48 protein-coding genes, 1 tRNA gene, 4 pseudogenes and 1 riboswitch (1 of these 54 running past the window's edge) are annotated in these 57,671 nt (G+C 47.5%); of the genes and pseudogenes, 30 read left to right on the top strand and 23 right to left on the bottom strand.

Annotation, left to right across the window (positions count from 1 at the left end; all coding sequences use genetic code 11):
- Positions 1-59: 59 nt before the first annotated feature.
- From istA to istB, 3 genes and pseudogenes are all read left to right on the top strand, one after another.
- Entirely contained in the window at positions 60-683 is a 624-nt protein-coding gene (gene istA / locus ON05_RS07355) for an IS21 family transposase (RefSeq protein ID WP_262561346.1), read from the top strand.
- Positions 684-786: 103 nt separating this feature from the next.
- Positions 787-885, top strand: a pseudogene (locus ON05_RS38450) (hypothetical protein); the annotation flags it as partial.
- 517 nt (positions 886-1,402) lie between these two features.
- Positions 1,403-2,132: pseudogene (gene istB, locus ON05_RS07360) on the top strand (IS21-like element helper ATPase IstB).
- Between the two features lie 400 nt (positions 2,133-2,532).
- Here istB and ON05_RS07365 read toward each other — a convergent pair.
- The 5 genes and pseudogenes from ON05_RS07365 to ON05_RS07385 all read right to left on the bottom strand — a co-directional run bounded on the left by ON05_RS07365 (position 2,533) and on the right by ON05_RS07385 (position 8,015).
- Complete coding sequence (locus ON05_RS07365; protein WP_262562183.1) at positions 2,533-2,739, bottom strand: hypothetical protein; 207 nt, start codon at positions 2,737-2,739, stop codon at positions 2,533-2,535.
- Between the two features lie 86 nt (positions 2,740-2,825).
- A pseudogene (locus ON05_RS07370) lies at positions 2,826-3,683 on the bottom strand (ISAs1 family transposase); the annotation flags it as partial.
- A gap of 143 nt (positions 3,684-3,826) precedes the next feature.
- On the bottom strand, positions 3,827-5,728 hold the full coding sequence (locus tag ON05_RS07375) for a M48 family metalloprotease (protein WP_010472803.1): 1,902 nt from the start codon (positions 5,726-5,728) through the stop codon (positions 3,827-3,829).
- Between the two features lie 1,091 nt (positions 5,729-6,819).
- Positions 6,820-7,392, bottom strand: a complete 573-nt coding sequence (locus ON05_RS07380) for an IS630 family transposase (protein WP_010472801.1) — start codon at positions 7,390-7,392, stop codon at positions 6,820-6,822.
- A 68-nt stretch (positions 7,393-7,460) separates the two neighbouring features.
- Positions 7,461-8,015, bottom strand: a complete 555-nt coding sequence (locus ON05_RS07385; RefSeq protein ID WP_010472799.1) for a 2OG-Fe(II) oxygenase — start codon at positions 8,013-8,015, stop codon at positions 7,461-7,463.
- 193 nt (positions 8,016-8,208) lie between these two features.
- On the opposite strand from ON05_RS07385, the gene ON05_RS07390 reads away from it, so the two are divergent.
- The 5 genes from ON05_RS07390 to ON05_RS07410 all read left to right on the top strand — a co-directional run bounded on the left by ON05_RS07390 (position 8,209) and on the right by ON05_RS07410 (position 12,379).
- Positions 8,209-8,760: an ISAs1 family transposase gene (locus ON05_RS07390; protein ID WP_262561347.1), complete on the top strand. Its 552-nt coding sequence runs from the start codon at positions 8,209-8,211 to the stop codon at positions 8,758-8,760.
- A 228-nt stretch (positions 8,761-8,988) separates the two neighbouring features.
- On the top strand, positions 8,989-9,303 hold the full coding sequence (locus ON05_RS07395; RefSeq protein ID WP_071826362.1) for an ISAs1 family transposase: 315 nt from the start codon (positions 8,989-8,991) through the stop codon (positions 9,301-9,303).
- A gap of 211 nt (positions 9,304-9,514) precedes the next feature.
- The gene (locus ON05_RS07400) at positions 9,515-9,811 is read left to right on the top strand and encodes a hypothetical protein (protein WP_010480049.1); all 297 of its coding nucleotides are present in this window, start codon (positions 9,515-9,517) and stop codon (positions 9,809-9,811) included.
- Between the two features lie 480 nt (positions 9,812-10,291).
- A complete protein-coding gene (gene trpB / locus ON05_RS07405) occupies positions 10,292-11,548 on the top strand; it encodes a tryptophan synthase subunit beta (RefSeq protein ID WP_010480051.1) in 1,257 nt (418 codons plus the stop codon).
- Positions 11,549-11,638: 90 nt separating this feature from the next.
- The gene (locus ON05_RS07410) at positions 11,639-12,379 is read left to right on the top strand and encodes a sulfite exporter TauE/SafE family protein (protein ID WP_010480055.1); all 741 of its coding nucleotides are present in this window, start codon (positions 11,639-11,641) and stop codon (positions 12,377-12,379) included.
- 82 nt (positions 12,380-12,461) lie between these two features.
- Here the strand turns inward: ON05_RS07410 and hemB are convergent, their stop codons facing one another.
- A complete protein-coding gene (gene hemB / locus ON05_RS07415; protein ID WP_010480057.1) occupies positions 12,462-13,442 on the bottom strand; it encodes a porphobilinogen synthase in 981 nt (326 codons plus the stop codon).
- 210 nt (positions 13,443-13,652) lie between these two features.
- Between hemB and ON05_RS07420 the strand changes: the two genes are divergently transcribed.
- Positions 13,653-14,672, top strand: coding sequence for a DUF6745 domain-containing protein (locus ON05_RS07420; RefSeq protein ID WP_010480060.1), 1,020 nt, complete (start codon positions 13,653-13,655; stop codon positions 14,670-14,672).
- A 92-nt stretch (positions 14,673-14,764) separates the two neighbouring features.
- Complete coding sequence (locus ON05_RS07425) at positions 14,765-15,586, top strand: hypothetical protein (RefSeq protein ID WP_139026122.1); 822 nt, start codon at positions 14,765-14,767, stop codon at positions 15,584-15,586.
- An 84-nt stretch (positions 15,587-15,670) separates the two neighbouring features.
- Here ON05_RS07425 and ON05_RS07430 read toward each other — a convergent pair whose 3' ends face one another.
- The 3 genes from ON05_RS07430 to ON05_RS07440 all read right to left on the bottom strand — a co-directional run bounded on the left by ON05_RS07430 (position 15,671) and on the right by ON05_RS07440 (position 18,357).
- Positions 15,671-16,720 carry a TauD/TfdA family dioxygenase gene (locus tag ON05_RS07430; RefSeq protein WP_236619141.1) on the bottom strand — a complete coding sequence of 350 codons (1,050 nt, stop codon included), beginning with the start codon at positions 16,718-16,720 and terminating at the stop codon, positions 15,671-15,673.
- A 162-nt stretch (positions 16,721-16,882) separates the two neighbouring features.
- Positions 16,883-17,593 (bottom strand): TenA family transcriptional regulator, encoded by a 711-nt coding sequence (locus ON05_RS07435; RefSeq protein ID WP_010480067.1) that lies wholly within the window; start codon positions 17,591-17,593, stop codon positions 16,883-16,885.
- Positions 17,590-18,357 carry a class I SAM-dependent methyltransferase gene (locus tag ON05_RS07440; RefSeq protein ID WP_010480069.1) on the bottom strand — a complete coding sequence of 256 codons (768 nt, stop codon included), beginning with the start codon at positions 18,355-18,357 and terminating at the stop codon, positions 17,590-17,592. The genes ON05_RS07435 and ON05_RS07440 overlap by 4 nt, the downstream gene beginning before the upstream one ends.
- Before the next feature lie 965 nt (positions 18,358-19,322).
- On the opposite strand from ON05_RS07440, the gene ON05_RS07445 reads away from it, so the two are divergent.
- The 5 genes from ON05_RS07445 (at position 19,323) to ON05_RS07465 (ending at position 26,028) form a co-directional block, all read left to right on the top strand.
- A complete protein-coding gene (locus ON05_RS07445; RefSeq protein ID WP_010480072.1) occupies positions 19,323-19,886 on the top strand; it encodes a heme NO-binding domain-containing protein in 564 nt (187 codons plus the stop codon).
- Positions 19,840-21,396 carry an ATP-binding protein gene (locus ON05_RS07450; protein ID WP_010480074.1) on the top strand — a complete coding sequence of 519 codons (1,557 nt, stop codon included), beginning with the start codon at positions 19,840-19,842 and terminating at the stop codon, positions 21,394-21,396. Before ON05_RS07445 ends, ON05_RS07450 begins: the two co-directional genes overlap by 47 nt.
- A gap of 42 nt (positions 21,397-21,438) precedes the next feature.
- A complete protein-coding gene (locus ON05_RS07455) occupies positions 21,439-21,834 on the top strand; it encodes a response regulator (protein WP_010480077.1) in 396 nt (131 codons plus the stop codon).
- Positions 21,831-24,497 carry a response regulator gene (locus ON05_RS07460; protein ID WP_010480078.1) on the top strand — a complete coding sequence of 889 codons (2,667 nt, stop codon included), beginning with the start codon at positions 21,831-21,833 and terminating at the stop codon, positions 24,495-24,497. Before ON05_RS07455 ends, ON05_RS07460 begins: the two co-directional genes overlap by 4 nt.
- 109 nt (positions 24,498-24,606) lie before the next feature.
- Positions 24,607-26,028: a PQQ-binding-like beta-propeller repeat protein gene (locus tag ON05_RS07465; RefSeq protein ID WP_010480081.1), complete on the top strand. Its 1,422-nt coding sequence runs from the start codon at positions 24,607-24,609 to the stop codon at positions 26,026-26,028.
- Here ON05_RS07465 and ON05_RS07470 read toward each other — a convergent pair.
- The 4 genes and pseudogenes from ON05_RS07470 to ON05_RS07485 form a co-directional block, all read right to left on the bottom strand.
- Entirely contained in the window at positions 26,012-27,442 is a 1,431-nt protein-coding gene (locus ON05_RS07470) for a reverse transcriptase family protein (protein WP_010480083.1), read from the bottom strand. The two genes, ON05_RS07465 and ON05_RS07470, sit on opposite strands and share 17 nt — an antisense overlap.
- A 467-nt stretch (positions 27,443-27,909) precedes the next feature.
- Positions 27,910-28,419 (bottom strand): hypothetical protein, encoded by a 510-nt coding sequence (locus ON05_RS07475; protein WP_010480085.1) that lies wholly within the window; start codon positions 28,417-28,419, stop codon positions 27,910-27,912.
- A gap of 82 nt (positions 28,420-28,501) precedes the next feature.
- Complete coding sequence (locus ON05_RS07480; RefSeq protein WP_010480086.1) at positions 28,502-29,053, bottom strand: 3'-5' exonuclease; 552 nt, start codon at positions 29,051-29,053, stop codon at positions 28,502-28,504.
- 416 nt (positions 29,054-29,469) lie between these two features.
- A pseudogene (locus tag ON05_RS07485) lies at positions 29,470-31,115 on the bottom strand (IS1182 family transposase).
- 303 nt (positions 31,116-31,418) lie between these two features.
- Here ON05_RS07485 and ON05_RS07490 point away from each other — a divergent pair.
- The gene (locus tag ON05_RS07490; protein ID WP_010477602.1) at positions 31,419-31,982 is read left to right on the top strand and encodes an SMI1/KNR4 family protein; all 564 of its coding nucleotides are present in this window, start codon (positions 31,419-31,421) and stop codon (positions 31,980-31,982) included.
- A gap of 166 nt (positions 31,983-32,148) precedes the next feature.
- On the opposite strand, the gene ON05_RS07495 is transcribed toward ON05_RS07490, so the two are convergent.
- Both ON05_RS07495 and ON05_RS07500 read right to left on the bottom strand, forming a co-directional pair.
- Positions 32,149-32,523, bottom strand: a complete 375-nt coding sequence (locus ON05_RS07495) for a hypothetical protein (RefSeq protein WP_010477601.1) — start codon at positions 32,521-32,523, stop codon at positions 32,149-32,151.
- A gap of 169 nt (positions 32,524-32,692) precedes the next feature.
- Positions 32,693-32,763 (bottom strand) — tRNA-Gly (locus ON05_RS07500).
- A gap of 207 nt (positions 32,764-32,970) precedes the next feature.
- On the opposite strand from ON05_RS07500, the gene ON05_RS07505 reads away from it, so the two are divergent.
- From ON05_RS07505 to ON05_RS07515, 3 genes are all read left to right on the top strand, one after another.
- Positions 32,971-34,548, top strand: coding sequence for a histidine kinase N-terminal 7TM domain-containing protein (locus tag ON05_RS07505; protein ID WP_010477600.1), 1,578 nt, complete (start codon positions 32,971-32,973; stop codon positions 34,546-34,548).
- Complete coding sequence (locus ON05_RS07510; protein ID WP_010477599.1) at positions 34,548-35,054, top strand: gamma-glutamylcyclotransferase family protein; 507 nt, start codon at positions 34,548-34,550, stop codon at positions 35,052-35,054. Before ON05_RS07505 ends, ON05_RS07510 begins: the two co-directional genes overlap by 1 nt.
- 132 nt (positions 35,055-35,186) lie before the next feature.
- Complete coding sequence (locus ON05_RS07515) at positions 35,187-35,339, top strand: hypothetical protein (RefSeq protein ID WP_175307264.1); 153 nt, start codon at positions 35,187-35,189, stop codon at positions 35,337-35,339.
- A 13-nt stretch (positions 35,340-35,352) separates the two neighbouring features.
- Here ON05_RS07515 and ON05_RS07520 read toward each other — a convergent pair whose 3' ends face one another.
- The 3 genes from ON05_RS07520 to glpD form a co-directional block, all read right to left on the bottom strand.
- A complete protein-coding gene (locus tag ON05_RS07520; RefSeq protein ID WP_010477598.1) occupies positions 35,353-36,510 on the bottom strand; it encodes a cysteine desulfurase family protein in 1,158 nt (385 codons plus the stop codon).
- Positions 36,511-36,735: 225 nt separating this feature from the next.
- Complete coding sequence (locus ON05_RS07525) at positions 36,736-37,668, bottom strand: NAD(P)H-dependent glycerol-3-phosphate dehydrogenase (protein WP_010477596.1); 933 nt, start codon at positions 37,666-37,668, stop codon at positions 36,736-36,738.
- 28 nt (positions 37,669-37,696) lie between these two features.
- Positions 37,697-39,367: a glycerol-3-phosphate dehydrogenase gene (gene glpD / locus ON05_RS07530; protein ID WP_010477595.1), complete on the bottom strand. Its 1,671-nt coding sequence runs from the start codon at positions 39,365-39,367 to the stop codon at positions 37,697-37,699.
- A 264-nt stretch (positions 39,368-39,631) separates the two neighbouring features.
- Between glpD and ON05_RS07535 the strand changes: the two genes are divergently transcribed.
- Positions 39,632-40,213, top strand: coding sequence for a thioredoxin family protein (locus tag ON05_RS07535; RefSeq protein WP_010477594.1), 582 nt, complete (start codon positions 39,632-39,634; stop codon positions 40,211-40,213).
- On the opposite strand, the gene ON05_RS07540 is transcribed toward ON05_RS07535, so the two are convergent.
- Together ON05_RS07540 and ON05_RS07545 are read right to left on the bottom strand one after the other, a co-directional pair.
- Positions 40,173-40,757, bottom strand: a complete 585-nt coding sequence (locus ON05_RS07540; protein ID WP_010477593.1) for a hypothetical protein — start codon at positions 40,755-40,757, stop codon at positions 40,173-40,175. The genes ON05_RS07535 and ON05_RS07540 overlap by 41 nt on opposite strands.
- Before the next feature lie 374 nt (positions 40,758-41,131).
- On the bottom strand, positions 41,132-41,686 hold the full coding sequence (locus tag ON05_RS07545) for a hypothetical protein (RefSeq protein WP_010477592.1): 555 nt from the start codon (positions 41,684-41,686) through the stop codon (positions 41,132-41,134).
- A 261-nt stretch (positions 41,687-41,947) separates the two neighbouring features.
- On the opposite strand from ON05_RS07545, the gene ON05_RS07550 reads away from it, so the two are divergent.
- From ON05_RS07550 to ON05_RS07565, 4 genes are all read left to right on the top strand, one after another.
- A complete protein-coding gene (locus tag ON05_RS07550; protein ID WP_010477590.1) occupies positions 41,948-43,471 on the top strand; it encodes an AAA family ATPase in 1,524 nt (507 codons plus the stop codon).
- Between the two features lie 91 nt (positions 43,472-43,562).
- Positions 43,563-43,997, top strand: coding sequence for an SH3 domain-containing protein (locus ON05_RS07555; RefSeq protein ID WP_010477588.1), 435 nt, complete (start codon positions 43,563-43,565; stop codon positions 43,995-43,997).
- 15 nt (positions 43,998-44,012) lie between these two features.
- Positions 44,013-45,206 (top strand): 5-(carboxyamino)imidazole ribonucleotide synthase, encoded by a 1,194-nt coding sequence (locus ON05_RS07560; RefSeq protein ID WP_010477586.1) that lies wholly within the window; start codon positions 44,013-44,015, stop codon positions 45,204-45,206.
- 15 nt (positions 45,207-45,221) lie between these two features.
- Entirely contained in the window at positions 45,222-46,133 is a 912-nt protein-coding gene (locus ON05_RS07565; protein ID WP_010477584.1) for a cation diffusion facilitator family transporter, read from the top strand.
- A gap of 1 nt (position 46,134) precedes the next feature.
- Here ON05_RS07565 and ON05_RS07570 read toward each other — a convergent pair whose 3' ends face one another.
- Together ON05_RS07570 and ON05_RS07575 are read right to left on the bottom strand one after the other, a co-directional pair.
- A complete protein-coding gene (locus ON05_RS07570) occupies positions 46,135-46,722 on the bottom strand; it encodes a hypothetical protein (RefSeq protein WP_010477582.1) in 588 nt (195 codons plus the stop codon).
- A gap of 132 nt (positions 46,723-46,854) precedes the next feature.
- Positions 46,855-47,586, bottom strand: a complete 732-nt coding sequence (locus ON05_RS07575; RefSeq protein WP_010477580.1) for a Bax inhibitor-1 family protein — start codon at positions 47,584-47,586, stop codon at positions 46,855-46,857.
- A gap of 437 nt (positions 47,587-48,023) precedes the next feature.
- On the opposite strand from ON05_RS07575, the gene ON05_RS07580 reads away from it, so the two are divergent.
- Positions 48,024-48,821 carry an RNA polymerase sigma factor SigF gene (locus ON05_RS07580; RefSeq protein ID WP_010477573.1) on the top strand — a complete coding sequence of 266 codons (798 nt, stop codon included), beginning with the start codon at positions 48,024-48,026 and terminating at the stop codon, positions 48,819-48,821.
- 1,023 nt (positions 48,822-49,844) lie between these two features.
- Positions 49,845-49,931: riboswitch (cyclic di-GMP riboswitch) on the top strand.
- Positions 49,932-49,969: 38 nt separating this feature from the next.
- On the opposite strand, the gene ON05_RS07585 is transcribed toward ON05_RS07580, so the two are convergent.
- Positions 49,970-51,439, bottom strand: a complete 1,470-nt coding sequence (locus ON05_RS07585) for a sugar transferase (protein ID WP_010477569.1) — start codon at positions 51,437-51,439, stop codon at positions 49,970-49,972.
- Between the two features lie 303 nt (positions 51,440-51,742).
- On the opposite strand from ON05_RS07585, the gene ON05_RS07590 reads away from it, so the two are divergent.
- The 5 genes from ON05_RS07590 to ON05_RS07610 all read left to right on the top strand — a co-directional run.
- Positions 51,743-52,927, top strand: coding sequence for an RtcB family protein (locus ON05_RS07590; RefSeq protein ID WP_010477568.1), 1,185 nt, complete (start codon positions 51,743-51,745; stop codon positions 52,925-52,927).
- Positions 52,928-52,984: 57 nt separating this feature from the next.
- Positions 52,985-54,112, top strand: coding sequence for a Holliday junction branch migration DNA helicase RuvB (ruvB, locus tag ON05_RS07595; protein WP_010477567.1), 1,128 nt, complete (start codon positions 52,985-52,987; stop codon positions 54,110-54,112).
- 96 nt (positions 54,113-54,208) lie between these two features.
- Complete coding sequence (locus ON05_RS07600; RefSeq protein ID WP_010477566.1) at positions 54,209-54,874, top strand: glutathione S-transferase family protein; 666 nt, start codon at positions 54,209-54,211, stop codon at positions 54,872-54,874.
- Positions 54,875-54,928: 54 nt separating this feature from the next.
- Entirely contained in the window at positions 54,929-55,417 is a 489-nt protein-coding gene (locus tag ON05_RS07605; protein WP_010477565.1) for a cupin domain-containing protein, read from the top strand.
- A 371-nt stretch (positions 55,418-55,788) separates the two neighbouring features.
- Positions 55,789-57,671: the 5' portion of a tetratricopeptide repeat protein gene (locus ON05_RS07610; protein WP_010477564.1), read on the top strand. It continues 34 nt past the right edge of the window; the window shows 1,883 of its 1,917 coding nt (coding positions 1-1,883); its start codon is at positions 55,789-55,791; the stop codon falls past the right edge of the window.

Genomic DNA, 57,671 nt, shown 5'->3' on the forward strand with positions numbered 1-57,671 from the left:
CAGGACCAACGCACCGTCCCTGACCCTTGGCGGATGTGTGGGAAGACGAGCTAGAGCCAATGCTGCGTCGAGATCCGCGCCTCAAACCCATGACCCTGTACGAGTATCTGCAGGATAAATATCCAGGCCAGTATCCCCAAGTCCTGCGGACCCTGCAACGTCGGGTAAGAACGTGGAAAGCCTTGCATGGTCCGAGCCCTGAAGTGATGTTTGAACTACGTCATGAACCAGGGGTACAAGGGTTCTCCGATTTTACAGAACTCAAGGGCATCACGATTACCATTGCCGGTAAACCGTTTGAGCATCTGATATACCATTACCGTCTGGGATATAGCGGCTGGCGATATGCCCAGATTATCCAAGGAGGCGAAAGCTTTGTCGCCCTTTCAGAAGGATTACAAAATGCCTTTGAAGCCTGTGGAGGTGTTCCTAAACAGCATCGTACCGATAGTTTGAGTGCAGCCTATCGCAACATGGGCGGCCGTCGGTCCAAAAATCTCACGCGTTTGTACGACGAACTGTGTGACCACTATCGGCTAGAACCCACTCGTAACAACAAAGGTATAGCCCATGAAAACGGTTCAATCGAGTCTCCCCATGGTCATTTGAAGAACCGAATTAAGCAGGCGATCTATCTGCGCGGCAGTGCAGATTTACGAGCGTTGCTGAATATCAAGCCTTGATTGATGCACAGGTCGCCAAGTTAAATCAGCAGTGCCAAACCAAGTATGAGCAGGAAAAGAGCATCTGCAACCCTTACCTAAATATCGAACCCCTGACTATGAAGTGCTCACGGCCAAAGTCAGCAAACGCAGCACCATTGATGTCCGCTGCATTCTATACACCGTTCCTTCTCGGCTAATTGGCCGTCAATTGGAACTGCATCTATACCACGACCGGATTGTCGGCTATCTGGAACGACACCCGGTTGTGGAACTGCCAAGAAAACGCGTCAGTGGCAAAGGCAAACGTCGAGACCGTTGCATCAACTATCGCCATGTGATTGGTTCAATGCGATTGAAGCCTCGTGCTTTTATCTATTGCACCTGGCAATCAGACCTACTTCCCAATCCTGAATACCGCCAAATTTGGAAACAGCTCAAAGCTCAATTTGACCTGGAGCAGGCTGCCAAAATCATCGTTGAAGGTCTCTATATTGCTGCAGTTCAAGATAAAGAGCAGGCCGTAGCAGCATACTTACAGCAGCAACTCCAGGCGTCCAGTCTCACCCTCAATCGCCTGAAAAAGCAGTTTGAGCCTCCTCAGATGAAGCAGGTTCCTGACCTCAGCATTGAACAACATTCCCTCGACCTTTATGACAAACTCCTCCCCTCCTACTCAGTCCCCGCTAAGCCCCTACCAACACCTGAGCCTCTATTTAAAAAAGCTCAGGCTCTCCCACATGCTGACCCATTGGGAATCTATCGAATCCCAAGCTATGCAGGAAAGCTGGTCCTATGCGGAATTCTTACTGGCCTTGTGCGAAACGGAAACTCAACGAAGAGAACAAGCTCGTCTAAAGCGAGCTCTCACCGAAGCCAGACTCCCAAACGCAAAAGTTTTACCAACTTTGACTTTAGCCATTGCCCCCAGCTCAATCCAGCTCCCTTAATGCAATTAGCCGCAGATCCAGGGTGGTTGGAGCGGGCCGAGAACTGCCTCCTTCTGGGGCCTTCGGGCGTTGGAAAAACACATTTGGCTACTGGGGTCTCCCAAAAGATGCTGGAGTTTGGTAAACGGGTGAAGTTCTTTGCAGCCAATGCATTGGTCCAACAATTGCAACAGGCTAAGCTCCAACTGCAGCTGCATCCGGTGCTCAAAAACTGGACCGCTATGATCTATTGGTCTTGGATGACTTGGGCTATTGCAAAAAGTCGGAAGCGGAAACATCCGTTCTGTTTGAATTAATTGCGCATCGCTATGAACGTAAGAGTTTGTTGATTACAGCCAACCAACCCTTTAGCCAGTGGGACGACATCTTTACTGATTCGATGATGGCGGTGGCTGCCATTGATCGCTTAATTCATCACGGTTTGATTATCGAAATTCAAGCCGATAGTTATCGACGTAAATCAGCGACTCAGAGGACTACTCAAACTCAGTCTCAACCTCAAAAATCTCAGTCCAAATAATCGAGCGATCACAGGTTGTCATTTCGATCACGGGTTGTCGTTTTGATCTGAAAGTGTCGTGTTAGGTCTGAAAAAGAGCTAGCGCAAAGGAGGTGTGCGCCAAATAATACGGTTCAATTTTAGGGGCTGATCCGACTTTTGGTTGTCGCGACATCGCCTATGGGGTTGACATCCAATACTCACCTCAAGTCTTTTGCTGGTAAGTACTTCAGGACTTGTGGGTAAGGCATAGATAAAAGCAGAGATGCTGTGCTTGTTGAGTGACGAATACTTCAACGGTGACATTGCTCGGGGTCTACTACTCCGTCACCCCAATCTTGATTTGCTTCGAGTTCAAGATGTAGGTTGAAAATTAGTCAATAAAATTAGAGAAGTATTCAGGGCAACCGCACATAGTTCTTCATGAAGAAGGTATAACCTTGTCAGCAGCGCTGAGGAGTTTGAGCAAGTATTCGTCATCCCAACCCGCCTTGAGCCGTTTTGCCTTAACCCCACATTTCGCAGTTGACTCTTGCTGCAGCAAATTAGCAGCAATATGACGAATAACAGACAGGTTTTGAGCACTGTATCCCTGACAAGCCCGAAGCTTATCTTCACGAAAGCCCACATCCAAAATCCAGTGCAACTGATTTTCAATCCCCAATGAGAGCGCACAGCATCGGCAAACCGTTGTGCATCACTCTCAATGCTCAAAAGGTAATAGCGCTGCTGAAGTGTTCCTGGGTGTCCTGGCTGACGACGACACGATTCAACACACCCAATCGACTTCAATTGAGCCCAACGCTCAGCCCCCAGTAAGTAATCGGTTTGCCCCATTGTCCAATAGGTACGATGTTCAATTCGCCCATGCCCTTTCTCGACGGTTGATAGCTATCATGCTCAATCCCTGAAATTGAGTCTGACAAGCATGCTCAAACAGTTGCACTACATCGGTATATAAATCCCCTTGATTGCCTTGAGGGCCAACACATAATCACCTTCGCCCTCAATAATCGTCTCAGCAATCGCTGTTTGACAGCCCATTGCATCAATACTGACCAATGCTCCTTCTAGATCTAAAACTTTCAGTAATTCAGGGATAGCCGTAATCTCATTGGATTTCTCATCAACGGTTCGTTGACCTAAAACGAGATGATTGTGGCTCGCCCATGCACTGACCATGTGAATCAAGCTGCGCTGCTCACCTGGCGCAAATGCTCCGCGCAGCGTCTTACCATCAATGGCAACAAGTGCCCCTTCGCTCAATTTATAGATCGCTTGAGTCCAATTGAGAAAGCATTGCTGCAATTGTTGAGGTTTCAATCTGGCAAAGACCCATTCGAAGGTGTCATGGGAGGGAATGCCGTTTGGCAATGCTAGCCATTGCTTTAACCACTGGGCTTTGGAACGACCATAATTGGACACCTCCACCCAATTATCCGCTCCACAAAGGACGGCACATAGGGTGATGATGACGATGTCTTCTAGCTGATACTCTATGCGATGGGCTGCTCGTGGGTCGTCTAGGTCGCTGAAGTGTTCAATAATTGAGGCAAAGGGGGAGGATGTCATGGCTTGCTGAGTGTTGCTTTTGAGGCATTATCCTCCGACCTCTTCCTATTCGACTACTTTGTTAACTTCTATGTGCGGTTGCCCTGGAGAAGTATTCTACATAGGCTGGGAATCTATTACGCTTCAGCTATTTAGGGAGAGAGCTACTTCCGACGAAACAGGAGAGACTGTTCAATTTGGCGGATCTTCTTGCCTAATTTTCCAGACTGAGGATGATTCAGAATGATGATATAAGCCTCTGTCGTAAACTGCAGGTTATTTATTAATTGTTCAATTAATTTGTTTGCAGCCGTTTCACTTTCAAACAACTCTCGTTTGCGAACCACACCCATGATGCAAAACCGCTCTTCTGGAAACATCTCAACAACTTTCTCGACCAGATAGGCTTCTTTTACCTGAGGATAAGTCTGCACCTGTTGAATCAATGAATCGATTTCGGACTGATCTAGAGTATGGGGTTTAAATTGATGATGCTCAGAGACTGTAGCCCTTTCGGTTTGGGCTTTTTGTAAGCATAGTTGATGTTGTTCAGCGCGCTCTAGGTACTTTTGGGCTTGCTCAGCCTGCTCTTGCTTAAGGTGGAAATTGTATAACAACTCACAGCCATCGATCACCCAATCGATCCTCTGGTCAATCGCTTTTTCAAGACAAGTGATACCTGCAGCATCTTCCTTCTTCAGCAGTACTTGACCAAGGGCATAGTTAGCTGCAGCATGATCAGGTTGTCTTTCTAGTACCGCTTGCAGTAAAGGCAATGCCTCATTCTCATCCCTCATTTCCAATGTATAGTAGGCCCGTTCCCAAGCCTCTTGATCTGTAAGTCGGCGCGTTTTAATCGCTTGCTCTAGACAGTTGAGCTTGTCCTGAATATCTGACAGATAGGCAAAACGTTGTCGCCACGGTGTTGCAGCAGCATCATACCAATCTCGATCAAAACGTTGGACAAACTGTTGGAGCGTATTACCCAACAGCATTTGGGCTGCGCTGGTTTGGTGATGGTCTAGTCTAGACAGAGGATTGGCATTAGACGCCTGATATTCGAGGGATTCTAGTCGATCTGCCAAGCAAGGATGGGTGTCTTCGTTATGGGTTCGTACTTGTAACCCTTCCTGTAACCACTTTTTTCCCTGAGTTTTTTCAACGGGCTGGGGCAAACATCTTAGTAAGGAAGAATAGACATTTGTTGGTGGATCCGGCTGCTGACCTACTTGGTCATAAATCTCTGGCCAAAAGGACTCGTCTAGATACTTGGCCTTAACTTCCACATGAATCAACGCCTCAGCCATACTTTGGGCACCAATAAGCTGGGCTGCACATTGATCTGCTTCGTATTCATTGATGCGAGCAAGGGCGAATGAGTAGGCATTAAAGGTTGGCCAATACCACTTCAAAAATTTGTTTAAGAAAAGTTCCGAGCCTATTTGTCCGCTCTCATGTAATCGCTGGTAAATTTGCATCCAAGTTTTGCGAATGCGATAAATCCAAGCTGCGAATCGCGAATGGTTGCCTGATAAATGGCCTAACTCATGGGCAAGGACTGCCTGAAATTGCTCTAAAGATAATGCTTGCAATAGGGGCAAGCCCAGCAGTAAGTAATTCTCTTGCCATCCCAAAATACCTAAGCGAGGGACTTGAACAACCGCTGCATTAAATTCCGCATTCAAAAAAATGTTGTGGAATCGGGGAGCTTGCAGTTTTTGGGTCAACTTATCCACCAATGCAAAAAGTTGAGGCACTTGCTCCCGATTTAACGCCACCCCTTCCGGTTTAGGGAAGGTAATCCATAAGGATTTTAGAATCAAACCAGTGATCGCAATTAATCCAATCAGGAGTTTGACGGCATTAGAATCTAATCTATTGCTGATCACCATTAGCCAAACAATGACCCCCATCAAAGCCAACAGCCCGGCTAGCATTAGAAAGATATAGGCATATCCTAACGCTGCGTATAAACCCACTCGCAGACGGTAACCTTTTGGATCTCGTTTAGAGAACTCTTCAAATTGGCGAATAAGTGCATCAAACTGGTCCTGAGTTTGTTCCATAAAAAATTATTGTGTGGGTAAAGAAGTGGCTAAATGACAAGTTCAATGTACTGAGGTTTAGCCCTTCGTTAGTATTGACTTCAAAAACATATTTTTTTAGATCAATAATTTTTTTTATGAAATAGTTGGATCAAGTTCTATGGCTGTGCTTTGCAAGAATTTTCAAGAATTAAGCCCCAAAGAAGTTTTTACTCTGATATCAAAAAGCTATACTGTTGAGGATAAATTTGGGTTGAACCTGATTTGTGGTTAAATCTAGCTTCATATGTAGCTTAACCCTTTTCTCAAAGACCATAAAATAAGGGCTTTGAGGTACTTCTGCTAGTCAGTCTGGCAGGGAGCATGTCACCTTTGCAAGCTAGTATTTATACTCATCTCAGAAATCCTTGCTAGCCTTGCTTTCAGACACCAAATTTTTAATTCTAAATTTTGTGCATCTGCAAAGGTGACATGCTCCCAGTCTGGCAGATACGTGATCTGGAAAAGTTTTGCGAGTTTAAGATTCTTGAGGGTGGGAGAAATACTCTAGATCTAGCTTTCAGAAATTTATCTAAGAACCTGTTTTAAAATTTATAACCCACATTCCGCAGGTTGGGTTCTGAAAATTGGCAATTAAATCTAGGCTGTTTTTGAAGTGTGAAAACGCATAGATTTAGAGCCGAAACCCCAAGTTCTGATAAATCTCTGTGGACATTCTAGATCAAGTGGCTGTTATTAGGGCTATGCCTTACCCACAAGTCCTGAAGTACTTACCAGCAAAAGACTTGAGGTGAGCTAACCCCCCTTATTCTTTGCCCCAGAGAATGCCTAGTGGGCACGGCGAGGAGGTTGAACCCCTATTCTGTCGTTGACGATGCTGTGGAAAAGGCCAATCTACGGGATATTGAAACATTTGTCTTAGCACCAAAAATGCTTCTGCATATGCGTTTAATCCACTTGTGGGTAAGGCATAGGTTATTAGGGGGTCAACTTAGCCCAATAGCCATAATTTTCTAAATTATGGCTATTGACAAGTCAACCTGCGGAATGTCCGCTTCAAAGGTTAATCCATCAAAGGCTCCGAAGATGACTGCAAAAGCGACGACTCCTGCCTAACTCAGACTAGCAACTATCGAGACATGCTTACCTCGTTGAGGCTGCTCACCATAGGCACGCTGTCCTTTAATGGCCCAAGCAAACAGACAAATCAGTCCTACATGGATGCCCGATTCATCAATGAAGATCAAGTCTTCAGCCCGAACATCTCGTAGCTGCTCCCAGTAGTCCCGGCGTAACGCTTGCACTCGTTCACTTCCCTTAGCACTCGGATGAAGGGATTTTTTTTTACGGGTCAAATTGAGGTGCTTCATCACACGACACATCGTCGGCGTACTCACTCTCACTCCTACTTGGGCTTTGAGTGCCTCACACAGTTCACCCAAAGTAATATCTGGTTGAGCTTCTACAAGGCTTTGGATAAGCTCAATCTGCTGTGAACTCAGTTTTCTCGGGCGACCTGGACGAGGTTTGGGGGAAAGCTCACCTGTTTGCCGATACTGCTTCAACAGACGAGTAACGAAACTGGGAGCGACTCGAAATCGTTTAGCCAGTTTGCGCTGAGAGATAGATTCATTTTCGTAGGTTTCAATGATCTTTTGGCGCAAGTCAAGAGAGTAGGCTTTCATTGCTGTAGTACTAAGGATATTTGACTTTCTACTGTACTTTTTATTTATGAAATCCGCTATACAGCTTTTTATCTCTGATACATTAAGTCGGTTCTTGCTACATATTTCACACCTCTAGACACCTCAGCCCCTTCATGAAGAATGAGATGCTGGAACAAAAGACCAAAGCCCTTTCGAGGTGTAATTGAGCGTACTGATTCGGTTAGGAAATTTGTTTGTCCACCATCAAAATCATCGTTCAAATAGACGAGAAATGAGTAATAACTCTTTTCATTTCCATTCCGTTCAAGTGAGCCATCATAATGAGGGCTAAATTTCATGCCAACTTTATATCGATAGCATCTAAAGCGTTCATTAGCGCTCGACAAGATTCTTCCCTGCATTGTTGACGGGACGTACTCTTGTACTTTTAAAAATAATTTCTTTGCAAGAGCGGAATCGTTAAAAATAACTCGCTCATTATTGCGTACATTGGTATTAATCTCGGCCTCTCCATCATTACGCACCGTTGCCAGACTAGGGTTAAGCAGATTGATCTTCCTAATTAATTCATCGCATTCTTTGAATGTCAAAATATTAGGAATCTTGATAATTAATGGAGCTTCTTTATTGACAATGGGCATAAATATTTATTGTAGGGAAATTGAACGTACCAGTCATAAGGGACTTCAGCTATCTTTTAAGCACTTAAATCAATCAGCCCGCATCTACAACAATGTCCAAGATCTGGTAGAGAAGGATATTTTAACCCAGGGTTGTTTTACGTTACTCCTAGAAAAAATAGGATGGTTCTACTGACCAACAGTAGAGAGACCGATGAGCCATCTAATCGATACTTTGAAGCAAGTCCCGGATTTCCGCAGTGCCCATGGCCGTATTCATCCGTTATGGCTGCTGTTGCTATTGATGGTGATGGGCATGCTTGCTGGATATCAAGGGTACCGTCCGTTAGAAACCTTTGTGAGCGATTATCGCCAGCCTTTAAGTGAGCTATTGGGGCTTGAGAGCCTCGAAGTTCCGTCTCACTGTACCTTTCGTCGAGTGATGAAGGGGCTTGACTTCCAAGCGTTGAGCCACCAATTTGAAGCATGGATGCTCTCGAAAGCCCAGACTCACTCTCCCGATAATTATGCAGCCTCCATTGATGGCAAACGGATTCGTCAGGGGCTGACAGATGCCAAGGGGAAGCAGCGTTTTGTAGGGTTGGTGAGTTTATTTGCGGTGGAAGCAGGCATCACCCTCAAGCTCGAAGCCCTCACTCAGGAGGATAATAGCGAAATCAAAGTCGTCCAGGCACTGTTGGAAACCCTTCAACTCGATGGCTTACTGATTACCATGGATGCCTTACACGCCCAAAAAAACACTTGAGAAGATTGTGGCCTCGGGTAACGACTATCTCGTGGCGGTCAAATCCAACCAGGGAAGACTTTACAACCATCTTCAGACTTACTTTGAGTGTCTTAAACCCATGGCTGAGCACATCCACTCCGCCCAAAGTAGAGGACGAGATGAACATCGGTGTATACAGGTTTATGAGCCTGTCGGCATAGCCTTACAGGAATGGGAGGCAATTCGCTCTGTGCTTTGTGTCCAACGATGGGGCACTCGCAAAGGAAAGGAAAGGAGTATCACAATACGGCCTATTACATCAGTTCAGCTGCCACCTCACCCCATCATTGGCAATCTCTGGTCCGAGAACATTGGGGCATTGAAAATCGGTTGCATTGGCCGAAGGATGTTGTTTTTGGCGAAGATGATTATCGACTCGAAGATGAACAAGCACTGCTCAATTGGTCAGTGCTTAGAACTATTGGGATTAATATCCTGCGGCTAAACGACTATCAATCCCTCAAAACCGCGATGACTAAGCTGGCTAATCGGGTCGATATTATTTTTTCGCTGCTAACTTAAAACAGCCCTGTATTTTAACCTGCCATTGAATGTCATTGACTCGTCTAATTGGCTAAAAAGGTAAAGTAGAAAATCTTCTCTAATACTTCTAGCTAGTTTAGATTGGGTTTATACAATTAGGCTTGATCGACTTAGCTATTCAAACTACAAAAGCCAGACAATGACCAAAAGGAATAGTAATTTTACGGATTATCTGAAGGTATTCACTACCATGATGCAAGAAGTTGCTAGATCTACTCCTCCATCCTGGGAAGAAGGAGTGATTACTATTCGTCGCATTGGCCAGGATATTACATGCGAAGTAATTAATACAAATACATCTGAAAAGCTTGAAGTTAGTGAAAATATATTCCTGCTGTGTCGTGAATTAGCAAGCTTTAAAACCTCTCCAGACTGGGAAAGTGATTGGTCAGAAGCGACGTTTCCTTACATTCTCGGAAATGAGCCTGGTGATTTCATGAGTTTGGATGGAGTTTATAAATACTCAGAGAATAAACCCGGTAAATGATGCAAGTGTCAACACATAAATCGCATTATACTCCGAACGAGTTGAAAGTTTACTTTTTTTATGAGCTTCAAATTCCTTGGTAGAGAGAGTTATAGCTTAATCTAAAATGTTAAGCCCTCAGCCGTTGGCAGTATAAACTCATTGCTCTTGCTTTCAGATCTGTCTGGATTCGCTTGGCGTATCAACAAAGTAGAGTTGCTCTTTGCTGATAGCCCTAACTTACCAACTACGAAGTTGCGATCAAAAGGAGACCACACCAATAACCAGTCTCATGAAAACCTGCTAACCCATTACTTGTGAGCAAAGTCTCCTCAGTCTGCTTAGAAGGAATGGCTGAGACTCCTAGCCTATAGTCAAAATCCAGCAACTTGTAAGGACTTAGGATTGTCGCCATAGCCAGCTTTAACGGATTAAGAATCATTCAGGGACACACCATCTTTTTCTATAATGAGTGTCTGATCATCTGTTTGGGTATTCATCGTGGCTGTTACTCCCTTATCCTCTGCTGACCAATCCTCTGGCGCACAACAATATCCGGATGCCTTGGGTCGCTTTGGTCCCTACGGCGGGAAGTATGTCCCCGAAACCCTGATGCCCGCCCTGGCAGAGCTAGAATCAGCCCTAGCCCAATACCGCAACGATCCAGACTTTCAGGCAGAACTCAGCCAACTGCTCAAAGACTATGTAGGTCGGCCTAGCCCCCTTTACTTTGCCGAGCGGATTACCGCCCACTATGCTCGTCCCGATGGCAGTGGTCCCCAGATCTATTTAAAGCGAGAAGACCTTAACCATACGGGAGCCCACAAAATCAACAATGCCCTCGCTCAAGCCCTGCTTGCGAAGCGCATGGGCAAGCAGCGAATTATTGCAGAAACCGGAGCTGGACAGCATGGGGTGGCAACAGCAACCGTCTGTGCCCGCTTTGGCTTTGACTGCGTGATTTATATGGGGGTCCAGGATATGGAACGTCAAGCCCTCAATGTTTTTCGAATGCGGCTTTTGGGCGCGGAAGTTCATCCTGTAGAAGCAGGGACTGGGACCCTTAAGGATGCCACCTCGGAAGCCATTCGCGACTGGGTGACCAACGTAGAAACCACCCACTATATTTTGGGTTCTGTGGCTGGTCCTCACCCCTACCCGATGATGGTGCGAGACTTCCATGCCGTGATTGGCCAAGAAACTCGCCAGCAATGCCAAGAGCAGTGGAACGGCACCCCTGATATCTTGTTGGCCTGCGTGGGGGGTGGCTCGAATGCGATGGGTCTATTTCATGAGTTTGTACCGGATACTCAAATCCGCATGATTGGGGTGGAGGCCGCAGGCGCTGGCGTTAATACTGATAAACATGCAGCCACCCTCACCCAAGGGGAAGCCGGAGTGCTGCATGGGGCCATGAGTTATCTGCTGCAAGATGAAGATGGTCAGGTGTTAGAAGCCCATTCCATTAGTGCGGGACTGGATTATCCTGGCGTGGGTCCTGAACATAGTTTTCTTAAAGATAGTGGCCGCTGCGAATATTACAGCGTCACGGATACAGAGGCAGTCGCGGCCTTTCAGCGGTTAACGGAACTGGAAGGGATTATTCCAGCTTTAGAAACGAGTCATGCGATCGCATATCTGGAAACCCTCTGCCCCCAGTTAGAAGGCAGTCCCCGAATTGTTATCTCTTGTTCGGGTCGGGGCGATAAAGACGTCCAAACCGTAGCTAAGTTTTTAGAGCAGCAATCTCCCCAGTAGGCTGGCCTGCAAGAGAAGTACCGATATTGCAACAGCAAAAGTTAATAAAGGGTTAATATTAGGTTGCGGTTCGTTTAAGGCTTCAACTCCATGCCCTTTGTCGTTTTGGGAGTGGTGAGTTTCCTGTCCTGGTTTATCAGCATGGTGGCGGGTGGCGGCAGCCCCTTAATACTGATTCCACTGGTCAGTTTTATGTACGGTGCCCAGGCAGTTGCTCCCGTGATTACAACGGGGATGCTGTTAGGAAATATCCAGCGACTCTTTTATTTTTGGGAAGATATTGAGTGGGAAGTCACCCTATGGCAGCTACCGGGGGTGATTGTTGGCTCAATTCTGGGGGCCTTTACCCTGAACTACATCAATTTAGAATGGCTGCAGCTCGTCATCGGCCTCTCTTTATTGCTGATGGTGGCGAACTATTGGTTTGGCAATCAGGAAAGTACCTTTACCCTCAAGACCTGGCAATTCCTCCCCTTAGGATTCGGCAATTCCTTTGCTTCAGGCCTAATTGGCAGTACGGGGCCGATTATGAACCCGGCCTATATTAATTACGGGCTGCTAAAGGAAGCGATGGTGGCGACGAAAGCGGCCAATATTATTTTGGCCCACGTGATTAAGCTGTGCGCTTATGCGTCCTTAGGTAACCTGAACAGAGAATATGTCATTTATGGCGTGGTGATTGGGGCGGCGGCGTTTCCTGCCAATTGGTTAGGCCAGTGGGTGCTCAGCAAGATGAGTAACGACCTCTTTAAGCAAGTCACGTTTATCTTTATTGGGGTAAGCGGCATCTTGATGCTGTGGGAACAACGCCAGGTTTTGATGGCTTGGTAGAAGCCCCTTGCTAAATCTAGAAAGCTGGCCTTTTCTTTCATAAGGGCCAGCTTTCTAGATTTACCCCTTACAAAGTCGAGGGCTATCCCAACCAGCGGGCGGCATCTTTTGCATGGTAGGTCAGAATCATATCGGCTCCTGAACGCTTAAAGCTCATCAGGGTTTCCATCACCACTTTTTCTTCATCCACCCAACCGTTGAGGGCTGCAGCTTTGACCATGGAATATTCACCGGACACGTTATAGGCCGCGACGGGCAAGTTAGAGGCTTGCTTTACCTGCCAGATGATATCCATATAGGCCAAAGCAGGTTTCACCATCAGCATGTCTGCCCCTTCGGCGATATCCAGTTCAATTTCTTTGATCGCTTCGCGGGAATTAGCGGGGTCCATCTGATACGTTCTGCGATCGCCAAATTGAGGCGCAGATTCAGCCGCATCGCGGAACGGCCCATAGTAGGCAGAGGAATACTTGGCGGCGTAGGACATAATTGGAATGTCTTCAAATCCCCCTTCATCTAGTCCTGCCCGGATCGCCTGGACAAAGCCATCCATCATCCCAGAAGGGGCAATAATATCAGCGCCTGCCTTGGCTTGGGAAACGGCGGTTTTCTTCAGCAACTCCAAGGTCGGATCGTTGAGAACCCGACCCGTTAAATCCCCCGTTTCTAAATAGCCACAATGTCCATGCTGAGTGTATTCACACAAGCAGGTATCCACAATCACAATTAGATCCGGCACTGCTTCTTTGACAGCGGTAGAGGCTTTTTGGACAATGCCATGATCATGCCAAGCCCCAGTAGCATCGGTATCTTTCTCGGTGGGAATCCCAAACAAAATCACGGCGGGGATGCCCAGGTCATAGACTTCTTTGGCTTCTTCTACGACCTTATCGATGGAAAGCTGATAGACCCCTGGCATGGATGAGACTTCTTGAGCCACGCCTTCCCCCGGTACAGCAAATAGGGGATAAATCAGATCGTTGGTGGTGACAACGGTTTCTTGCACCATGCGGCGCAATTGAGGATGGCTGCGAAGACGGCGCGGGCGATGGGTGGGAAACATAACCAGTAGGACTCTGCAATGAACGATAGGAGGGGACTTGTGTCGCCATACCCAAAATCTTATTACAGTTCCTAACGCCCAATGAAGAGATGTTCATTATCTTCACGGTTTGCTGCATGGGTTCCTGATTCAAGCTAGCCAGGTGTTAGGGACCAATGTTGCCAAACCGTATCGCTTATTGCTTCAATTGTTTTTGAGATTGCACGAAATATGTCGAAACACCGCATTACTCATCTATCTCACGGACAAGAGGGATTGCTTGCCGAGTATCGAGAAAAGTGGAAGGCGATTGCAAAGCTTACCAGACAGATTGATCAAGATAAGGTTGCAGCATCCGTCAAAGCTGGATATTTGGAGAGTAACTACCCTGAACCCACCCTGATTTTCTATAGCGATCCTTTTGCAGCCCTTCAAGATATTCAGTCAAAAGAAAGCTTCAAAACCGGGCTGGGGAGAAGTACCCGAAATACCTTTCATAAAAGGGTTATGGGGCATCTTATCCATCTGATGGAGAGACAGTTGGATCAAACACTCTTTTGGCGATTAAGAAATCAAATCGAGTATCCCGATTATCCTGATCACCTAGACAAGGACAATCTGCCAACCTCTTTTCACTTCCCGATGGGAATTGACACTTGCATCCAGGCTCAACTCACTAAGGATTTCGAGAATGCTGATATTAACGATGCAGAAACTAATTATTCCTATATTTCAAAATTAGTAGAGGCTGTGGATAGACCTCCTTCCTGGTCTATTTGGGGATGTATGCTTGATTTTTGCATATCAGTTCTGGGTGTTCAGCATGACTCCAAAAAATGGGAAGTGGCTAGGGAGTTAATGGAATGCTGCAGCTTTATCTTCCTGTTTGAGCAGGTTTGCATCGTCTGTGATCGCCCCAATATCTTGCTGTTTGATTCAGCCAATCTCCTCCATGCTGATGAAGGGCCTGCTCTCCAATTTACGGATGGTTACAGCGTTTATGCGGCTCATGGAGGAGTGCCTCTCGAAGGCAGACGATGCCAAAATGGTGAGTATATTGAACCAGGAACAAAAGTAAAGCTGCCTAGCACCGGAGAATATGGAATAGTCGTGCACTATTGGTATAGCCAGGAAATTTTAGATTTCGATTGTTACATCGCTTTCCTTGGAACATCATTTCCGAGCAAAGACACAGACTGTAAACCCTATATATTCAGGTATGCTGCAGTTTCGCTAGAAATACTTGAATGATAGTCAGGTTCCATTGACCTCCAAAAATAACTATGGACAGAGGTGAGAGCATAGCTCATAACACAAGCTCAGAGATACTCAAAAATAGCGCAATGTCCTTCGAAGACGCTGGTATTCTTTGCAGCGGATCCAGTGGTTGGGGATTTGAGGCACTGGCAGAACATCTTGCACAAGTTTTATCGGTCCCAGTTGTTCACCACCCAGCTAAATTCAACTATGTTCTCGCTTACGATGAACTGGATAAAATCGGTGAAAACGCCTGGTTTATTCCGTATGAAGGCATCCATATAGCATCGGATAAGCGCCAAGTCGCTAGACGCTTTCATACAGCGAAGGTCAGTTCACCGCAAACTCTCCTATGTGCTGACATTGAGTCTGCACAACAAAAAGTCCTTCAAGATCCGAGCCGCCGTTGGTGCTTAAAGTACCCCACCAGTACAGGGGCAACTGGACACCGACTGTTTAATGCAGGCACCAATATCCCGACAGACTGGCCTTTGCCAATAGTCCTACAAGAATTCATAGCGTTGGCAAGACCTGAAGTTTATCGGACCTATTGCGCTGGTGGTGAATTTTTTGGGTGGGTTGTCAGGAGACACCCAGATGTAAATTCAAAAGATCCGTGGGTTGCCCATGCGAGAGGGGCTCAGTACTGTGACTGTGGCGACATACCCAAGAAAGCTGTAAATGTTGCTACTGATGCGCTTAGGGCGACGGGTCTTCTGCAATCATTCGGCTGTGTAGATCTGCTTTTTAGCCCATCTCAAGGTTGGGTTGTCCTAGAGGTTGGAACGGACGGCATTTTCAATCATGTCGATCGAGATCTTGGCATTCCACATTTAGAACATGAGATAGATTTACGATTAGCTGATGCCTTTTGGCATCGTGTCAGAGCTTTAGGTACAACTTTATAAACAATGGCCTCAAAATCAGTTACTGAGGGAAAGCACAGAAACCATGCTGAGAAAACCTCAGACTTTGACTTGTTTTGGATATGATCAAATTTGACTCAAGTTCATATCTATTGGTTTGGGAGCAGGACGCTGAAGGGCATCATTGCCGACCCACATGCGAACTAAGTGTCGCTTCTTTTCTGGCTCTTCCCAATCTAGATATTCCGTGCGGTCGTGAGCAATCAGGTGATTATTCAGGAAAATCATGTCACCTGGTTGGAGCTGAAGTTGATAGGTAATGTCCTCTTGATTGAGGGTCGCCTCAAATTGATCCAATACAAATAGATCCTCCTCCGATAGAGGTAATCCCGCCTTATCGTGGCCCGCCTCTATCCAATAGCGCATATACCGACAGGTTAATCCTGGATACCAGCGGCCCCACTCAAACACTGGGAACGAATTTCGTAGTCGATCGAGGTGAGAGCGGGTACCGACCTCTCCGACAATGATTTTGTCACGAATAAAATGTTGGCAAAGTCGCCGTAATACCTCGGGTTGGGATTGAAGGAGTCGTTGATAAGCCGTGAGGGTGTTCGCCAAACGATTGACACCTCCTTCCCGAGCGGTCCGCAAGCACAGCAAAGACACAATACCGGGCATCAGGTCCGCATCTGTGCTGTCTGTATGGTAGCCAGGCGACGTGCAGGTACTGGAAAAAAGCACATTCGCTTGGCGGTGATCCTGGCCGCGATCGCAGACATCATACAACAGTCCACGTTTGTCCAACACCGAGCCCAAAGCATAGCCTAGCTGCAGCAAGAGCAGTCGAGCAGCAGATTCGCCATACTCAGCTACATCAAACCCAGACAATAAGACAACGCCCGTGGTTTGGGTGAGATGATAACGCATCACATTCGCCAGAAGATCAAGATTCTGAATTCTCATCCCCCTTGCTTCAGGCGACTGCCAGGTATATCCCCTCGCCTCCAACCAATGATGCAACATTAAAGTTGAGGACAATATAGACTCTGGGAGCGTAATTCTCCAGTGAGAATTGGTTTCTAAACCTGCACTAGTCCAGCTAGGCTGCGACTTAGCCTTGATCATCACCGAAGATAAATCTTCGATATGACCCATACGAGTAAGAAGTGGCATAACAATAACAATCGGGTCGAAAGGCAAAGTAGGGGGTCAGTTAGTGAATTGAGGCCGATAGCAGCGCTTATTTTGATCACATCTAGCATTTGCTAGGTATCTTGGAGCCTCATTCCATGAGGCTCCAAGATACCTAGCACATTACTCAGGACAAGAACACCATTAAGCCGCCCAAGCATAAGACACAGCTTCAGAAGCACGCTGAATACCATTAAAGAATTTCAGTCGCGAATCCATCGCTTTCTTGATCGCTCGATTCAAATAGATAGAGTCTTCCACCGTCTTTAATCGGGGTTCAATCAGCGCTTCCAAATGAGCAGCATGGTCATCATCGAGATCAATATGCACTTCGAAAAAGCTCAACGCTTCCGAAGAAAAAGGAGATACCCCAACAATGCCTTGGTGAATTTGGGTATACAGGGAATTCACAATTCCTTCGGATGCAAAGCAAACAGCTCCCAAGGCGGCTAAATAACCATATTTATGGGGCAAAGCCAGATAAGTATCTATCATGGCCTGGGTTTCTGGCTCCGGGGGCGTCATTTGCAGCGTCCCATCATCAATCCCTAACGCCCGAGTAAACCGCCGAAATAATTCTGGATGAGCATGAGTCAAATCGCCCTGACCCATTTCATCCAAGAGATTTTCCATAATCACCATCTGGGCGCTCTCATCGGGGCAACAAGACATAATGCCTGCCAGGATGCGATTAAAGGCTTGGGAAAACTTGTACATCTGTACCGCTAAAACACGCACTTCGGCCAAAGTCAGCTCTCCAGATCGGCATTGCTCTAAAAAAGGATGCTTCCACAGAGGGTGCCGCATGGTCAGTCTGCGATAGGAATCCATAGAGTAGGCAGTAATCGTTTTCATTTGTGCACCTCAATCGCCATATGCAAGGGATAATCAACTAATGGTCCAAAAAAGTCAGGATCAAGTTCGACATGTTCAGGCAAGACTCGTAATTCACGCACAGTCGGCATGCTTGTAAAACCAGCCATTTGCAACGCTTCAAAGAAATCTTGCAGAGTTTTGTGAATCAGCTGGACGTCTAACCAGGAACCATCACGCTTCCAAATGCGCCCTGGACATTGCTGGTCCCGTCCACTGAAGTAGTTATTGCCATCCACTTCGAAATAAAAGGGAAACTCAGCTTGGCGCATATAGGGAAAAGCAGGGTGGGGGATACTAAAGATGAACCGCCCGCCAGGTTCCAACACCTGAAAAATTTCTGCCATGCAAGCCTGAGTTTGGGCAACCGTTAGGTAGTTAAACAAGAAAACAGCCACCACTAAATCAAACTTGTCTTGGGTGTAATGCCGAACGTCCGTGGCACATCCCACTTGATAGGTAATCCCCAAAGACTCTTGTTCTTCTTGAGCCTGGGCGGCTTCAATCATCCTCTGGGAAAGGTCGACGCCTAAAACGGATGCTGCACCGAGCTGTCGGAGTTGACGGCTACAGTACCCTTCACCACATCCAAGATCCAGAATCTTTTGCTCTGTAACTGGCGCACACATCTCCAAAATGGCGGGACGTGCTGTGAAGTCAGACAGCGAGCTGGGTTCACCTCGAACCCATCGAACCGCTGTATCGTTGTACAGAGCTTGGGTGACTTGTTTATTGGCCGTAATCATGAATTCCTCTTGGGTTCTAAATGGATTAACAACATAAACGAAAGGTTAGAGAACACTTCTTTTTAGCGAAAATCTGGCACAAGTCCGAAATCTGCTCTGACTTCAAATAGAGATGAGAAGGCATGAGTAGATAGGGAATAATCCCCACTTTTTTGATCCTGTTTAGCATTAACCATTAACCAATAACCGCCTGATGTTGTTAACTATTCGCCTGAATTATTCCAAAAAAAGATATTTCACTATTTTTGGCATGGAAAATATTTTCTACATAGTTGCACTATATGTAGAAATATCACTTTTAAATACTCTTTCGCCAAAGAGATAGATATTAATACCTATGGAGATTTATCTCCAATTACTTGTGACGAAAAAATATGATCAGCAACTCATTAATATCTTTTTGGAAGAATTTTCAGATTATTTTGGTTGGGTCAATTCATCGATAAAACTGATTTAGTCTTTAACGATAAATCAGAGAATATTAGGTCTGTCTAGGTGTCGCATCAGTGTAAACACGTAACTTTAATGCACGAAAACAGCTATAGATAAGGTTTTTTTGAGTGATTACACGCATGTTTTAAGGCTTGAAATTTGATTATTTTCATAATTAAATATTTGATTATTCTTGGAAAATAAATTAGATAAACTCATTATTAATTAATTATTAACACTAAATAAAGAAAGGTGAATTATTGATTCGCGAAGACTCACAGCCCTAAACATTTATTCTTTACATCTCAAATAAATCCAGATTTCTATATAGAGGCACCTTGCCAACCTAGAAATTATTATCTTCAGCAAATATTCCTAAGAAACCGCCTCATTTTTTGACTACTTTTCAGGCAGAATTAGGGCATTATTAGTCCTTGCAAAGATAAAAATCCAAAAACAAAACCCATGTGGAACATGTTTTGTGGATTGGGAACCCTAGAGCTGTTGAAATTTAGATCGTTAGGGAGGCTCTCATGTATGGCCTAGTCAATAAAGCCATCGAAAAGATGGTGCGCAGCCATTTTAATGATGCAACCTGGGAGGCGATCAAACAAAAAGCTGAGATCAAAACGGAAGCCTTTATCAGCATGGAAGGCTACCCCGATGAGTTGACCTACCGGTTGGTGGGAGCCGCTAGCGAAGTATTGGAGCTCTCTCCTGCAGACGTTATGCATGCCTTCGGTAAGTATTGGGTTCAGTTCACCGCCCAGGAAGGGTATGGAGAGCTAATGGAAATGAATGGGGAAGATTTACCTGAGTTCCTGGAGAATCTGGATGATCTTCATGCCCGAGTAGGGGTGATGTTTCCCAAGTTGCAACCCCCATCCTTTGACTGCGAGGAAGCGGATGAGGAAGAATTAACCCTGCATTATCACTCGGAGCGAGATGGACTAGCCCCCATGGTCATGGGATTGGTAGAAGGGCTGGGGGAACGATTTGAAACAGAGGTAGATATCAACCAGACCCACAGCCGCGAGGAGGGCGCCGACCATGATCAGTTCTCAGTTAAGTACAGAGTCAAGTGTCCTTTCCACTAATGGGATCGAGCGCAGTTTACCCCCCGAGTGTTTTGCCAAGGTTTTTCCCTTCCATTTTGTCTTTAATCGCAACTTAGAGATTTTGCAAGCGGGTAAGGTTCTGCAACACATTGCTCCTGAAGGGCTGATGGGCGGGCAGGTAGATGATTTTTTTCAGATTCAGCGTCCAAAGGTAGCACTGGAGTTTGATGCCCTACTGAAAAAGTCAAAAAAACTGTTTTTAATCGAATCGATTCATCGAGGATTTCAGCTCAAGGGACAGTTGATGCCCCTTGAGTCAGAAGAGGTGATCTTCTTTATTGGTTCGCTCTGGGTCACAGACCTCTCCGATCTCAAAGGCTATGGGGTAAAACTGCAAGATTTTGCCACCCATGAACCCACCTCAGATTTTCTCTATCTGCTCCAGGCTCGATCAACAGCTCTGGCCGATACCACCCATATGGCAGAGGAGTTAGCAGCCAAACAAGCTGAATTAGAGCAGACCTTGCAGGTGGTTCAGGAGAAAAACCACAACTTGCAGGCAACTCTCAAGCAACTAGAAACCACCCAGGAGCAGCTGATTCAATCGGAAAAGATGGCCTCCCTTGGTCAGTTGATTGCCGGGATCGCCCACGAGATCAATACACCTCTAGGGGCAATCCGATCCTCTGTAGAGAATATTTCTGACTTCTTAGAACGCAATTTAGGGGCACTACCTACCTTTTTCCAGGGCCTAACGGGAGACTGTCACCAGTTATTTTCAGAGTTGTTGGACTCCGCCAACCAGGATCTGGTGATCCTAAGCAGTCGAGAGAAACGCAAGCTGAAGCGAGGCAATATCCGCCTGCTGGAAGCGGAAGGGATCGAACAGGCGGATGACGTGGCGGATACCTTAGCCGAGTTGAATTATTTAGAAGAGATCGAGGCCATTGTCCCTCGACTGCAGTCTACAGACGGTCGCCAGACCTTGGATATGGCGTACCAATTTTCGACCTTGTTAAACAGCACCAAGACCATCAAAACGGCGACGGATAAAGCTGCCAAAGTGGTCTTTGCCCTGAAGAGCTATTCTCACTTTGACCATACGGGCCAAAAGGCCCCCACTAACCTTATTTACGATATTGAAACGGTTTTAACCCTTTACCAGAGTCAGCTTAAAAATGGGGTTGAGGTTATCCGCAATTATGATCCCATTCCATCGGTGTCCTGTTTCCACGATGAGCTGAGTCAAGTCTGGACCAATCTGATTCATAACGCCCTGCAGGCCATGGACTATCAAGGCACCCTGACTCTGGATGTCCAGCACCATGAGAATCAGGTCCAGGTCAAAATTGCCGACAGTGGTCAGGGGATACCGCCCGAAGTGATGCCCAAGATATTCCAACCGTTCTTTACCACCAAGCCCCCTGGAGAAGGAAGCGGTTTGGGACTCGATATTGTCCAAAAGATCGTGAAGAAGCATGAGGGCGATATTTCCGTGGAATCTGAGCCCGGGAAGACCCAATTTACCGTGTCTATCCCTCTGATTTAGGGCAGGAGACGATTCGAAATCGACTAGCAATGGATCAATGTAATGGTTAAACCCGTCGTTCTATGTGTAGATGATGAAAAAGTTATTTTAGACAGTCTCAAAATACAGATTAAGAAAGAACTGAGTGACCTCTGCAATGTAGAAGCAGCCATCAATGCCAACGAAGCATTAGAAATTGTGGAGGAGCTGCAGGAAGACGGCGTTGAGGTGGTTTTGGTGCTGTGTGATTGGCTAATGCCAGGGATGAAGGGAGACGAATTTTTCGTCAAACTCCATCAAGATCATCCCAATATCATCAAAATCATGCTCTCTGGGCAGGCGGATCACTCAGCGATTGAACGGGCCAAGGAAGAGGCAGATCTCCATCGGTTTATCCATAAGCCCTGGCGTAAAAGCGAATTAATTGAACTGCTGAAGTCAAATTTGGAAGCGCTATGAGTAAGCCTTTTATCCTCTGTGTGGATGACGAATCTACTGTTCTAGAGTCCCTCAAAATTGAATTACGCAAATCCATTGGCCAGGACTGCGCCATTGAAACGGCTCAGGGTGGCGAAGAAGCCCTAGAGATTGTGGATGAACTGCTAGAAGATGAATATGAAGTAGCGGTGGTAATCTCTGACTACATCATGCCAGGCATGAAGGGGGATCAAGTTCTCCAGCGCATTCATGAGAAGTCCCCGGAGACGATCACGGTGATGCTGACGGGGCAAGCAGATGTGGATGCGATCGCAAATGCCGTTACCCATGCCGATCTCTATCGCTACATCGCCAAACCCTGGCAGGCAGAAGACTTGAAGTTAACCATTGCTTCTGCGGTTCAGAGTTATCTGACGGATCAGCAACTCGCAGAGCAGAACCAAGAACTGCAGTTAATGAACCAAAAGCTGCAGCAGCTCACCACGGAACAAGAACAAGTGATTCAAGAGCGGACTGCCGCCTTAGAAGCCGCCAACCAGAATTTAAACCTGCAAATTCAGCGGGTCTTGCTGATTGAGCAGATTACCCAAGACATTCGCCGCAGTCTCGATACTCAGCATATTTTCCAAACCACCGTTGACCAGTTGGGCTATACCCTTGCAACCAATCGCTGTTTTATTCAGAGCTATTCAGCCCAGAGTTCAGGAGACTCTGACCTGGCGGAGTATTTGGAGATGGATTATGCCTCCTGCCTGGAACTAGAGATGGGCAATCATCCCCTGCTGTCGGAAATCTTTGGTCATGATCGCGTATGGGCAATGCCTGAACTAGATCGGGACCAGATGACCGAGGGGGAGATCCAATTTTGTGACCAGGCCCAGCTCCAGTCCCTACTGGCGACTCGTACCTCCTATCAGGGCCAGGCCAATGGGGTGATTGTGTTACATCAGTGCGATCGCAACCGCCATTGGTCCGAAGCAGACATCGAACTACTAGAAGCCGTGGCGGGTCAGGTGGGCATTGCCATTGCCCAAGCCCAACTCTTAGAGCAAGAGCAACAGCAGCGCCAGGCCTTAGAAACCAACAATACGGCCCTCGTGCAGGCCAAGCGGGACGCTGATACCGCCAACACCGCTAAATCTCAGTTTCTAGCCAATATGAGCCATGAGTTGCGGACCCCCATGAATGCCGTCATTGGCATGACCGGTCTCCTTCTGAATACAGATTTGGATCTGCAACAGGTTGACTTTGTAGAAACCATTCGCAGCAGTGGGGATGCATTACTCAGCCTGATTAACGATATTTTAGATTTCTCCAAAATAGAAGCTGGGAAGTTGGAGTTTGAAAACCAGCCCTTTGACCTCCGAATTTGTATCGAACAAGCCCTCCGTATCGTCGCCCCCAGGGCAGTAGATAAATCCTTAGAATTGGCATACCTTTTTGAACCCGATACCCCCGAATGGATTATCGGGGATGTGACCCGGCTACGACAAATTATCGTCAACCTCCTCACCAACGGTGTCAAATTTACAGACACGGGAGAAGTGGTGGTCTACATTCAAGATGTCACAGCAGATCATGCCGCTCCAGTCCGAAAGGGTCACCATATCCTTCAGATTGTAGTCAAAGACACGGGAATCGGCATTCCGGCTGATCGAATGGATCGATTGTTCAAATCCTTTAGCCAAGTGGACGCCTCCACCACCCGAAAATATGGCGGCACCGGATTAGGATTAGCCATTTGTCATCGGCTGTGTGAGCTGATGGGTGGCCGCATGTGGGTCGAAAGTGAAGTGGGTAAAGGGTCTTCTTTCTACTTCACGATTTCCGTCCCCATCGCTGATCCCGCTCAGCGACCCATTATTTCTCCTGCCCATTTGGATGGTAAGCATCTGCTGATCGTAGACGACAATCCCACTAACCGTAAAATTCTAACCCTGCAAGCAAAAGCTTGGGGCATGACCAGCCAGGCCGTCCCGGGAGGAGCCGCAGCCCTAGCGTTACTCACCGCCGATCATGGGTTTGATCTGGCCGTTCTGGATATGCAAATGCCAGAAATGGATGGGTTAACCTTGGCCAAGCGGATTCGGGAACAGTTGGCAGACTTTCCCTTAGTGATGTTGAGCTCTTTGGGCAAAGATGAGTTGATTCAACAGCAGGGGAATATCAACTTCGCAGCTATCCTAAACAAACCGATTCAACAGTCACGGCTCCATGATGTTCTGGCTAATATTTTTGGAGAGCCTGCCGAACCAGAAGAACAGCCGCCGGAGCCTGAGCGAGTCAGCCCGGCCTCCCTACGTATTTTGCTGGCAGAAGATGTGGCCGTAAACCAGAAAGTCGCCTTACTGATCCTAAAACAATTGGGGTATAGCGCTGATGTCGCCAATGATGGCCATGAAGTCTTGGCAGCCTTAAAGCGCCAAACCTATGACATTGTTTTGATGGACGTACATATGCCAGAGATGGATGGCCTGACGGCAGCAGCCACCATTCAAAAGGAATGGGGCGCTGAGGATCGCCCCCATATTATTGCCCTGACCGCCAATGCCATGCAGGGGGATCGAGAGCGGTGCCTAGCAGTCGGGATGCAAGACTATGTCAGTAAACCGATCCGCACAGAGGAACTACAAGCCGCGCTGGATCGGTATCTAAAGAATGCTCACATCAAAGTGATGGCCTAGGCCTGCGCAATCGTCATCCTCACGCTTATCCACGAGAATTGATCCCTCCTTGCATCAAACTGGATCTGATAGGTGAATCCTATAGGACAGAGGATTAGCGAGGATCAGCATGACCGAAGAAAGAACATATTTAGAGCTGTCAGAAGACGAAGGGGTCGCCCACAAGTTTTACGAAGTGGTGGTGAATGGCGCCGAGCTAAAAATCCGGTATGGACGGATTGGCAATGCAGGCCAAACCCAAGAGAAAACCTTGGCGACCCCCGAGAAAGCAAAAGCCGAAGCCGAGAAAAAGATCAAAGCGAAGCTGCGCAAAGGCTACGAACATGCGGTCCAGGGGGTAAGGAAAAAGCGGGCCATTACCCGACGGGAAATCACCAGTACCCGCTCCTCGGCCAAGCGTGCGCCCGTCCTCTGGAAGTTTGCCTCTGGTGCCTCCGCCTTTGGCATCTTTATTGATGAATCTCGCTGCTGGGTGGGCAATCAAAAGGGACAAATTTTTACCCTTACCCCCGAGGGCCAAGTTACCCAAGAGTTTAAACTCCCCGATGGCGTTAAATGTATTGTGGCTGATGATGATTGGCTCTATGCCGGGTGTGACGATGGCAAAGTCTACGACCTAAGCGGTAAAATCCCCCGAGTGGCCTATTCTATTGCCGAGGATGTCGATATCTTTTGGCTGGATATCAACGACGGGATTTTGGGGGTCTCGGATCGCCAGGGTGTGGTCACCACCATTAACCATGAAGAAGAATCCCAGTGGAACCAACGCAGTAGTGGCGATCACGGCTGGATGGTCCGATGCGATGAGATTGGTGTCTACCATGGCCATGCTGGTGGAGTGACGATGTATGACTGGGAAGACGGTCAGGTGATTTGGAATCAGCGGACCCAGGGGGCGGTCCTGTTTGGCTGGCAGGAAGAGTCAACTGTGTATGCCGGTACCAGTCAAGGCCAGGTCTATTGCTTTACAAAACAGGGTCAGCAAGAACAGATTCTTAAATGCGATACCCAAGTTTATTCCTGTGCAGCGGCGGCAGACGGCAAATATGTATTTGCGGGAGACAGTTCCTCTTCTGTTTATTGTTTTGATGCAGACGGCAAACGCCTCTGGAAACTGGGAACGGGCTGTGGTTCTGCCTTCTCCATGCAGTTTATTCAAGATCGTCTATATATTGTGACGACGGATGGCTCTTTGGCCTGTATTGATGCCAGCGAAGCCGCCATTCAAGCCGCTCAAGCGGGAACTGTGCCGGATGTTGTGAATGTGAAAGCGCCGAAACTAGATGCGATCGCAGCCTCATCTACCCTAGAAACCACCACCAATGCTGGCCAGGGCGTGATTTTAGTCTGTGTAAAAGACGGTAGCAAATTGCGGGTCCGGGTAGAATCTGCGGGTTATCACACTGACTGGAATGTCCAGTTTCCCAAAGAAATGCGGGAAGCAGGAGCGCGCTACGTGGTCGAAGACTTGCGGGAATCAGCCCGAGGCGGCTTCTATCGCGCCTACGGTGAAATCAAGAAGCTGGTTTAAAGGCTTGAACGCGGGGTGGATACTTGCGCTTGATTCGCTTGACTTGAGCCTGGAATTGGGCTCCGCGTTCAGGATTCACCATTTCCACAAAATTGGCATAGCCTTGGATCTGGGCAAACGAGACCGGCTGGCCGTTCCAATGCTGATCGTCATAGCCGGACTGCTCAATTTGGTGAAGCAACGCCCGGAATCGCTTGAGGGTTTTACGGTCAACATTCAGCTTTTCATTGACAACCACCCCCGTCACCTCTTGCTGCCGACCACTGCGAAGCACCCGCGTCTTCTGAGGATGAATTGTAAACCCTTCGTGGGTGACAATGGCATGGGTCCGTCGCAACAGCTTGCCCACCTGCTGCTGAGGCTGACCTGTGGCTGAGAAGGTTAGATCATCGGCATAGCGCGTATACCGATATCCCAACTCTGCCGCCATGGCCGTCAACCGACGATCTAGACGCCGACAGAGCAGATTGGTCAATATGGGGCTGGTAGGTGCTCCTTGAGGCAAATGTCGCTGAGACTGGGCCACATAGTAATGCTGACCATCCAAGTCCACCTCCACCACATCCGGTTCTGTACAGAGCAGGGCAAAAATCGTGGCGGCAGCTTCGCTATAGCCAAAAGAGCGAAATAAACCTTTAATCCGGGGATAGGAAACGGACGGGAAAAAATCTTGGAGATCAAGATTAATCACCACATCGGCTCCCAAGTGTGGCGTTGCATTGGTAACGATGGAGCGCCCCGGACAAAACCCATGAGCAGCTTCATGGAGGGGAATGGCGGCTAGCAGCTTCTCTACGATCCAGTATTGAGCCTGCTTCAAGCGGGGCATAGGTGCTGAAATCAGGCGCTCTCCCCCAGTTTTCTTGGAAATTTTAAAGCGAACATAGTGGGAAATTTGGGCCGTCCGCCGAGAGAAAGCTAAGAAGCGCAACTGGCCAACGCTAATCTGCATGGCCTTGGCAATTTCTTCTGCCGTCCCATAGGCAGGGAGTCCATATTGTTGAAGTCGGGTGCGATCGCACTCGGTCTGATTAAGTCCCCCGGAAACCCCTGTTCCCAGATAGACAATATCGCGGGTTTTTCGGTCTTGCCATGCTGCAGCTCGGGCCTGTCGTTCTTGTTCTCGCCGTTCTTTCGTTTCTTGTCGTTTCTTTTTAGACGCAGCGAGTCGTTCTTTGTAGAGCTGCTTCTTAATGGCGGCTTCGTTGTGGAGTTTGCGGTTCTCGGCCCGCAATGCCGCGAGTTCTCGCTGAATTTCCCCTTTACGCCGAATCTCAGTAGCCGGATCTTGGGGCATCTCGCCCTCGGCAGGCCAAAATCCTAACCGCACCATTTCTTCTAGGATGACCTCATCACGGGAGCTTTGACGGATGCGATCGTAGAGTTCTTGGCGAGTACGGGGTTGATTGGACATAGAGCCGAGAAAGGTGAACTCGATGATATAAGTAGCGATCTATTTCGAAAAAATAAACCCGGTCAGTTAAGCGCCTCTTCGTAAACCTCTTCGGACTGGATTGCTCAACTCGAGCGGGGCCGCTCTACCAGTGCTCGTTAGTTTCATGGAAACTAAACCGTAACAGCACTGGTAGAGCGAAGCCCCGCACAGTAAAGAGCAAGCCAGTGATGCGCGTTTAGACTAATCACATGAATGGCGATGCACCATTCGGGTTGCAAGGGGTAAACTTAAACTGACCGAGCTATATAGTACTTTTGTACTGTTAGTGTATCATAACACTCTCTTCGTAGAATGCCCAATATCAAAGTTGAGTTTGCAGTCTCAAAGCGTTCTAGCAGTGGTGGAAATGTACGAGAACATCATTGATACACTTCCATCTCAGCAGGATGTCCAAACCACCCCAAAAGAGATATTCCATCCACTCGTTAAGTCTCGTTGAGTCGGTAGATTGACACGATCTGGCATCCTTCAACATGTGGATCCGTACCATTTGTCTGCAACAACGCTTGCTGGATATCCTTAACGGTCTGATAACTCAGAACTAGCGCATTGGGGGACAAGGAACGATTGATCTGGTCTACATCATTTCCCCAATTAGTCAGCAAGGAGATGTCACAATAGTCATCGATTAAATCAAATCCTAAAAAGCGTGGATCGCCCTGATCATGCTCGCTAAATCTCAAACCCACCAGATCCCCCTGCCCCATCTCACTCTGCTTTTGCACAGCATAGTCATAATCCGTGATTAGGTGAGTCTTGAAATCCTGATTAACAACATGGTTCCAATCGTCCTCCTCTGTTGCATCAAAAAGGCTGGGTCTGAGAATGCCATCTATCGAATCAAAACAGGTAAAGGCTAACCCCCGCCATTGGCAGTAACTTATCCAGCAATCGCCGTCTCTAGGAGAAAAACGCTCGACAATGGTAAACAGCATGTTCTTAGGCTCATGGCTCGGTCAATATTGCTCTGAATAGGGGGACTCATTGCAAAGCATCTGTTGTGAACGCTCTAGAGATTCACTCAGAAAAAGCAGTTTGAACAATGCGGGCAATATTTCGAGCATCATCTATACCCCGATGATGAACCCCTTCAAGCTCTAGACCTAGTTTGGCCAATGCGCCTGCCATACCAAACTTCTTTTTTGAGTTGATCTCGATAGAGAATGCTTGCTTTAAATTGAGATGATCTCCTGGAAAGGGATAGCCAACGCCATGCAACTGGCAATCCTGCACAAATTGATGCCGATCATAATCTCCCCAAGAGCAGAACCGATAACTCCCACAGGGGTAAAACCAAGATTGAAAATCTTTTAGAGCCACCGGGAAAAGTGGGGCCTCTTCAATATCCTGCTGAGAAATGGATGTCAGAGATTTGCAGAATTCAGTCAACACAGGATGAAGAATGGGCTTTATAAAGGTTTGGTATTCACTCTCTATCTGCAGGGTTTGTGAGTTGAGAAGCACAGCTCCAATCTCAATCATCTCCATTCTGCGGCGAGGAATGGAATTATCATCCGCACAGGTGGCTTCAAGATCAACAATCAAGTAATATTTCTGACTAATTTTCATTGATGTCGTGGAGGAGACACCCAAGGACTCAATTAGGACTATGGCACTCGGTGCCTAGCTAAATATAAGTGCTTATGTAGTTTCTAGATATTTCCCTGTCAAAGCAGAGGCAGTCTCTTCGCGCATCATACCAATAGCCCTAGGGCTGTCGTCCCTCGTCATACCTCCGTTTCTACGAGCACGGTAGGCCAATATACCAGTTCGATGCAAGCCTTAGGATGATGACAGTTGTACATTCCAAAATTAAATGCTCCTGGTCCAACAGCGGTTACCCCAACACTTGGATAATTGGCTTGAACAGTCAAAGCAGGTCTGGCTTTAGAGGTTAGTAATGAGCCTGTGGAGGGACTGATGCTGTTGGCGAATGTACTACGAGAGATTTTTTTGTATTATCAAAACCTGAAAATTTGTCAATTCTAGGGAGTGGCTAACGCTGCAAATCGCGATGTCCGGGTTTGAGCATGCGGTGTTCCCTGCAACCATGAAACAATGCGTTTTACATTGATCGCAGTACTTGTGAGCACATGCTGCAAGCGCGTTTTAGCTAATCCTAAATAGCGAGATCGCCTCATTCCAAAGGCATTGACTCCTTGCGAAATAGTCCCTTCAATCCCCGCTCGCTTGTTATAAGTCTGTTGCCATTCTTCTGTATTTTGTTGCTTTCGAACCTCTTGCAATGCTTGATGTCTTTTTTTAGTACGTAGGGTCAGAGACCTCGCTTCAGTGGGGGAACGAGTACATAAACCACGATGCTGACACAATCGACAGTCTGTCCGGGAGAACTTGACAACAATCACTCGGTTGCCCCAAGCATCTTTTGCTCCTTTCCAAGTTCGGCTTTTTTTGCCTTGAGGACAAGTCACTCGTCGCGTATTCCAATTGATCTTGAATTGGTCTAAATCATATGCTTCAGGGGTTTTGGCTTGCCAACTTGAGTTGGGTCGTGTGGGGCCAATTAATGTCACTTCATATCGACTTTGGCTTGTTACAAGCAATTCACTATCAACATAGGCTGAGTCGACAATATGTTCACTTGGAAGTAAGTCTTTGAGTTTCAGTGCCTTGTGTACTTTTTCAGTCTGATCGACATCAGCAAGATGAGCATGGGTCGTCAGGACATTAGTAATCAGATGCATCTGATTCTCGTCACAGGATTCTGTTAAATGTACCTTGTAACCAACCCAGGTAGTGGTTCTCTTATTGGCATAGTGAGCCTCAGGGTCATAGGGTGAATCGAAGCGCTGACCTGCAGGAGGTAAATCCTTCGCGGGCGAAGCCGGACTTTGCCGCGTTCAACGAAGTATTGATGGACCCAAGTCAGACGCATAATCTCAACAGTTTGAATCTGGCGCAGATGAATAGGAGTAGTTTCATCCCAAAGCTTTTCAAGCAACTGCATCCCATCCCTGCCAATCATTTCAGCGTGTTTTTGGCGTGCTGCTATTCCCTTAGGCAGATGATACTCTTCTACTGGTAATGCGTAACGGCCATACCAATCTTGTGGAACCCATTGCTGCAACCAATCAGGATCAATTCCAGCGATCTCGTTCAGCACCGCTCGCAAGGTTTCTCCAATACCTTCAAGTCGATTCAGCATCCGAATATGAGCGATGACATGGGTGGCGTCTGTTCGTTGCTTACCACCTGCTTTGAGCCATTCTTTCTCTTGGCATCGTTGCAACAAGAGATCGAGTAGATGCTGTTCCGTATGACTTTGGATAAGACGCTGACGGAATTCACATAGCACCGAGAAATCAAATCCTGAATCGGTTAATTCTAGTCCTAGCGCATATTTCCAATCAATTCGACTGCGGACAGCATCTGCTGCCTTCCGATCAGTCAGTCCTTCCATAAACTGCATGACACAGATTAGAGCTAAGCGCCAGGGACTAATAGCAGGTTGACCTTGAGCTGGATATAAAGCTGAGAAGTCTTGATCGGTGTAGATGGTTCCTATCTCTTCTCTTAAAGCCATGAACACATTGCCTTTAGGGAATGCAGCATGTGCAACACGAATAGTTTCTTCAGGTATAAAACCAGGAGCATGCGGTTGAAGTGACATAGTGTTGAGAGTTCTGATAACGATTAGTTTGGATACTCAACTAATTATCAGTGCTTATTTTTGTACTTTAGATAGCAAAGTGAAATCAGGTTTTGATAATACAAAAAAATCTCTCGTAGTACATTCGCCAACAGCATCAGGGACTTAACAAAAAACTGAAAAGACTCAAACGACAGATGTATGGACTGGCTGGACGGGACCTGTTGAATAAGCGTTTGGTTTTAGCCCACTGAAATGCTGGACAGTCATACCGTGGGCGTACAAACTGAAGTTGCTGTTCAAATGAACAACGTTGATTAATTCATGAGAAAGCCAGCAACAAAAGCCGATTTAATGCCACCCTTTAGGAAGATAGGTGAAGAAGGGTGGGGGAAAAATCTTCAAAAACTTCTCACTGAATATGGAATAGAGCCTTCACAAAGATTATCTGAAAAAGCAGTCGAACAACGTGAAAGAGAGTTAGGACTAAATTTTCCCGATCCATTACGTAGCTTCCTTATTGAGTTTAGTCACACTAATCTGGGTCGTTTTTGTCTCTATCCTCTCTATTCAATTGCTCCACCCACAGATATATGGTTTCGTGACTTTCTTACATCAGAAGAACAAGAGCAACTTCAAGATCTGCTCGGCATAGCTAATTCTGGTTCCGATAATGTCTTGGCGATAGATCCAATCACAGGCTATTGCTACATTTGCAACCACGACCCTGCTGGTATTTTTCTGGAAGCCAATTCGTTTGACGAATTTCTTCAGAAAATCATTATTGATCTTAGCTGGGGATACTATGGTTGGCCGGATCCTCATGTCGAGGAACTTGCTATGGAGTTGAAGCTCGATCTCTTTGGTGATAGATCTACGAAGATTTAACCCATTCAAAGAACCCTTGTCTAAAGCGCTTCAGAAACGTTTCAATATTCTAGTTCTCGCCCCTGTTGATCAAGCTGTTATTCCCCTTCTAACACTTGAATTGGGCTCACCAAAAGCGGACAAGAGCCATAATTGGGTCTTGTCCGCTTTTGGTGAATCGAAATTATTAGGTAGAAGTGCTGGAAAGTGGACGGTATATCTTTTCGGTGTTCCAATCAAAAACAGTCAATTCAAGTGAATTGGCTGTTTCAATTAAAAATGGCAAAACCTCATCTACTTTGGAGTACACAATACCCAGTACAGGTGCCACTAAAGTAATGTTGTCACGGAGTGGACCATCGCTCCACACTCCCTGAACATCAACCAGCTCATCGTCAAGGTTGCAAATGCAAGGATACCTACTTGTGAGCACATCAATTAAATCATGGAATACTTGAGGTGGTGAATCATTGTCAAGTTCAGCCATTCTATTCACCCACTCCCATGCATCTTGCTCATTACTTGGAATGGGTTTTAATGCTACTGCAACGTTGTAGCTCATGGGTATCTATTAAGTATTTCCTGAAGATGTATCTACTAGTTTGCCCTCCTAAAACTGAGGATAATCGTTACTTTTTATCTTCTACCTAATAATTTCGATTCACCAAAAGAGGACAAGACCCAAATAATTCTGGAATGTACAATAGCTTTGCAATGTACAACACTTGTAAAGCGGGTGGGGGGAATCGAACCCCCATCATTAGCTTGGAAGGCTAAGGTTTTACCACTAAACTACACCCGCATGGCACTGGATATTCAGCACAATTTAGGCTAACACAAATTGGCTATCTTTCTGCAAGCCAATCCAACCTCTTCTTCTGAATTGCGATCTGCTACCGATAGCACCATGTTTTTCCAGTAGAGCAAACCACCCACGCAAGGGAATTCGCTTCCGATCACCAGTGAGGGATGTGGAATAGGCTACGATGGTGCTAATTCAAGACCGACCATGCTGATTCACTACCTCCTAGCGCTTCTACCTGCGATCGCAGCTTTTGCTACAGGCAGTATTGCTATCTATGTATGGCAACGGCGGTCCGTTACAGGGGCACAATCTTTTTTTAGGTGTATTCTTTGCCTCTTTATTTGGTGCTTTTTCGCGGTCTTAGAATATCTCAGCACTGAAGCCACCCCCCGCATCGTTTTTGGCAAACTGCAATACCTCGGCATTCCGTTTTTCGCCGTCTTTTGGCTAGTCTTTACCCTGCAATACACCCATAACGATTCTCGTCTGAACACCCAGAGAACGAGAGGGATGATGGTGTTGCCCCTACTGAGCATGATCTTTGCCTTTACAGATCCTTGGCATGGTCTGATTTGGGCATCTGTGGAATTGGGGCATACCCCTGCGCCTCAATTGATGATTGAGCATGGCTGGTGGTTTAGCTATGTGATGATGCCCTACAACTACTTATTGCTTCTAGGGGGCGTCGGCGTACTCCTCAACGCTTATTTCGCCAGCTCCCAAATCTATCGACAACAGATTTTGGTATTGCTGTCTGCATCGATTATTCCCTTCTTTTCCAGCCTGTTGTATCTGTTAGCAAGGGTTCATTTCTACGGACTAGACCTGACCCCGATTAGCTTTGCAGTCAGCGGTTTGATCATGGTAGTGGGACTGTTTCGTGGCAAACTATTTGAAGTCTCTCCCATTTCCTACCGCACCGTATTTCTCAACACGGAAGATGCGGTGATTTTTCTGGATACTCAAAATCATATTGTCGATCTCAATCCCAGTGCTTATCGAGAAAGCCTATTTGACAATATTTTGGGGCAACCGTTTCATGTCGGTTTTCCCGCCTATCAGCATTTGCTAACGACGCCCTTGACCCAAGAAATCACTGAAACGGTCAAACTATTTCAATTTTCCCAAACCCTCCTTAAAGAAGTGAAAATCCGGACGTTGCACAGCCCAGGTCATCGTCTGGTAGGATCTTTGGTCATTATTCGCGATGTTACCGTTGAGCGTCAAAAACAAGCTCAACTCAAGCAATTCGCCTACTTTGATAGTCTGACGGGGCTGTGTAATCGTCGCCAATTAGAAATCTCAGGTCAATTGTCCCTGAGTAGTGCAGGCAAAGGGCTGTGGCCAGTAGCTTTGTTATATGTGGATTTAAATGACTTCAAGCCGATTAATGATACCTACGGTCATCAGATTGGAGACGCAGTGCTTATATATGTGGCCAAGTGCTTAAAAACCTGCGTTCGTCAGGGGGATATTGTGGCCCGTATTGGCGGGGATGAATTTGTGGCCTTGTTGTTTAAGGCCAATCAAAATGCAGCCCATGCCACGCGGGAACGCCTCTTACTCCGGTTACGCCAGCCCCTAAAACTTGAGAACATCACCCTCAAATTAACAGCTAGTATTGGTGTTGCCAGTCATCCTCAAGACGGCTGTACCCTTTCAGAACTCCTGCATTGTGCAGATCAATCTATGTACCAAGACAAGCGAACCTATCGCGATCGCCGAAACCCTCCCCGGTCCCTAACCGATCAAACCCAGGGAACCATAAAATCTCCAAAATAATGGTCGCGAATCATCCGAACTATTACTTCGCCTACGGCTCCAATTTGTATCAGTCCCGCTTACTAGCGCGCGTCCCATCCGCCCGCTTCATCGCCCTGGGCCACCTGCAGGGGTATCAACTTCAGTTCCATAAGGTGGGCTTAGATCAGTCTGGTAAAGCAAATATTCAAGCCACTAGTCAACCAGATGATATCGTTTGGGGAGCCGTTTTTCAGATGGACTTATCTGAGCTACCCTCCTTAGACCAAGCTGAAAGCTTGGGGGTAGGCTATGAACGCCAATGTCTCAGTATTTTGACCGCTGAGGGGTGCCTTGAAGCGTTTACCTACTTGGCTCTGCTGATAGACGATACTTTGCGTCCGTTTCATTGGTACAAAGCCTACATTGTCCAAGGCGCCCTGGATTTAAGCCTGCCAGCAGCCTATATTCAGGACATTCAGGCTGTTCCATCCATCCCCGATCCTGATGCTGAACGTCGCCAGCATCACCGGGCCCTGCTCGGGTGAGCGTTAACTTTATTCATCTCTTAGGACTGGTTTTATAACGATTAATCGCAAAGACTTCAAAAGTAGCTTAAGTCTTGGCATGCTAAGGGAGTCTCACCATATCATCAGTCCTTCGCTCCCTCAGAAACGATCATGGATTCTTTCACATCCCGACTCTGCTCTAAGACTAGTTTGGCCATTGGCCTGTATATCAGCGCCATGGTCAGTTTAGGATTCTTAGCCCATGCTCAACTCAATGCCATGCAGTTAATGCAGTCCGAACGGCCTGTGAGCGTATCGCCCTAAGATTCGGTTGGGGTTAGGCAATTGCCGCCGATTGAGGCATTAGCCGATGCAATAGTTGATTTAAAGCTGTAACGGTCCAATCGACATCTTCAAGGGTTGTTTGCTTCCCTAAGGTCAAGCGAATGCCGGATAACGCTTGCTGATCTGAGTATCCCATCGCTTTCAAAATTGGGCTGGGGGCTAGCTTACCGCTATGGCACGCCGACCCGGCACTAATGGCAATACCTGCCAAATTCATCTGCCGGACTAAGGTCTTACCGGTTATATCCGTGGCAGGATGGAGACAAAAGCTGACGTGATGGGGTAATCGCTGGCTCAGGTCGCCCGTCGGCAGTAGGTAGGGAGAGTGGCTGAGTTGAGCAAACATGCGATCGCGTAGCAGCATCAGTCGCCTCCCCTCTGACTCCATCTCTTCCGCCGCCATCTCAGCCGCCAGACCAAACCCTGCAAGAATCGGCACAGCAGGGGTGCCCGAACGCATGCCTTGTTCTTGTCCACCCCCTGCCGATAGGGGAATAAGGTGAGTCCCAGGACGCACATATAAAGCGCCTGCTCCTTGGGGACCATAGAGCTTATGGCTAGAGAGGGAGAGTAAATCCACGGGCAAGGTTTGCACATCAATGGGGAGGCGACCCGCTACCTGCACCGCATCGGTATGAAAGAGAACGCCTCGTTCGCGCGCTATTTGGCCTAAAGTGTGGATCGATTGTAGAGTACCAATCTCGCTCTGACCATAAATCACTGAGACCAAAACAGTATTGCTTTGGAATGAGTCTTTGAGATCATCTGGTGAGATATGACCTTGGGAGTCTACAGGTAAACGAGTGACTTGCCATCCCTGTTGCTCTAACAAGCGAGCCGGTTCAGTAATCGCAGAGTGCTCAATACTAGAGATGATTAAATGCTGGGGTTGAGTAAAGGTTCGAGCAATCCCCATTAACGCTAAGTTATTGGCTTCAGTCCCACCCGACGTAAAAATAATCGACTCAGCTGGAGCATGAATCAAGTCTGCAACCTGCATGCGGGCTTGCTCTAGAACGGTGGCAGACCGTTGCCCCCACTCATGCAAACTAGACGGATTGCCCCATTGTTCTGTCCAAACTTTACCCATGGCGATAATTACGTCTGGGTGACAAGGAGTGGTTGCACTGTAATCTAAGTAGATTTGCATGGGGATGTTCGTTTGACAGGCAACTGTACTACCTCTAGATCATGGGCAGGTCTGCTTCACAGTCTAGCGGGATTCTGCAGGCAAGGTATAGTCACCCGAAGATATTGAGCCTTCTGGATAAGAGCGTTCTTAGTTGCCAGTGAATGTTGAAGTTACTTCTGATGTTTTTGGCGTGCCTAACAGGAGTGAGAAAGCTTCTAATAGGATTCGCCGGGTGGGACTAAACTACGACAAATCACAGGATTCTGGCTTTAATTCTCGATCCATCAAGCTTTCTAAAGCTTTTTGTGGTGTGATACGTCCCTTCAGCAGTCGATGAACTTGGCGGGCAATGGGAATCGGGATACCTTCTCGATTGGCCAGATCAACGAGCACATTAGTTGTATTAACGCCTTCTGCCGTTCCCTGGAGCTGATCCAAAATCTCAGTTAGAGATTTGCCTTGGGCCAGTTGATATCCCACTTGATAGTTACGGCTGAGGGGACTCGTACAGGTGGCTAATAAATCTCCTAAGCCGGACAGCCCAAAAAAGGTTTCGGCTTGTCCGCCCAAATGGGTGCCGACTCGAATCATCTCTGGCAGCGCTCGGGTAATCAAGGCGGCACGGGCATTGGTGCCGAGTTTAAGACCTTCGCAAACCCCGACTGAGATCGCAATCACGTTCTTCAGGGTCCCCCCCAATTCCGTCCCCAGCTGGTCAGGGTTGGTATAGACCCGAAAACAGTCCGAGGAAAACAGCCGCTGCACCGTTTCTAGGGCAGCCTGATTAGGGCCTGCAACCACTGTTGCAGCAGGCAGCCCTTGCTCAATCTCTTTCGATAAATTGGGCCCCGAAAGAACCAAAACAGGGTTGTTAGGGAAAGTGGCCTGCCAAATTTGAGAGGGCGTACGGAGGGTCGTCGGATCTAACCCTTTCGTCGCACTGACGATAATGGTTGAGGTCGGTAGCTTGAGTTGCTGGAGCTGGGCCGCAAGGTCAGAAACGCCTTTCATGGAGATGGCAACCACTAGCACCTGGGCTTGGGTAAGGCTCTGGGTCAAAGTTAACGGCCCTCGGCGGGACCAAGCCGTCACTGGATGGTGATTGGCTTGAGCTAGGGTTCCTAAGGCAGACCCCCACACCCCTTTGCCCAAAATAGTGATGGCTGTTGTGGACATGCAAGCAAGATCCTAACTGGAGAGAACGTCAACGGATAGGCGCTGTTGTCTGAGCCGTCACAAAATCAGGCAAACTATTGGCTTCCATAAACCGATGATAGTGTTGGATGTGGCGATCACAATCTGCGTCACTCCAGTTGCAGTATTGCTTCAAAATTGCCGTCACTTCTGGCAGCACGTCAAAACCATAATTGGTTTGCATGGCCAAAATGGTGCGTCGCACACAGATATCGACGAGGGTATAGGCTTGTTCAGATTGGACAGCATAGACCACTTGGGCCTTAATATCGGGCAGGGATGGGGTAATCGGCTCGGCTAGTTCTGGGGTGTCATCAATCAGAGCCAAAATCTTCACAGCAAAACTGCCATAGATAGAGAACAGATGAAAGACCGTCTCTCGGCTAACAAGGGACTGGTATTTGCTGATCATGGTTTCGATCAAGGTATCGTTGAGTGCGATCGCACCTGGAAACAGCTCTTGCTTGGTTACACAAGGAATTGGGGCACAACCTTGCTTCTTCAACACTGCATCCACCATTTCTTCCCCCACCTGCCGGTAGGTAGTGAGCTTACCGCCAATTAAAGAAATTAAATTGGTAATGCCGTCTTTGCCGTGATCGTAGAGAATATGGCTGCGGGTAATACTGCTGGTCTTTTTGCCTTCGCTATAGGGGAGCGGTCGGACGCCTGCATAGGTAAAGCGAATATCCGCCCGAGACAGTTGGGCACAGGGAATGACTCGATTGGTTTCATTCAGTAAATAATCAATTTCCTCGTTATCGGCCTTGACGCGATCTAAATCACCGCTATACCGAATATCTGTGGTTCCAATCAGATATTGATTGGCCCAGGGCAAAATGAAAAAGGGACGGTTATCGACTTCGGCTTCCACATAAAGAGCAGTATCGGGGGCTCCTGGGAATGGATCGACGATAATATGACTGCCTTTGGTACCGCCGATTTTTCGCTCTTGTTTCAGGGTTGGGGACTGTATCCCTTGTAAAACCTGATCGACCCAGGGGCCTGCCGTATTAATCACCACGGTTTGGGGGGATAGTTGGACCCTATGGGTGGTCTCTGCAATCAAGTCGTCAAGCGTAATGCCTGTGACTCGATCTCCTTCGATTTGAAGCTGAGACACCTGGGCATAGTTCAGGGTCGTCGCCCCTGCGGTTTGAGCCGATAGAACTAGCTCCAAACAGAGGCGCTCAGCATGAACGACTTGGGCATCAAAATATTGGGCTGCCCCTTTTAGCCCTTTTGGATTCAGGTGCCGAAATAGCTGCAAGCACTTTTGCAGAGGCAAAATCCGGTGATTGGGTAGGGATTTATCAAAACTGAGAACATCATAGAGCAGCATGCCGGCCTGAATTTCCCAGAAAGCTCGCGAGCCGCTGGCATAGACGGGAATCGACATCTGTAGAGGCCGGACTAAATGGGGGGCCACCCGTAATAGCACTTCCCGCTCTCGCAAGGATTCCCGGACCAGGTTAAATTCAAAGTATTCCAGATAGCGTAGCCCGCCATGAATCAACCGGCTCGACCAGCCTGTGGTGCCGCTGCCGAAATCATCTTTATCGATCAGCAGAGTTTTCAATCCTCGCAGAGCCGCATCACGGGCCACCCCTGCTCCATTACTGCCTCCCCCAATCACGACGAGGTCAAAGGCCGTATTCTCAATCGTTTGCCAATTTCTCATGGGTGAGCACATTCTGTTGTGATTTACATTTGAACCCAGGATTCTGGGCTGTGGCACTGCCAACAAGATGACATAGATCTCTGATTTAAGACGTTTTCTTCATCTCTTTCACCAATTCTGTTAGCTTTGGGAGGGAAAGGCAGCCGTTGTCCTGAAGCATTCGTCTTGAATGGATGAACGGCAGGTTAAGAATGACAGCTTGGTAAACTGAGCTGAACCACGGCAGAATAAAGTAAGTGTGCTAATTGCTCAAGGGTAGACATTATGGTGTTAACCGCTTCGACCATGTTGGACCTGGGGACACCCGCTCCCAACTTTCAGCTGCCAGATGTGGTGAGTGGGCAAACCATTTCCTTAGAGACATTTGCCCACCGCAACGTTCTCTTGGTGATGTTTATTTGCCAGCATTGTCCATTTGTGAAACATGTCCAAGCCGAACTGGCCCAGATCGGTCAAGATTATTCTGATCAAAGTTTGGGAATTGTGGCGATCAGCTCTAACGATATCCAGAGCCACCCCTTGGACGATCCAGAGCACTTAACCGCCATGGCGACCAGCCTCGGCTATAACTTTCCCATCTGTTTTGATGAACACCAAGACGTTGCCAAGCAATATACTGCGGCCTGTACACCCGACTTTTTTGTCTTCGATGCTCACCGCAAACTCGTCTATCGAGGACAGCTAGACGATAGCCGCCCCAGCAATAATCTGATGGTGACGGGGGAAGATTTGCGAGGAGCATTGGATGCTGCCTTGGCAGAACAGCCGATTTCGGCAAATCAGAAACCCAGTATTGGCTGCAATATTAAATGGAAACCGGGGAATGAACCCGCTTATTACGGCTGAGATAATCCCCGGTTTGAGTAGAATGCTTCATGGATCGAACTCTAGATGCTACCATCTCGGCCTCCGACGCGGGCTGACAATGATCATGGAATCTAGAGGCTAAAGCGGAGGATGGAATGTTGCGGCTTAAGGCCGCAACGAATTCCTGAGGTTTAAGGATATCTGTGTTGAGGCTGGACAGGGTCTGTTCAAAGACTAAGTCAGCAATCGGGCCAATGCAGATTGCCAGCTCTTGCTTACAGCGATTAATAAATTGAGGAGAGAGGGTGCGCGGTTGGGCTGTATTGGTCGCAGGGCTGGGTGGAAGAGCCCGTTCAGGTGATTTTTTGACTCGTTTCCAAACCACCCAATGAGAGCCATCATCTTGTAACAGGCAGGCTTGACCGGATTTACAGGAGATTTGGCAATATTCCAGGACCGCTTTCTCTAATTTTTTGGAGATTTTAGGTCCTAGCTGAAATAACTGGCCATGAAATAAGAGCTGATGCTCACTAATGCTTTGAATATCTTGTGCTTGCAGATCTTGAACTTGAATAACTTTCAAGAGAATCCTCCTGCTGAAGTGATAGCAAGCAAATCCCCCCTAAACCACTCTGCTAACAGAGCTAATTATTGTTGAGTATAAACGTCAACTCAGCAAGTGTAAACTTACTTCGCAACAAGTGCCTATGGTCTGAATAATCTCTTGCTCGCAAATTAATCATCAGCAAAACCTGGAGGAGTTTCTGTTCGTGATTAACAGTATTCTCCAGAGCGTAGATATCAGAAAATGAATATATTAGACCTCTTGCAATATTCGTTCCATGATGTGCTTCTAACTCAATTTATGCTGCGATCTGACTTGGGTTTTTAGTTCGCTACCATATCGTTAGCTGAATTATGCAAGAGGTCTATTTACTTTGTGCTTAAAAAGTAACCTTACTCCAAGGTTTTGCGAAAGGCTAGGGCCGCTTGGGGATCAGGTATTTGTTGGGCAAGGGCATCAATGAACTGCTGGGGCGACAGCTGAGGTGACTGCTTCAAAATCTGTTCGGTTAAGAAATCAGCCATTGGTCCTACATGAATCGCAAGCTCCGTTTTACAACGGTTAATAAAGATCCGATTGACACTAGCCAGGGTTGCTTTGGTGGATAGATCGGGTGGCCCTGTGGATGGGCTAGGCTGGGCGGTCGGATTGGGTGGCGGCGAAGTTTGAGGAGAAATGTCTTGTGGGGAAGCGGGCGGTTTCTGCGAGGGTGATGTGGATTTTTTAGGGCGAATGCGCTGCCAAGCCATGAAATAGGTGGGGAATTCAATGAGTAAATATTGCCGCCCCTGGTTTCGGGCATCTTCACAGAATTCTAGGGCTGTTTGTAGTAAAGATTTAGTAAAAGCAGGGCCAGGCCTAAACCATTTGCCTTTAATTTGCAGTGCCGATGATTGATCATTCAGCAGTCCTTGTGCTTCCAGATCCGTCGATTGAATAATGGACATGGGATTTCCCCCTGATGATTGTTTGCCTCATATCCATGTCCCATATTGGGATAGCCTGGGTTGGTGCAAGATCTCCTATGGATAAGGTGATTTACTCAGTTTACCCAGGGAGAAGCATCAGTTTTCCACATTCCAGCGTGATGCAATCCTTCTCAATGCCCAGGTAGAATTGGCAAGCGGGATCTATCCACACATTGTTGATGGAGTTCGTGGCCATTTATCTTGCTCTCAAAAAATATTCACTATGTCAGGGTTAGTCCCATGAGTTTTAGTCGTGAGTTTGAGTTACTCCTAAGAGCCCGATATCCATTAATTTATATTCCGACGCAAGAAGAAGAACGAGTGGAATCGGTGATTGCGGATTCGGCTCAACGTCAGGGGAATCGAGCAGTCTATACTTGGGACTTTGTGGATGGCTATCAAGGGAACCCCACGGATGCAGGGTTTGGTCAACGCAACCCGTTGCAGGCCCTAGAACTCATTGAGCAGCTACCCACGTCTGCCCCTGCGATTTTTATCCTGCGAGATTTCAATCGATTTTTAGAGGATGTGGCCATTTCTCGGAAGCTTCGTAATCTATCTCGACTGTTGAAGTCTCAGCCTAAGAATATTGTCTTGCTCGCCAGTGAAGTGGCCATTCCCAGGGATTTGGGGGAAGTCGTCCATGTGATTGATTTTCCTCTACCTGATTTAGGAGACATTCGTTCTGAAGTGGAACGTCTATTGGCCGCCACTGATCATCCCTTGACGGGTAAGGATTTAGATGATTTGGCCCGTTCCTGCCAAGGGTTAACAATGGATCGGATTCGGCGGGTATTGTCCCGTGCGATCGCAACCCATGGTCAACTCAGTGCCGATGATGTGGAACTCATCCTGGAAGAGAAACGCCAAACCATTCGCCAAACCCAGATTCTGGATTTTTATCCTGCTCGGGAAAATATCTCCGATATTGGCGGCCTCGATAACCTTAAGGATTGGCTACTGCGCCGAGGAGGTGCCTTTTCTGAGAAAGCGCGACAGTATGGTTTGCCCCATCCTCGCGGTCTATTGTTAGTGGGCATCCAAGGGACAGGCAAATCCTTAACGGCGAAGGCGATTGCTCACCATTGGCACCTGCCGCTATTACGTCTGGATGTCGGACGTCTATTTGCCGGATTAGTTGGAGAGTCAGAGTCCCGAACCCGACAAATGATTCAGCTTTCGGAGGCCCTGGCTCCTTGCATTCTCTGGATTGATGAAATTGATAAAGCCTTTGCAGGCATCGATGGTCGCGGGGATTCGGGGACGACCAGTCGGGTGTTTGGCACCTTTATTACTTGGCTAGCGGAGAAAACCTCTCCGGTCTTTGTCGTGGCAACGGCCAACAATATTCAGTCTTTACCCCCAGAGATGCTAAGGAAAGGGCGATTTGATGAGATCTTTTTTGTGGGATTGCCGACCAAGGAAGAACGGGAAGCGATTTTTTCGGTGCATTTGTCCCGATTGCGTCCCCATAATCTCAACCAATATGATTTGCAGCGATTAGCTTACGAAACCCCCGATTTCTCCGGAGCCGAGCTAGAACAAAGCATTATTGAAGCGATGCATTTGGGATTTAGCCAGAACCGAGACTTTACGACGGATGATATCTTAGAAGCCGCCAGTCAAATCATTCCTTTGGCCCGTACAGCCCAAGAACAGGTAGAATTTCTGCAAGATTGGGCAGCATCAGGGAAAGCCCGATTAGCGTCCAAGCATAGTACACTAAGCTTGCGCATTCAGCGGCAACTTCAACAGCCGGATTAATCGGACTGTGCTGCAAATAATTTTTATTTGAATAACCATTAATTGTTCTCTACCCTTAGAATTTGACTAACTTTGTCATCTTGATGCCTGTATGAAACCGTCTCAGATCGCTCAAATCGTCATTGGTGTCATCTTGGGTTTGACAATTGTTGGGGGAGCAGTGGTGGGTGCTGGCTATTTGTACCTGAACCGATTTTCCCAAATCCCTGAAAAACCTAAGTTTCCTAACGACGCCAAACCCACAACGCCTGCTAAGCCTAAGCCCTATCCAGCAGTCGTCATTTACCCCGACGGTTTATTCCTTAGAAAAGAAAGATCTTCGGATGCGGATGTTATTAAAGTCCTAGAATACGAAGAGCCCGTCACCGTCATTGAAGCATCATCAGACCAAAAATGGCAGAAGATTAAAGCTGACCTAGAAGGCGAGGATGTGGAAGGCTGGGTGTCCATGGGCAATACCGAACGGGTTCAGGGCGATGTCGCTTCGGAAGCACCACCAGAAGCAGAGCCTGAGCCAGCCTTTTAAGAACAACTTGATTTTATGTCTGATTTTGCGATCGCAACTTCGTCCGCTCCTATATCCCCTCAAGTCCCCATTCATACCGTTGGTGTCTTGGGCGGTGGTCAGCTAGCTTGGATGTTAAATCAAGCGGCCCCATCCTTAGACCTTAACCTCGTTTTTCAAACCCCCAACGTCTCTGACTCAGCCCTCCAAAGTGTGGCAGATCTAGACCAGCAGGCCATTCTCGCCCCTATTACGGATGCTGCCGCCACCGCTCAACTCGCTCAACAATGCCAAGTCATTACCTTCGAAAATGAGTTTGTTGATTTAGACGCCTTAGGCAAGCTGGCAGCTCAAGGTGTGTGCTTTCGCCCTAGCTTAACCAGCCTGACCCCCCTACTCGATAAGTATGAGCAACGCAGCTTTTTTGCTTCCCTTGGTATAGCTGTCCCCCAGTTCGCACCCCTAACATCTGACTCCTTACCCCCATCCTTCGAGTTTCCCGTCGTTGTTAAAGCCCGCCGCAATGGTTATGACGGCCAGGGCACATTTATTTGTCATACCTCGGCAGACCTTGCCCAATGTTGGCAGCAAGCCAAGCAGGATCCGTCTGTGTTGATGGTAGAGGCTTATGTTCCTTTTCAGCGGGAGCTGGCGGTTATGGCAGCTCGCTCTACCACGGGGGAGATTTCCCTATTTCCAGCGGTAGAAACCCATCAACAAGATCAGGTGTGCCATTGGGCCATTGCCCCTGTGCAACTATCACCCCAGACTCAGGCACAAATGGATCAGATCGCATCCCAGATATTAAGGCATCTGGATATGGTGGGGATTGTGGGGATTGAGTTATTCCAAACCGCGGACGATCAAGTTTGGGTCAACGAAATTGCTCCTCGCACCCATAATTCGGGTCATCTCACCATCAATGCCTGCGCCACCTCCCAATTTGAACAGCATCTACGGGCGATTAGCGGCCAGCCTTTAGGGCCAACTCACCTCACTTCTGCTGCTGTCATGGTTAACCTGCTGGGCTTTGAAACCAGTCACAATGATTATTTACAAAAACGACAGGCTATCGCTGCCCTTCCCCAGACCTTCGTTCATTGGTACGGCAAGACAGAAAGTCGGCCTGGTCGGAAGTTAGGACATGCGACAATGTTATTATCCTCTGATGATCCGGTTAGGGCCGTAGAGATGGCCCATAAAATTGAAGCCCTTTGGTATGGGGGCTGAGGTGTAGAAAACATTATGAGCAGTAAGGCTGCCCGAGCTTATATCCTGTTATCGATTGCGGCTGCGTTGATAACAATGGTGCTGAAATTTGGTGCCTATCAGCTCACTTCTTCCGTTGGTTTATTTTCGGATGTAGCCGAGTCCAGTGTGAACTTAATTGCCGCATTAGCGGCATTTTGGGCTTTAACGGTTGCTGCTCAGCCCCCCGATCAAGAACATACCTTTGGTCATTCTAAAGCTGAATATTTTTCCAGCGGCCTAGAGGGACTTCTGATTCTGGTAGCAGCGATTAGCATCGCCATCACAGCCATCCCTCGATTGTTTAATCCCCAGCCCCTAGCAGAGTTAGAACTCGGTTTAGGCTTATCTATCCTTTCATCCCTGGTCAATGCTGGTGTGGCCTGGGTTCTACTCCGGGCTGGTAAACGGTTACGTTCGATCACCCTCCGAGCTGATGCTCACCACTTATTAACCGATGTTTGGACATCGGTGGGGGTGGTGGCGGGTTTGGTAATTGTGAAGCTGACGGGATGGCTGATTCTCGATCCAATCATGGCCCTATTGGTTGCCTTGAATATTGCTTGGGTCTCCAGCAAGCTGATTCGGGAAACCATGTCTGGGTTGATGGACAGTGCGCTGCCTGAAGCAGACCAAGCTGTGATTCGCGCTACTTTAACGGCCTACCAAGCCCAAGGTATTCAGTTCCATGCCCTCCGCACCCGTGTGGCTGGGGCTCGAAATTTTGTCTCTTTTCATGTTCTAGTGCCGGGAAATTGGTCCGTCCAAAAAGGCCATGAGCTATGCGACATCTTGGAACAATCGATTATGACCGCTTTACCTGGCACCCATGTGATGACCCATTTAGAACCCATCGAAGATCCAGTGTCTTGGGAAGATGCTGAACTGGATCGCTCGCAACATCCCTAAATTACAGACAAGGTTGGTTGGTCCATTTCTCTGGCCCTCGGCCTGGCCAACAGAGTTGCTGCCGTCCCATCCAAACGAGTTGCCATTTCTCTTCGTCCTCAATCATTCCCTGAGGCTCAAATTCAAAGCGGTATCGAAGACCTTGCACTGAATCATCTGCCAAGCCGACTTGAGACATCATCACCACGGCTGACTGGCCTTTTTGAATCGAAACGGAGGTCCGTTTTTGAGAGTCCCCCTCCGTGTCTGGTAACTCGACCAAAGACAAAGCAATGGACTTGGGATCAGTTCCCGTCAAAGCTGTCTCCCTGGACACAGTGTCTAGGCTGATTAACGTATAGCGGTTGCGATCGCTCTCCCATACCTCCGGTCTCGCTACATCAGGCCAATGCTCCCTCTCAGTATGAGGACTAAAGCGATCACACCAAGCCTGCTTCGCTGGACTCCAAACCTCACGGGTAAAGCAATTATAGGGAGGTCTAGCCACAGTAGAAGAGACGGGATTGGGGGGAGATATTTGCGGTTTGTTGGCCATCAAACTCATGCCTAAACTAAGCCAAGTCATCGTCAGGATTGTTTGACCGATCATTCTTTCCTCTGGGTAATATTCCCTAAGTGCTGTTCTTCTTAATTTATAAAGACTCTGTTCGAAGTTTAAAAGTTTCAAGGGGTTGGATGCGTATCCAACCCCTTGAAATTAAAGCACTAGCTGCTGAAATAGTTAATCTCTACTATTGATTGCAATTAAGAATCGGAGAATAAAGATAAACAGATTGACGTAGGTCAAGTACATGGATAGAGCAGCAGATAAATATTGCTCATCTTCATAAGTTCTAGGCAGAACAAAGAAGTCAACAACAGCTGCTCCAACAAACAACAGTACGCCAATGCCGGAAATCCCAATTTCCAACCAGCTAGGAGAAATAATGCCAAACCACATACATATGACTTGGGCAAACATGACAACTAGTAAAGCGATCACCCCTAGTTGAATTGTTTTGGTGAGGGCAAATCCATCTTCATCTGATAGATTCGCTCCAATAGGCCGAGCGGCAATAAAGGTAATGCCACAACTCAATGCAGCAATAGCTAACCCCGTTTCACCTACTCCGGATGTTTTTAGAGCGATGTCAACAAGCAAGGACAGGGTATAGCCGGTAACTAAGCTGAATGTTGCCAACAGAGGCAAAGCAACGTTGTTATTGACTTTAGTGGCTGCTCTTTGTGACACGAAGAAGAGTACAAAGAACAGAATCATCGCTGGCAGACTAGTGGCCCTGTAAGTTTGGGGGCCAAAGCTAGAAATAACGCCTAGACCACCCCATGCGCCGACAGCAGTTAAAACTAAGCCTGCACCTAGGTAAGGTAGAGCATTTGGAATAACATTGGGGCCAACAAGGGCGTTCTGTCTGGCCTCTTGAATAGCGTTACGAAAATTACTTGTATTACTCACGGGCTTCCTCTTTTAAACAAACTCTTTGACTGGTCTGCTACCTCTCATTTTGCCTTATCTCCCTCTTTAGTAGGGAGGAACAAATTTAGGGTTATCCGTAACCCCTAAACGTAAGGGGTTTATTAAAGTGGATAAAACCCTGAGAATTTTTGGGTATGCTGCAAAGGGATAAATGCCTAGACCATCGACGCTACAGATAGTCTAGGTAATGTAAATATACGGAGTTATTTCTTCGGTAAAGCATTACTACTCCGTGTTAATACTGATTTCTCCCGAATTATTACCGAATGTAAATAGACTGTCCGGGGATCTACTTACGTAATAATGCGTAGGCTTCTTCCATTTATTTTTATAAAGTCCCGTATTTTAACGATGGTTTTTCAAGTTCAGTATCTCGATAATGATTTCCAGGTACAGGACATCAGGACGATTAAACTATGGCTTATCAAACTTCCTTACAGTCCCAAACAATGGAGATGCTGGTTGCTTATCGCCAGAAACCTTCTGTTCAGCTCCGAAACCGTTTGGTCCGCTTGAATATGGGATTAGTCCGCAAGGTGGCTCACCGTCTCGCTCATCAATGTGCAGAGCCTTATGAAGATTTAGAACAATGTGGTTTCCTGGGATTGATCACCGCTATCGAGCGCTTTGATCCGACCCAAGGTTATGCCTTCAGCTCATTTGCTGTTCCCTACATTAGAGGCGAAATTCTTCACTTCTTGCGGGATCGTGCCAATACCGTTCGTATCCCTCGCCGATGGCAGCAGTTAAGCCGCGATGGTGCAAAAGTTCGCCAGGCATTAACGATGGAACTAGGACGCCATCCCAGCGATCAAGAAATTGCCGACGAGCTCGACCTGTCTATGCAAGAATGGCGAGCAGTTAAGTTAGCAGCATCTAACCGCGTGCCTCTCAGCTTGAATGCCCGGGTCTCTTCTGGCCATCATCAGCAGTCCGATTCAATGATGACCTTAGGGGATACTCTGATGGACGCTCGGTGCCAGATTATGCAGACGAACCAAGAAGATCGCTTAGAACTTCAGCAAGCACTGGATCAGTTAGAAGATCGCACCCGAGAAATGATCGAGTCTGTCTTTGTCCATCAACTGTCTCGACAAGAAGTGGCTCAACGGATTGGTGTTAGCCCCGTAACCGTGACTCGACGAATCAAGAAAGGAATTGACGAGTTAGTCGGTCTCTTGCAAAAATCTGCTGCATTACAAATGGAAGTCTAATTGATTTCGATAGCTCTAAATGGCTTAGCCATTGACCTTAACTAAGGTCTAAACCATCCCAGGACAGGTGTGTGCTGAGATGATAGATAGCAGGTAACTTGCTAGCAACTACTCGTTCATGGCCTTGGTCACCCCCTTAGTGAAGAGCGCTACGAATACTCTAAACGGCAAGCTTGATATTGCGAGGACAGACCAAGTGAGCATGTTTCTTGCCTAATAATGTAGCCACCGTGATCACTCCTGCCTTGCACAGTAAAGATGAATGCTGCCTTGAAAGCGTCAAAGTCGGCAATCTTGCCCCATCTGAATCAGGGCAATACGTCAAGATGGATCACCTATGAGGTCAGCTTCGAGAGATCGGCAGTTTTAAACATGCATCAACTATGGTTCGGAATCAGCTAGAGATTTCGAAAGATCGCAACATTAGTTGAAAGAACTGTTTAGTGACCACTAGGGGCATACAATCTCAACTCGGGAAGATGGGGGTTGTACATCCATTTCTGTTGCTGGTTCTGAAATGTGAGGATAGTGTCTTGCCACTGCTATGGAAATGTTGTGGTGATCATGACCAGCGATTTCTAGAGCGGGGGCTGTTGGGCAATGATAGTTCTCTCAGAAAAGCCATCGTTGTTTGTTTGCAGGTTTACATGGACCGGAGAGAGCTTTAATGACCTCAGTACGAGCGACAGGTGGATTGAGCCCAATGTTGAGGCTAAGGCATTTACAGCGGGTTTATTGCTGTAGACAACAGGCACATGTTGGATAGTTTGAAGATAATCGAATGTGATTTATATCACTTTTTAAGTCTGGCAGAATATTCTGAAATCCTGTAATGCGAGAACTGGTTTTGTAAGGGAATGTTAATTCGCCACAATCCTTTTCTAGAAGGGATCTCGGGTTTTTAGCATATTTCTATAGGGCAAATTAAATAGAAATTTAATGGCTTTTTGTAGTCATGGAGAATAAATCGGTTTATACTCGTATACAGATGGGCTATCGATCCCCCCGTATAGCTCAGTTAAGTCCTCGAAACGGCAACTTGTCTCGAAAGAGCAAGACGCAAATTAACGAGTCTAACCCTTTATAGGCATGATGGTCGTTAATACCGAAGGGACTTTATTTTTATGGTGGGTACATTACCCTACGCCTTAGTACGCACCATAGCCGAACAACACAATTCTTGCTGTTTCCACCAATATCTCTAGATCAAGGTTTAGGGACCAGTTATCGATGTAATACAGATCCAGGCGAGCGGCTTCATTAAAGTTACCCACCTGAGAGCGGCCTGAAATTTGCCATAATCCCGTCATGCCGGGAACAACATGATGGCGAATATGGTGCCAGGAGTCGAATCGCTCTACATCCCGGATGGGCAATGGCCGCGGCCCCACCAAGCTCATTTGTCCCAATAAAACATTAATCAGTTGAGGGAGTTCATCTAAGCTCGTGCGACGTAAGAACTTTCCTAGCTTCGTCAACCGGGGGTCATCTTTGACCTTGAACAGAATGCCATCTTTATTTTGATTCTGAGATTCCAACTGGGCCTGTAGTGTCTCTGCATTAACCACCATGGTTCTGAACTTCCACATTTGGAAGCTCCGTCCGCCCAGACCAATCCGCTCTTGACAGAAGAACACGGGTCCGGGGGCCGTGAGCTTAATGGCAATGGCAATTCCTATAAAAACGGGCATCAACACAACCAGCAAGCCAAGGGCCGCACAAATATCGATCAAGCGTTTGACCTGATAATCGAGTCCACCTAATAGCGGGACTTCTGTTCTCAAAGTGGGAATATGGGCAAACATTTCGGGAATGCCTCGGCGATGCAGCATTTCTACGCTGGACGGCAAGAGGCGGAGGGTAATTCCTTCTCGTCTGAGTTGCCAATACAGCATCGAGGCTAAATCCGTTTGGGGAAGCTCTTCTGCCAGCACTTCCACCGCAGGCGTCTTGCAAATTAACTGCATCATGCTATTGGCATTGGCGGTGGAGGAGAGGGCGGCACCAACAATCCGATACTGTGACTGCTGCTGAATCACTTTAGCGAGCACGGGTAAGCGATCCGCAGGCGCAATGATAAAGACTGGAATTTTGTTGCGGTGGAAGAGGCCAATTTGTTCTAAAACCAGGGTGGTCATCAGTCGTAACCCGATCACCATTACCACACTGCCAAACCAAGCCGTAAAAAATAACGATCGCGGCGCATCGAGCTTGGGGTCATAAAAATAGCTGATCACTAAGGACCATAAATACGTCAAGCTGACCAACTGGCCAGCACGAACATAGTGTTTCCAGGCTCCTGATGTGTTGTAAAGTCCACCACAGGCCAGCACAATAACCATCAGGCTCGAAAACACCCAAAATAAGCTGGGTAGCCCTAACCAAGACCACCAAATCAGTTGTGGTGGAATGGGCGCATAAAACTGATTAAACCGAGCCGCAATTTTCCAGGCAATGCCCAAGGCTAAGAAATCACTCACCAACAAAGCACTAATTCTGGGCCAACGCCCCACCAAGCCTTTAGCAAATCTTAGTTTTTGGGGGGCTCGAATATCGCCAGTGGAGGGTTTTAAGGAGTGAGGTAATTTAACCACAACACTTGAATGGGACAACGCCATAACTTATAGAATTCAACCTAGCAGCTAACTGCTGCCCACACCTACTGGCCATACTTCAGACATATTGCTGTAACCATTCCCCTGAGGTGATCGTTCCCTTCTGGTGTAGGGAATTCAACATCACCCAGAGATAGGGCATTGACTTTGGCAATCAGGCTGGAGGAAGAACTGGGCAAAAGATAAGGTTGCTGAATCCAAAAAAATTTTGTAGTATATGTACTACAGATATTTCTACGACTCGTCTCGATTTGAGCTGGGGAATAGAGCTGTTAATCTTTGCGATCTCTGGATGGGGGTGAAACCATGTCTTACCAACAACTGAAGCTGTCAGCACCAAAGTCTGTCCTGTCTTGGGCCAATCATGATTTGGGGCCAGCAGAAACCCAAATGGCAAAGAATGTGGCTTCCCTACCGTTTGTCTATAAGCATGTGGCCTTGATGCCAGACGTGCATCTGGGTAAAGGGGCTTTAGTGGGATCTGTTGTGGCCACCAAGGATGCAGTGATTCCAGCAGCCGTCGGCGTTGATATTGGTTGTGGCATGGGGGCGATGCAAATGCCTTTTACCGCCAACCAACTGGATAGCAAGGTTCTTAAGCAAATCCGCTTAGATATTGAGGCCACGATTCCGGTGGGTTTCAACCAAAACGACGAAGCAGATAAGTCGGTCTACAATTGGCAGCGCTGGCAGGATTTTAAGCATCTTCATTCTGGAGTACAGCACCTGGAAAAGAAAGCCTTACGGCAAATGGGTTCCTTGGGAGGGGGCAACCATTTTATTGAAGTCTGCGTGGATTCTGAAGATCAGGTATGGCTGATGTTGCATTCTGGCTCTCGCAACATCGGCAATATGCTGGCTCAAAACCATATCAGAACGGCAAAGGAGCTAGCCAAGCTGGCTGAGATGAAATTGCCGGATCTAGATTTGGCCTACTTTGTGGCGGGTACCCCAGAGTTTGCCGCTTATTGGCGGGATTTACAGTGGGCTCAAGACTATGCCCGCTATAACCGTGAGGTGATGATGGCTCGCTTTAAGCGGATTGTGGAAAAGCATTTGGCTGGGGGCAAACCCACCAAGCCAGTGCTATCCGTTAACTGTCATCACAACTATGCAGAGCAAGAGATGCATTATGGGGAGCAGGTCTATGTCACCCGTAAGGGGGCGGTCCGGGCTCGCCAGGAAGACTACGGCATCATTCCCGGTTCCATGGGCGCGAAGTCCTACATTGTCAAAGGCAAGGGGAATCTGGAAAGCTATTGCTCTTGCAGTCATGGGGCGGGGCGGACTATGTCTCGAACCAAGGCGAAAAAGCACTTTACCCTGGATGATTTGATCGAACAAACCCAAGGGGTGGAGTGCCGCAAGGACAAGGGAATTCTGGATGAAATTCCTGGGGCCTACAAGCCGATTGAAGAAGTGATGGCGAATCAGTCCGACTTGGTAGAGGTGGTCGCCACTCTGAAGCAAGTGGTCTGCGTTAAAGGATAGTGGGGGATTTGGGGGATCTCCCACCCACTGCTTTTGGCCGCTATGATGGAGGCTATTATGGCCATTGTCTCCTCTAAGCAATCTCCTCAACCGGATGGGTCGAAAAAGCCCGCTCAGGTAAAATCCGTCCAGAAGCCTGTCGAGCGATCTAAGCCCCAGCAGACGGATGCATTATTGCAACCGGAAGCAGTGCAGGAAGAGTTCGTTGGCAAGCAGGATGATAAGCTTAGGCCCCAGCGGTTTGACGAATATATTGGGCAGCGGGAACTGAAAGAGGTTTTGGATATTGCCATTCAGGCCACGAAGTCTCGGCAAGAAGCCCTAGACCATCTCCTGCTTTATGGCCCCCCAGGGCTGGGAAAAACGACGATTTCGCTGATTTTGGCGGCTGAGTTAGGGGTGAACTGCAAAGTCACCAGTGCGCCTGCCCTAGAACGTCCCCGGGATATTGTCGGTTTGCTGGTTAACTTACAGCCCCGCGATATCTTGTTTATCGATGAAATTCATCGGCTGTCGAGGATGACGGAAGAGCTATTGTATCCGGCAATGGAAGATTTTCGGCTTGATATCACGATTGGTAAGGGGCAGTCTGCGCGGATTCGCAGTTTGCCCTTAAAGCCCTTTACCCTAGTCGGTGCAACCACACGGGTGGGAGCGTTGACCTCACCCTTGAGAGATCGATTTGGTTTTGTCCAACGGTTGCGCTTTTACGAAGCTGATGAGCTGGGGCAAATTGTGTTGCGAACTGCAGATATCCTCAAGGCCAAAATCACTTCAGATGCGGCAGAGGAAGTGGCCCGGCGGTCCAGGGGGACGCCTCGGATAGCTAACCGCCTACTGAAACGGGTGCGGGATTATGCGGAGGTCAAGCATTCAGGAGAGATCACCCAAACCATTGCCCAGGAAGCCTTAGAGCTGTTTAATGTCGATCCTTGCGGCTTGGACTGGACGGATCGGAGACTACTGACGGTAATGATTGAGCAATATAACGGTGGTCCGGTGGGTGTGGATACCTTAGCAGCAGCAACAGGTGAAGACTCTCAGACCATTGAAGAGGTCTATGAACCCTATCTGATGCAGATTGGCTATCTGAACCGAACCCCCAGGGGCCGAGTGGCGACACCTGCAGCCTGGACTCACTTGGGATATCAGCCCCCCGATGAACAAATGCGATTGCTGTCTTAGCAAGACCCGATAAGACTTTCAATATAACGAAGCATCATTGCAGAACCGCTGAATCCTTTAGACCCAGGCAAAACCCTCACCATTTTGGAGGTCACCATGGCAGATCTAACGTTAGTGATTGGCAACAAAAATTATTCCTCATGGTCATTACGGGCTTGGCTTTTCCTAAAGCAGGTGGGCGTTCCCTTTCAGGAAGTTCGGGTTCCATTATGTACGGATAGAACGCGATCGCAACTAGCAAACTATTCTCCATCAGGACTGGTTCCCGTCTTAATCACTAACGAGGGAACGATTTGGGATTCTCTGGCGATCTGTGAATATGTGGCAGAGACCTATCAGCAGGGTTGGCCTCAACCGTCAGCAATACGGGCTCACGCTCGGGCTGTTGCGGCAGAAATGCATTCCGGTTTTATGGCTTTGCGCTCAGAAATGCCGATGAATTGTCGGGCACGACGAACAGGGGTGGAGCCTTCTGCGGCCTGCCAAGCTAATATTGACCGGATTGTCTCGGTCTGGCAATCTTGCCGTCAAACCTATGGGGAAGAGGGACCTTGGTTGTTTGGGGAATTTTCGGTTGCCGATGCCATGTATGCCCCTGTTGCGTCTCGTTTTGTCACCTATGGGGTGTCTTTACCCCAAGTTGCTCAGGACTATATCCATACGATTTTCGAGAATCCGCATATGCGTGAATGGCTGCAGGCGGGAGAGACCGAATCTGAAACTATTCAAGCCTCGGAGCGTGGCCAGCCTATTTCTGGATAGCTGGTTCAGCGCTGAATTTATGGTGTAACCCTCAATCTTTACAGGAAAACGGAAATGACTGAAACCAATCCTTATCTTCTGCGCGCAGATGCTATTGAACAAACTCCAGAGTTTGCCTTTCAGCATCCCCTCAACCCTAATTCTGAAATTTATCTACGGGATTTAGGAGCAAAGGTCGGCCTGGAACGAGCGGTCCTGCGGCTTAGTCGGGTACCACCGGGCAAAGAATCGTTTATTTATCATGCCCACCACCATGAGGAGGAGTTTATCTATATTCTTTCGGGGCGGGGTATTGCCGAAATTGAGGATCAAGAATATGAAGTCGGTCCTGGGGACTTTATGGGTTTTCCAACCCCTTCTGTGGCTCATCACCTCCGCAATCCATTTGAGGAAGATCTGGTTTATCTGATGGGGGGTGAACACAGGCATGCTGAAATTGGTGAATTCCCGCGTTTGGGAAAACGGATTATTCGAGATGGTGATGATGCCTACTTTGTAGATATTGAGGCCACCCAGCCTTTTGTACCCAAGAAAAAAGAATAGATCCAGCATTCCCTCGTTTTTTACGCTCTAGCCATTTGTTGAGAGCAGAAAATGGGGTTATCTATATCCAATGACCAAGGAAGAGGTGGGCTAACCTAACTCGCTGCACTTCACTTGGACAGAGCGCTTGTGACATAGCAGTCTGGGGCTAGAGTGCCTGAGCGATTGCAGAGTGTCTGTGATCGAGTCCAATAGTGGGGGTGATATCTCTCATGTTTTGCGGTGAGGGAAACTTCTATGATTCCAGTTATATCTGCATAACGTATTTCGGATTGGTTGAAAAGACATCAGATTAGATCGTCTTTTCAATGATGATGACCAATGCCGAAGCTCCTCACGACTGGCTATCAACTACAGAAGGACATTACTGCATGCGCCGCTTATCTCTCGCGCTACTGATAGGTCTGGGTCTCTCGTCAATGCCTTATCAAGTTTGGGCACAGATTCCAGATCAAAAACCCATTAGACATTCAACGCCTGCCACTTGTAATCAGAACTGGGATGCTATTAAGCAACAGTTGGAAAAAGCTGCATTAACCATTGACAAACGCCATGTTGCAGATGGTTATCAGCTTTTGGGGCATAACTTACAAAAGTGCAAACAATTAGATGCTGCACTGTCTGCTTACCGACGAGGACAGGCCTTTCACGCTTCTTCCCACAGCACATACCAGATCGCCAAAATTCTCGTTAAACAGCAAAAATTTACGCAAGCACTTAGCGTTTATCGACAAGGTCGGTTGGTTGAGGGAAATACCAAAGGATCTGCCTTAGAGCTGGAGGCACTGACCTATGATGATTTGGCTGAAGCCTTAGTCCAGGAGGGTAACTTGGATCGTGCGATCGCAATGTATCGATACGCCATTCAAATCGATGCCCAAAACGATATGCGTTGGTACAACCTGGGTAGAGTTTACATTCAGCAAAAGCGTTATCAACAGGCATTCACAGCATTTCGGCATGTCGAGGAACTTCGGGACTCCACCTCACTGACCGACCAACAATTAGATGCCCGTGCTTATTACCGCGTTGCAAGCAATATTTATAACCCATCTCCACAACGGGCTGTTTTTCTGAAAAAGTCTATTGAATTGGACCCTGATTTTGAGGGTGCCTATTTTATTTTGGGAGAACACTATTTTGAGGACAAGCAATGGGATTTAGCCCTTGCTACCTATCGTCGTTTCCTGGAGCTATCTCCCGATAATACGGTGGTGCATCAGAATATGGGATCTCTACTGGTGCGTAAAGGTGATTTGGGCAACGCTTTCTCCCATTTTCGGACTTTGATTCAGCTTGATCAGCGTCAAGTGAGAAAAGGGCCAGCTATTGATAGTGCGGCTTATGTCCTGTTAGCTGGGACCCTCCGATATCAGCATAAACCGGCTGATGCGGTGAAGGCTTATCAGCAAGCTCTTGCTTTAACGCCTGAGGATATTGGCACTCATGCCCAAATCGGCGCTTATCTATCAGAGCTAGGACGTTTGGATGAAGCAATCGTTTACTTAAAACAAGCCCATGAGTTGGTCAACCGACCGACGCCAAAAACGCCCCTCTTTATCGGGAGTTCCTATTCAATGCCAGAGAGGGTAACTAGTCTGTTGGCCAATACCCTTGCGAAGAGTGGCCACCCACATGATGCCATTCACATCCTCCGCCAAGCTCAAGCCAATTCTCTAACAGGACCATTGACGATAACGACCCTCAGCAAGGTACTGTCGCAAGTGGGGCAACATCAGGAAGCTCGCAAAATATTGCAAAGCGTTTATCCCACAAAGACTCAATTTGAATATGCTGATCCTCCCATTTCTGATGAGGCTCGCCTGATTGCCAAGCATGGTGAAATTTATTTTGAACTCCAGCACTATGACAAGGCATTGCAGCACTATGACGAAGCTATTCAGTTAGAGCCGAAGTTTCCGTTGGCTCACTATTATCGCGGCGATGTCTTACGCCAGTTGGGACACTTTGATCGAGCGATCGAAGCTTATCAAACGTCATTGAGGCTGAAATCCCACAGTTTGGATGTTACTCACAAGACCTATAACGGCTTGGGTTGGTCCTTATTCGAGAGCAAGCAGGTAGAAACAGCGATTTCTGCATTTAAACAAGCTATTCGGTTAAATCCTCAAAATAGTGCAGCTCATTATGGTCTGGGTAAAGCGCTGTTAACCCAGCAGCAAAGCGCTAAAGCAATCCAGCATCTGCAAACTGCCTTTGAACTCAATCCTCGACACCCCGGTTTATCTGAGGA

This window comes from Acaryochloris sp. CCMEE 5410, from assembly GCF_000238775.2.
In the GTDB taxonomy this organism is placed as follows: domain Bacteria; phylum Cyanobacteriota; class Cyanobacteriia; order Thermosynechococcales; family Thermosynechococcaceae; genus Acaryochloris.

Excerpts from the sequence above, each read along its gene's own strand:
- istA (WP_262561346.1), top strand. The coding sequence starts at position 60 with ATGCTGCGTCGAGATCCGCGCCTCAAACCCATGACCCTGTACGAGTAT.
- ON05_RS07375 (WP_010472803.1), bottom strand. The coding sequence starts at position 5,728 with ATGGAACAAACTCAGGACCAGTTTGATGCACTTATTCGCCAATTTGAA.
- ON05_RS07380 (WP_010472801.1), bottom strand. The coding sequence starts at position 7,392 with ATGAAAGCCTACTCTCTTGACTTGCGCCAAAAGATCATTGAAACCTAC.
- ON05_RS07385 (WP_010472799.1), bottom strand. The coding sequence starts at position 8,015 with ATGCCCATTGTCAATAAAGAAGCTCCATTAATTATCAAGATTCCTAAT.
- ON05_RS07390 (WP_262561347.1), top strand. The coding sequence starts at position 8,209 with ATGAGCCATCTAATCGATACTTTGAAGCAAGTCCCGGATTTCCGCAGT.
- ON05_RS07395 (WP_071826362.1), top strand. The coding sequence starts at position 8,989 with ATGGGGCACTCGCAAAGGAAAGGAAAGGAGTATCACAATACGGCCTAT.
- ON05_RS07400 (WP_010480049.1), top strand. The coding sequence starts at position 9,515 with ATGATGCAAGAAGTTGCTAGATCTACTCCTCCATCCTGGGAAGAAGGA.
- ON05_RS07410 (WP_010480055.1), top strand. The coding sequence starts at position 11,639 with ATGCCCTTTGTCGTTTTGGGAGTGGTGAGTTTCCTGTCCTGGTTTATC.
- hemB (WP_010480057.1), bottom strand. The coding sequence starts at position 13,442 with ATGTTTCCCACCCATCGCCCGCGCCGTCTTCGCAGCCATCCTCAATTG.
- ON05_RS07420 (WP_010480060.1), top strand. The coding sequence starts at position 13,653 with ATGTCGAAACACCGCATTACTCATCTATCTCACGGACAAGAGGGATTG.
- ON05_RS07425 (WP_139026122.1), top strand. The coding sequence starts at position 14,765 with ATGTCCTTCGAAGACGCTGGTATTCTTTGCAGCGGATCCAGTGGTTGG.
- ON05_RS07430 (WP_236619141.1), bottom strand. The coding sequence starts at position 16,720 with ATGCCACTTCTTACTCGTATGGGTCATATCGAAGATTTATCTTCGGTG.
- ON05_RS07435 (WP_010480067.1), bottom strand. The coding sequence starts at position 17,593 with ATGAAAACGATTACTGCCTACTCTATGGATTCCTATCGCAGACTGACC.
- ON05_RS07440 (WP_010480069.1), bottom strand. The coding sequence starts at position 18,357 with ATGATTACGGCCAATAAACAAGTCACCCAAGCTCTGTACAACGATACA.
- ON05_RS07445 (WP_010480072.1), top strand. The coding sequence starts at position 19,323 with ATGTATGGCCTAGTCAATAAAGCCATCGAAAAGATGGTGCGCAGCCAT.
- ON05_RS07450 (WP_010480074.1), top strand. The coding sequence starts at position 19,840 with ATGATCAGTTCTCAGTTAAGTACAGAGTCAAGTGTCCTTTCCACTAAT.
- ON05_RS07455 (WP_010480077.1), top strand. The coding sequence starts at position 21,439 with ATGGTTAAACCCGTCGTTCTATGTGTAGATGATGAAAAAGTTATTTTA.
- ON05_RS07460 (WP_010480078.1), top strand. The coding sequence starts at position 21,831 with ATGAGTAAGCCTTTTATCCTCTGTGTGGATGACGAATCTACTGTTCTA.
- ON05_RS07465 (WP_010480081.1), top strand. The coding sequence starts at position 24,607 with ATGACCGAAGAAAGAACATATTTAGAGCTGTCAGAAGACGAAGGGGTC.
- ON05_RS07470 (WP_010480083.1), bottom strand. The coding sequence starts at position 27,442 with ATGTCCAATCAACCCCGTACTCGCCAAGAACTCTACGATCGCATCCGT.
- ON05_RS07475 (WP_010480085.1), bottom strand. The coding sequence starts at position 28,419 with ATGCTGTTTACCATTGTCGAGCGTTTTTCTCCTAGAGACGGCGATTGC.
- ON05_RS07480 (WP_010480086.1), bottom strand. The coding sequence starts at position 29,053 with ATGAAAATTAGTCAGAAATATTACTTGATTGTTGATCTTGAAGCCACC.
- ON05_RS07490 (WP_010477602.1), top strand. The coding sequence starts at position 31,419 with ATGAGAAAGCCAGCAACAAAAGCCGATTTAATGCCACCCTTTAGGAAG.
- ON05_RS07495 (WP_010477601.1), bottom strand. The coding sequence starts at position 32,523 with ATGAGCTACAACGTTGCAGTAGCATTAAAACCCATTCCAAGTAATGAG.
- ON05_RS07505 (WP_010477600.1), top strand. The coding sequence starts at position 32,971 with ATGCTGATTCACTACCTCCTAGCGCTTCTACCTGCGATCGCAGCTTTT.
- ON05_RS07510 (WP_010477599.1), top strand. The coding sequence starts at position 34,548 with ATGGTCGCGAATCATCCGAACTATTACTTCGCCTACGGCTCCAATTTG.
- ON05_RS07515 (WP_175307264.1), top strand. The coding sequence starts at position 35,187 with ATGGATTCTTTCACATCCCGACTCTGCTCTAAGACTAGTTTGGCCATT.
- ON05_RS07520 (WP_010477598.1), bottom strand. The coding sequence starts at position 36,510 with ATGCAAATCTACTTAGATTACAGTGCAACCACTCCTTGTCACCCAGAC.
- ON05_RS07525 (WP_010477596.1), bottom strand. The coding sequence starts at position 37,668 with ATGTCCACAACAGCCATCACTATTTTGGGCAAAGGGGTGTGGGGGTCT.
- glpD (WP_010477595.1), bottom strand. The coding sequence starts at position 39,367 with ATGAGAAATTGGCAAACGATTGAGAATACGGCCTTTGACCTCGTCGTG.
- ON05_RS07535 (WP_010477594.1), top strand. The coding sequence starts at position 39,632 with ATGGTGTTAACCGCTTCGACCATGTTGGACCTGGGGACACCCGCTCCC.
- ON05_RS07545 (WP_010477592.1), bottom strand. The coding sequence starts at position 41,686 with ATGTCCATTATTCAATCGACGGATCTGGAAGCACAAGGACTGCTGAAT.
- ON05_RS07550 (WP_010477590.1), top strand. The coding sequence starts at position 41,948 with ATGAGTTTTAGTCGTGAGTTTGAGTTACTCCTAAGAGCCCGATATCCA.
- ON05_RS07555 (WP_010477588.1), top strand. The coding sequence starts at position 43,563 with ATGAAACCGTCTCAGATCGCTCAAATCGTCATTGGTGTCATCTTGGGT.
- ON05_RS07560 (WP_010477586.1), top strand. The coding sequence starts at position 44,013 with ATGTCTGATTTTGCGATCGCAACTTCGTCCGCTCCTATATCCCCTCAA.
- ON05_RS07565 (WP_010477584.1), top strand. The coding sequence starts at position 45,222 with ATGAGCAGTAAGGCTGCCCGAGCTTATATCCTGTTATCGATTGCGGCT.
- ON05_RS07570 (WP_010477582.1), bottom strand. The coding sequence starts at position 46,722 with ATGATCGGTCAAACAATCCTGACGATGACTTGGCTTAGTTTAGGCATG.
- ON05_RS07580 (WP_010477573.1), top strand. The coding sequence starts at position 48,024 with ATGGCTTATCAAACTTCCTTACAGTCCCAAACAATGGAGATGCTGGTT.
- ON05_RS07585 (WP_010477569.1), bottom strand. The coding sequence starts at position 51,439 with ATGGCGTTGTCCCATTCAAGTGTTGTGGTTAAATTACCTCACTCCTTA.
- ON05_RS07590 (WP_010477568.1), top strand. The coding sequence starts at position 51,743 with ATGTCTTACCAACAACTGAAGCTGTCAGCACCAAAGTCTGTCCTGTCT.
- ruvB (WP_010477567.1), top strand. The coding sequence starts at position 52,985 with ATGGCCATTGTCTCCTCTAAGCAATCTCCTCAACCGGATGGGTCGAAA.
- ON05_RS07600 (WP_010477566.1), top strand. The coding sequence starts at position 54,209 with ATGGCAGATCTAACGTTAGTGATTGGCAACAAAAATTATTCCTCATGG.
- ON05_RS07605 (WP_010477565.1), top strand. The coding sequence starts at position 54,929 with ATGACTGAAACCAATCCTTATCTTCTGCGCGCAGATGCTATTGAACAA.